The 55,725-nt window shown below is 64.3% G+C and carries 56 protein-coding genes and 1 tRNA gene (1 of these 57 only partly in view); 34 read left to right on the top strand and 23 right to left on the bottom strand.

Annotation, left to right across the window (positions count from 1 at the left end; genetic code table 11):
• Nucleotides 1-244, top strand: the final stretch of a protein-coding gene (locus HDC35_RS18925) for a LysR substrate-binding domain-containing protein (protein WP_184648945.1). The gene continues 644 nt to the left of window position 1, outside the view; 244 of the gene's 888 nt are visible here — the last part of the coding sequence; its start codon lies off the left edge, out of view; it ends in the stop codon at nt 242-244.
• A gap of 10 nt (nt 245-254) precedes the next feature.
• Here the strand turns inward: HDC35_RS18925 and HDC35_RS18920 are convergent, their stop codons facing one another.
• The 3 genes from HDC35_RS18920 to fsa all read right to left on the bottom strand — a co-directional run bounded on the left by HDC35_RS18920 (nt 255) and on the right by fsa (nt 3,401).
• Nucleotides 255-1,748, bottom strand: coding sequence for an acetyl-CoA acetyltransferase (locus HDC35_RS18920; protein ID WP_184648944.1), 1,494 nt, complete (start codon nt 1,746-1,748; stop codon nt 255-257).
• A 7-nt stretch (nt 1,749-1,755) separates the two neighbouring features.
• Nucleotides 1,756-2,550 carry an enoyl-CoA hydratase-related protein gene (locus tag HDC35_RS18915; protein ID WP_184648943.1) on the bottom strand — a complete coding sequence of 265 codons (795 nt, stop codon included), beginning with the start codon at nt 2,548-2,550 and terminating at the stop codon, nt 1,756-1,758.
• Nucleotides 2,551-2,750: 200 nt separating this feature from the next.
• A complete protein-coding gene (fsa, locus tag HDC35_RS18910; RefSeq protein WP_184648942.1) occupies nt 2,751-3,401 on the bottom strand; it encodes a fructose-6-phosphate aldolase in 651 nt (216 codons plus the stop codon).
• Nucleotides 3,402-3,609: 208 nt separating this feature from the next.
• Between fsa and radA the strand changes: the two genes are divergently transcribed.
• The 5 genes from radA to HDC35_RS18885 all read left to right on the top strand — a co-directional run bounded on the left by radA (nt 3,610) and on the right by HDC35_RS18885 (nt 8,434).
• Nucleotides 3,610-4,971 carry a DNA repair protein RadA gene (gene radA, locus HDC35_RS18905; RefSeq protein WP_184648941.1) on the top strand — a complete coding sequence of 454 codons (1,362 nt, stop codon included), beginning with the start codon at nt 3,610-3,612 and terminating at the stop codon, nt 4,969-4,971.
• Between the two features lie 10 nt (nt 4,972-4,981).
• The gene (locus tag HDC35_RS18900) at nt 4,982-5,542 is read left to right on the top strand and encodes a CvpA family protein (protein ID WP_184648940.1); all 561 of its coding nucleotides are present in this window, start codon (nt 4,982-4,984) and stop codon (nt 5,540-5,542) included.
• Entirely contained in the window at nt 5,539-5,964 is a 426-nt protein-coding gene (locus tag HDC35_RS18895; RefSeq protein ID WP_184648939.1) for an iron-sulfur cluster assembly scaffold protein, read from the top strand. The genes HDC35_RS18900 and HDC35_RS18895 overlap by 4 nt, the downstream gene beginning before the upstream one ends.
• Complete coding sequence (locus tag HDC35_RS18890) at nt 5,961-7,859, top strand: cation:proton antiporter (RefSeq protein ID WP_184648938.1); 1,899 nt, start codon at nt 5,961-5,963, stop codon at nt 7,857-7,859. The genes HDC35_RS18895 and HDC35_RS18890 overlap by 4 nt, the downstream gene beginning before the upstream one ends.
• Nucleotides 7,860-8,128: 269 nt before the next feature.
• On the top strand, nt 8,129-8,434 hold the full coding sequence (locus HDC35_RS18885; protein ID WP_184648937.1) for a hypothetical protein: 306 nt from the start codon (nt 8,129-8,131) through the stop codon (nt 8,432-8,434).
• 211 nt (nt 8,435-8,645) lie between these two features.
• Here HDC35_RS18885 and aroB read toward each other — a convergent pair whose 3' ends face one another.
• Both aroB and HDC35_RS18875 read right to left on the bottom strand, forming a co-directional pair.
• Entirely contained in the window at nt 8,646-9,740 is a 1,095-nt protein-coding gene (aroB, locus tag HDC35_RS18880; RefSeq protein WP_184648936.1) for a 3-dehydroquinate synthase, read from the bottom strand.
• Nucleotides 9,728-10,306, bottom strand: coding sequence for a shikimate kinase (locus HDC35_RS18875; protein WP_184648935.1), 579 nt, complete (start codon nt 10,304-10,306; stop codon nt 9,728-9,730). Before HDC35_RS18875 ends, aroB begins: the two co-directional genes overlap by 13 nt.
• 43 nt (nt 10,307-10,349) lie before the next feature.
• On the opposite strand from HDC35_RS18875, the gene HDC35_RS18870 reads away from it, so the two are divergent.
• From HDC35_RS18870 to HDC35_RS18850, 5 genes are all read left to right on the top strand, one after another.
• Nucleotides 10,350-10,577 carry a hypothetical protein gene (locus HDC35_RS18870; RefSeq protein WP_184648934.1) on the top strand — a complete coding sequence of 76 codons (228 nt, stop codon included), beginning with the start codon at nt 10,350-10,352 and terminating at the stop codon, nt 10,575-10,577.
• Nucleotides 10,574-12,394: a hypothetical protein gene (locus tag HDC35_RS18865; protein WP_184648933.1), complete on the top strand. Its 1,821-nt coding sequence runs from the start codon at nt 10,574-10,576 to the stop codon at nt 12,392-12,394. The genes HDC35_RS18870 and HDC35_RS18865 overlap by 4 nt, the downstream gene beginning before the upstream one ends.
• Nucleotides 12,395-12,501: 107 nt before the next feature.
• A complete protein-coding gene (locus HDC35_RS18860) occupies nt 12,502-13,413 on the top strand; it encodes a tyrosine recombinase (protein ID WP_184648932.1) in 912 nt (303 codons plus the stop codon).
• Between the two features lie 9 nt (nt 13,414-13,422).
• Complete coding sequence (locus HDC35_RS18855) at nt 13,423-14,370, top strand: acetyl-CoA carboxylase carboxyltransferase subunit alpha (RefSeq protein WP_058804136.1); 948 nt, start codon at nt 13,423-13,425, stop codon at nt 14,368-14,370.
• Nucleotides 14,371-14,505: 135 nt separating this feature from the next.
• Complete coding sequence (locus HDC35_RS18850; RefSeq protein WP_409437964.1) at nt 14,506-16,005, top strand: M48 family metalloprotease; 1,500 nt, start codon at nt 14,506-14,508, stop codon at nt 16,003-16,005.
• An 84-nt stretch (nt 16,006-16,089) separates the two neighbouring features.
• Here HDC35_RS18850 and HDC35_RS18845 read toward each other — a convergent pair whose 3' ends face one another.
• Both HDC35_RS18845 and HDC35_RS18840 read right to left on the bottom strand, forming a co-directional pair.
• Complete coding sequence (locus HDC35_RS18845) at nt 16,090-16,257, bottom strand: Flp family type IVb pilin (protein WP_058804135.1); 168 nt, start codon at nt 16,255-16,257, stop codon at nt 16,090-16,092.
• 147 nt (nt 16,258-16,404) lie between these two features.
• Complete coding sequence (locus HDC35_RS18840) at nt 16,405-16,575, bottom strand: Flp family type IVb pilin (RefSeq protein ID WP_184648931.1); 171 nt, start codon at nt 16,573-16,575, stop codon at nt 16,405-16,407.
• A gap of 66 nt (nt 16,576-16,641) precedes the next feature.
• Between HDC35_RS18840 and HDC35_RS18835 the strand changes: the two genes are divergently transcribed.
• Nucleotides 16,642-17,070, top strand: a complete 429-nt coding sequence (locus HDC35_RS18835) for a (deoxy)nucleoside triphosphate pyrophosphohydrolase (protein ID WP_184648930.1) — start codon at nt 16,642-16,644, stop codon at nt 17,068-17,070.
• A 24-nt stretch (nt 17,071-17,094) separates the two neighbouring features.
• On the opposite strand, the gene HDC35_RS18830 is transcribed toward HDC35_RS18835, so the two are convergent.
• Complete coding sequence (locus HDC35_RS18830) at nt 17,095-17,886, bottom strand: class I SAM-dependent methyltransferase (protein ID WP_260397844.1); 792 nt, start codon at nt 17,884-17,886, stop codon at nt 17,095-17,097.
• A gap of 108 nt (nt 17,887-17,994) precedes the next feature.
• Here HDC35_RS18830 and HDC35_RS18825 point away from each other — a divergent pair, with 108 nt between their 5' ends.
• From HDC35_RS18825 to HDC35_RS18790, 8 genes are all read left to right on the top strand, one after another.
• Nucleotides 17,995-18,852, top strand: a complete 858-nt coding sequence (locus tag HDC35_RS18825) for a ComF family protein (protein WP_184648929.1) — start codon at nt 17,995-17,997, stop codon at nt 18,850-18,852.
• Between the two features lie 4 nt (nt 18,853-18,856).
• Entirely contained in the window at nt 18,857-19,117 is a 261-nt protein-coding gene (gene grxC, locus HDC35_RS18820; RefSeq protein ID WP_184648928.1) for a glutaredoxin 3, read from the top strand.
• Nucleotides 19,077-19,589, top strand: coding sequence for a DUF1178 family protein (locus HDC35_RS18815; protein ID WP_409437963.1), 513 nt, complete (start codon nt 19,077-19,079; stop codon nt 19,587-19,589). Before grxC ends, HDC35_RS18815 begins: the two co-directional genes overlap by 41 nt.
• Before the next feature lie 189 nt (nt 19,590-19,778).
• A tRNA-Arg gene (locus HDC35_RS18810) sits at nt 19,779-19,855 on the top strand.
• A 336-nt stretch (nt 19,856-20,191) separates the two neighbouring features.
• Nucleotides 20,192-21,172 (top strand): phospholipase D-like domain-containing protein, encoded by a 981-nt coding sequence (locus HDC35_RS18805; RefSeq protein ID WP_184648927.1) that lies wholly within the window; start codon nt 20,192-20,194, stop codon nt 21,170-21,172.
• A gap of 101 nt (nt 21,173-21,273) precedes the next feature.
• Complete coding sequence (locus tag HDC35_RS18800; RefSeq protein ID WP_184648926.1) at nt 21,274-22,314, top strand: hypothetical protein; 1,041 nt, start codon at nt 21,274-21,276, stop codon at nt 22,312-22,314.
• Nucleotides 22,315-22,363: 49 nt separating this feature from the next.
• Nucleotides 22,364-22,492, top strand: coding sequence for an SLOG family protein (locus HDC35_RS19900; RefSeq protein WP_311770800.1), 129 nt, complete (start codon nt 22,364-22,366; stop codon nt 22,490-22,492).
• Nucleotides 22,493-22,674: 182 nt separating this feature from the next.
• Nucleotides 22,675-23,622, top strand: a complete 948-nt coding sequence (locus tag HDC35_RS18790) for a hypothetical protein (RefSeq protein WP_184648925.1) — start codon at nt 22,675-22,677, stop codon at nt 23,620-23,622.
• A 54-nt stretch (nt 23,623-23,676) separates the two neighbouring features.
• On the opposite strand, the gene HDC35_RS18785 is transcribed toward HDC35_RS18790, so the two are convergent.
• Together HDC35_RS18785 and HDC35_RS18780 are read right to left on the bottom strand one after the other, a co-directional pair.
• The gene (locus tag HDC35_RS18785) at nt 23,677-24,552 is read right to left on the bottom strand and encodes an RES family NAD+ phosphorylase (protein ID WP_184648924.1); all 876 of its coding nucleotides are present in this window, start codon (nt 24,550-24,552) and stop codon (nt 23,677-23,679) included.
• A 114-nt stretch (nt 24,553-24,666) separates the two neighbouring features.
• Nucleotides 24,667-26,844 carry a hypothetical protein gene (locus HDC35_RS18780; protein WP_184648923.1) on the bottom strand — a complete coding sequence of 726 codons (2,178 nt, stop codon included), beginning with the start codon at nt 26,842-26,844 and terminating at the stop codon, nt 24,667-24,669.
• Nucleotides 26,845-27,089: 245 nt separating this feature from the next.
• On the opposite strand from HDC35_RS18780, the gene HDC35_RS18775 reads away from it, so the two are divergent.
• Together HDC35_RS18775 and HDC35_RS18770 are read left to right on the top strand one after the other, a co-directional pair.
• On the top strand, nt 27,090-31,190 hold the full coding sequence (locus HDC35_RS18775; RefSeq protein WP_184648922.1) for a hypothetical protein: 4,101 nt from the start codon (nt 27,090-27,092) through the stop codon (nt 31,188-31,190).
• A gap of 1 nt (nt 31,191) precedes the next feature.
• The gene (locus HDC35_RS18770) at nt 31,192-31,374 is read left to right on the top strand and encodes a hypothetical protein (RefSeq protein ID WP_184648921.1); all 183 of its coding nucleotides are present in this window, start codon (nt 31,192-31,194) and stop codon (nt 31,372-31,374) included.
• A gap of 308 nt (nt 31,375-31,682) precedes the next feature.
• Here the strand turns inward: HDC35_RS18770 and HDC35_RS19765 are convergent, their stop codons facing one another.
• Entirely contained in the window at nt 31,683-33,242 is a 1,560-nt protein-coding gene (locus tag HDC35_RS19765) for a Fic family protein (protein WP_184648920.1), read from the bottom strand.
• Nucleotides 33,243-33,470: 228 nt separating this feature from the next.
• Here HDC35_RS19765 and HDC35_RS18760 point away from each other — a divergent pair, with 228 nt between their 5' ends.
• Nucleotides 33,471-35,384 (top strand): DUF4365 domain-containing protein, encoded by a 1,914-nt coding sequence (locus HDC35_RS18760; RefSeq protein ID WP_184648919.1) that lies wholly within the window; start codon nt 33,471-33,473, stop codon nt 35,382-35,384.
• An 11-nt stretch (nt 35,385-35,395) separates the two neighbouring features.
• Here the strand turns inward: HDC35_RS18760 and HDC35_RS18755 are convergent, their stop codons facing one another.
• Nucleotides 35,396-36,688 (bottom strand): helix-turn-helix domain-containing protein, encoded by a 1,293-nt coding sequence (locus HDC35_RS18755; protein ID WP_260397847.1) that lies wholly within the window; start codon nt 36,686-36,688, stop codon nt 35,396-35,398.
• Between the two features lie 121 nt (nt 36,689-36,809).
• Between HDC35_RS18755 and HDC35_RS18750 the strand changes: the two genes are divergently transcribed.
• Together HDC35_RS18750 and HDC35_RS18745 are read left to right on the top strand one after the other, a co-directional pair.
• On the top strand, nt 36,810-36,962 hold the full coding sequence (locus HDC35_RS18750; protein WP_184648917.1) for a hypothetical protein: 153 nt from the start codon (nt 36,810-36,812) through the stop codon (nt 36,960-36,962).
• A gap of 15 nt (nt 36,963-36,977) precedes the next feature.
• On the top strand, nt 36,978-37,637 hold the full coding sequence (locus HDC35_RS18745; protein ID WP_184648916.1) for a hypothetical protein: 660 nt from the start codon (nt 36,978-36,980) through the stop codon (nt 37,635-37,637).
• A gap of 44 nt (nt 37,638-37,681) precedes the next feature.
• On the opposite strand, the gene HDC35_RS18740 is transcribed toward HDC35_RS18745, so the two are convergent.
• Nucleotides 37,682-39,922 (bottom strand): hypothetical protein, encoded by a 2,241-nt coding sequence (locus HDC35_RS18740; protein WP_184648915.1) that lies wholly within the window; start codon nt 39,920-39,922, stop codon nt 37,682-37,684.
• 45 nt (nt 39,923-39,967) lie between these two features.
• A complete protein-coding gene (locus tag HDC35_RS18735; protein WP_184648914.1) occupies nt 39,968-42,109 on the bottom strand; it encodes a hypothetical protein in 2,142 nt (713 codons plus the stop codon).
• Nucleotides 42,110-42,302: 193 nt separating this feature from the next.
• Between HDC35_RS18735 and HDC35_RS18730 the strand changes: the two genes are divergently transcribed.
• From HDC35_RS18730 to HDC35_RS18720, 3 genes are all read left to right on the top strand, one after another.
• A complete protein-coding gene (locus HDC35_RS18730; protein WP_184648913.1) occupies nt 42,303-43,418 on the top strand; it encodes a helix-turn-helix domain-containing protein in 1,116 nt (371 codons plus the stop codon).
• Nucleotides 43,419-43,501: 83 nt separating this feature from the next.
• Nucleotides 43,502-44,686: a TIR domain-containing protein gene (locus tag HDC35_RS18725; protein WP_184648912.1), complete on the top strand. Its 1,185-nt coding sequence runs from the start codon at nt 43,502-43,504 to the stop codon at nt 44,684-44,686.
• Nucleotides 44,687-44,995: 309 nt separating this feature from the next.
• Entirely contained in the window at nt 44,996-45,931 is a 936-nt protein-coding gene (locus tag HDC35_RS18720) for an RES family NAD+ phosphorylase (protein ID WP_221438344.1), read from the top strand.
• Nucleotides 45,932-46,078: 147 nt separating this feature from the next.
• Here the strand turns inward: HDC35_RS18720 and HDC35_RS18715 are convergent, their stop codons facing one another.
• Together HDC35_RS18715 and HDC35_RS18710 are read right to left on the bottom strand one after the other, a co-directional pair.
• Nucleotides 46,079-46,660, bottom strand: a complete 582-nt coding sequence (locus tag HDC35_RS18715) for an alpha-ketoglutarate-dependent dioxygenase AlkB (RefSeq protein ID WP_184648911.1) — start codon at nt 46,658-46,660, stop codon at nt 46,079-46,081.
• Nucleotides 46,657-47,169: an SOS response-associated peptidase family protein gene (locus HDC35_RS18710; RefSeq protein WP_260397843.1), complete on the bottom strand. Its 513-nt coding sequence runs from the start codon at nt 47,167-47,169 to the stop codon at nt 46,657-46,659. Before HDC35_RS18710 ends, HDC35_RS18715 begins: the two co-directional genes overlap by 4 nt.
• 55 nt (nt 47,170-47,224) lie before the next feature.
• On the opposite strand from HDC35_RS18710, the gene HDC35_RS18705 reads away from it, so the two are divergent.
• Nucleotides 47,225-47,842: an SOS response-associated peptidase gene (locus HDC35_RS18705; protein ID WP_184648910.1), complete on the top strand. Its 618-nt coding sequence runs from the start codon at nt 47,225-47,227 to the stop codon at nt 47,840-47,842.
• Nucleotides 47,839-48,285, top strand: a complete 447-nt coding sequence (locus tag HDC35_RS18700) for a DUF1810 domain-containing protein (protein ID WP_184648909.1) — start codon at nt 47,839-47,841, stop codon at nt 48,283-48,285. Before HDC35_RS18705 ends, HDC35_RS18700 begins: the two co-directional genes overlap by 4 nt.
• 50 nt (nt 48,286-48,335) lie before the next feature.
• On the opposite strand, the gene HDC35_RS18695 is transcribed toward HDC35_RS18700, so the two are convergent.
• On the bottom strand, nt 48,336-48,512 hold the full coding sequence (locus HDC35_RS18695) for a hypothetical protein (protein WP_184648908.1): 177 nt from the start codon (nt 48,510-48,512) through the stop codon (nt 48,336-48,338).
• Nucleotides 48,513-48,771: 259 nt separating this feature from the next.
• On the bottom strand, nt 48,772-49,392 hold the full coding sequence (locus HDC35_RS18690; protein WP_184648907.1) for a TIGR02281 family clan AA aspartic protease: 621 nt from the start codon (nt 49,390-49,392) through the stop codon (nt 48,772-48,774).
• A 130-nt stretch (nt 49,393-49,522) separates the two neighbouring features.
• Here HDC35_RS18690 and HDC35_RS18685 point away from each other — a divergent pair, with 130 nt between their 5' ends.
• From HDC35_RS18685 to HDC35_RS18670, 4 genes are all read left to right on the top strand, one after another.
• Nucleotides 49,523-50,305, top strand: a complete 783-nt coding sequence (locus tag HDC35_RS18685) for an ImuA family protein (protein WP_184648906.1) — start codon at nt 49,523-49,525, stop codon at nt 50,303-50,305.
• Nucleotides 50,214-50,798, top strand: coding sequence for a hypothetical protein (locus HDC35_RS19990; RefSeq protein ID WP_409437962.1), 585 nt, complete (start codon nt 50,214-50,216; stop codon nt 50,796-50,798). The genes HDC35_RS18685 and HDC35_RS19990 overlap by 92 nt, the downstream gene beginning before the upstream one ends.
• Nucleotides 50,795-51,667 carry a PHP domain-containing protein gene (locus tag HDC35_RS18675; protein WP_184648905.1) on the top strand — a complete coding sequence of 291 codons (873 nt, stop codon included), beginning with the start codon at nt 50,795-50,797 and terminating at the stop codon, nt 51,665-51,667. The genes HDC35_RS19990 and HDC35_RS18675 overlap by 4 nt, the downstream gene beginning before the upstream one ends.
• A 303-nt stretch (nt 51,668-51,970) precedes the next feature.
• Nucleotides 51,971-52,321, top strand: a complete 351-nt coding sequence (locus HDC35_RS18670) for a tyrosine-type recombinase/integrase (RefSeq protein ID WP_184648904.1) — start codon at nt 51,971-51,973, stop codon at nt 52,319-52,321.
• A gap of 207 nt (nt 52,322-52,528) precedes the next feature.
• On the opposite strand, the gene HDC35_RS19515 is transcribed toward HDC35_RS18670, so the two are convergent.
• From HDC35_RS19515 to HDC35_RS18645, 5 genes are all read right to left on the bottom strand, one after another.
• Nucleotides 52,529-52,957 carry a hypothetical protein gene (locus HDC35_RS19515; RefSeq protein ID WP_221438343.1) on the bottom strand — a complete coding sequence of 143 codons (429 nt, stop codon included), beginning with the start codon at nt 52,955-52,957 and terminating at the stop codon, nt 52,529-52,531.
• Nucleotides 52,950-53,525 carry a hypothetical protein gene (locus HDC35_RS18660; RefSeq protein ID WP_184648903.1) on the bottom strand — a complete coding sequence of 192 codons (576 nt, stop codon included), beginning with the start codon at nt 53,523-53,525 and terminating at the stop codon, nt 52,950-52,952. The genes HDC35_RS19515 and HDC35_RS18660 overlap by 8 nt, the downstream gene beginning before the upstream one ends.
• A 140-nt stretch (nt 53,526-53,665) precedes the next feature.
• Nucleotides 53,666-53,836 (bottom strand): hypothetical protein, encoded by a 171-nt coding sequence (locus HDC35_RS18655; RefSeq protein ID WP_184648902.1) that lies wholly within the window; start codon nt 53,834-53,836, stop codon nt 53,666-53,668.
• A gap of 69 nt (nt 53,837-53,905) precedes the next feature.
• Nucleotides 53,906-54,427, bottom strand: coding sequence for a hypothetical protein (locus HDC35_RS18650; protein WP_184648901.1), 522 nt, complete (start codon nt 54,425-54,427; stop codon nt 53,906-53,908).
• A gap of 92 nt (nt 54,428-54,519) precedes the next feature.
• Nucleotides 54,520-54,777, bottom strand: a complete 258-nt coding sequence (locus HDC35_RS18645) for a hypothetical protein (protein ID WP_184648900.1) — start codon at nt 54,775-54,777, stop codon at nt 54,520-54,522.
• Between the last annotated feature and the right edge of the window lie 948 nt (nt 54,778-55,725).

The raw sequence follows: 55,725 nt of genomic DNA, 5'->3' as shown, positions 1-55,725 counted from the left end.
GCTTCGCTTTTCCGACGAAAGCCATGCGATCCAGGCCGCGGTGGCCGGGCAAGGGGTCGCGCTGGTCAGCCTCGCACTCGTCGAGGCGGAGCTTGCCGCGGGCCAGCTGGTTCAGCCATTCGGCCCCACGATTTCAGCCTTTCGTCATCATCTTCTGGTGAGGAAGGGCGAGGTCAGCGCCGAAATCAACGCGGTCAGGGACTGGTTGCTTGCCGAAGCTTCACAAGCGAATGGGGGAGGATGACGACGGGCGATCAAGCGCGCCAGCCGAACCCCTCGTCGATTGCGATGACCTGCCCGGTGGTGCCGACGGGCTCTGCCGTGCCGTCAGTCAAAAACGCCAACATGGCCGCGTCGGTGACATCGATATGCGCCAGCGTGCGCTTGTCGTCGGGCGTGCGTGCGACCACGACTCCGGCTTTGGGGGCGCCGTCGCGGCCGTAAAAGACCGTATAGCTCTCGATCGTGGCCGGTCCGGCATAATCCTCGGCGATCTCGGGCACGGGGCCGCGTTTCGCTTCGGCCTCGGCTTGATAGTCGAAATCCTGCGGGAAGCTGGCGGCGGCGATCGGCTGGTTGCCCAGCACGATGCAATGATTGTCGGTTGCGAAGCCCCCGTTGGCGAAGAGGAAGCCGTAGCGGCCTTCGTTGCGCAGTTTCTGGACCATCGAAACGATCGCGTGGCTCATATAATTGGCGATCGGGCCGCCGCCGAAAGTCAGCCCGCCGAACACGCTTGCGTGGCGATCCCACGGCCAGCCGAGGATACGCCGCGCCATCTTCGGCACGCAGGGGAAGCAGCTGTAGAGTTCGACGCAGTCGAAGTCGTCGACGGTCATCCCGTTCAGCTCCAGCGTGCGCGCGATCGAAGTTTCCATGCTCACGCTGCCGTCGTAGCGGTCGCGGCCGAGGATACTCGCGGGTTCCTTTGCGGCGGCGCCCATGCCGACATAGACCAGCCGGTTCTCGGCGATGCCGCGCCGCCTTGCTTCCGCGAGACTGGCGACGATGAAACCCGCGCCCTGATTGACCGACGAGTTGGCGACCATCAGCTTCGAATAGGGAAATGCGATCGGACGGTTGGCGTCATCAATACGCAATATGTCTTCGGGGGTAGCCGGTTTCCTGATCCATGCGCCGTCGTTCGCAGCGGCGACCTCCGAGAAGCGCGACCAGATTTCGGCGCTTTCGAACTGCGCATCCGCAAGACTCTGACCCCATGAGGCGCGGGTCGCGTTCTCGTAGAGCGGATACACATCGACAGGTGCGGCGAGGCCGTGTTTCTGCGCATAGTCGGGTTCGCGGCGGGTCGCGACTTTGCGGATCGCGTTATAGCTCTTGTCCTCGCCGGTGGCGGCTTTTGCGGCGCGGCCGGCGGCGGTGCGCAACGCCTCGGCGCCGACGATCGCGGCGAGTTTGACTTCGCCCGCGCCAATGCGGTTGGCGGCTTCGTTGAGCAGGCGCACCGGCGTATCGCCGTGCGGCGCGGCCGATTGATAGCTGATCGCCGGGGCGGCGCCGATCGCGGCGGCGAGCGGTTCGCAGAGCTTGCCGAGATGGCGGAAGCTGATCTGGTCGACGATCGCGAGGCTGTCGATTTCGGCGAGCGGGACAGCGGCGTCCTCCGCTGCGAGTTCCAGCGCCGCGACCATCAGATCGAGCGAGTCGAGTCCCTGATCGGGATCGCCGGGCCGGTCGCACACCTGTCCGACGCCGATGATGACGGGAATGCGCTCGGGATCGGTCATGACCATATCAGCGGGCCTTCCACGCGGGCCTGCGTTTCTGCGCGAAGGCGAGCGGACCTTCGCGGGCGTCTTCGCTTCGCATCAGAGTCGAGCGTTCGCGCGTATTATGCTCCCAATAAGGCGCATCGGTCGCGATGCGGCCCTGTTCGATGCCGAGCGCGACGCGCTTCGACGCCTGCACCGACAGCGGCGCATTGCCGGCGATCTTTTCGGCGAGCGCGAGCGCGGTGGGAATGAGGTCGGCGAGTGGAACCACGTGATTGACCAGCCCGAACGCGGCCGCGCGCGCGACGGGGATCGGATCGCCCGTCAGCATATATTCCATCGCGAGCTTGCGCGGCAGCTGCTGAGCGAGACGGAAGGCGCCGCCCGCCGCGGCGAACAGGCCGACCTTGACCTCGGGCAGGCCGAATTGGGCGTGATCGGCGGCGACGATGATGTCGCTCATCAGCGCAATCTCGCAGCCGCCGCCGAACGCGAACCCATTGACCGCGGCGATGATCGGTTTCGAGATCGGGTGCGACACCATGCCGGCGAAGCCCCACGCCTGCTGCGCCGGATCGTCGGGATAGAGGCTTTCGCCGCGCGACAGCGCGACAAGGTCGGCGCCCGCGCAAAAGCTCTTGTCGCCCGCGCCCGTGATGACGACGACGCGGATTTCGGGGTCGTTTTCGGCCTCCTCCAAGGCGCTGCCGATGCCCATATGGACCGCGGCGTTGACCGCGTTGCGCGCCTCGGGCCGGTTGATCGTGACGATCAGAATGTGGCCACGGCGTTCGGTGAGGATGGTGGTGTCGGACATCGCGAATCTCTCCTTTTCGGACGAGTATCGCGATGACTTGACGTTTACGTCAACTGTAATCCTCCCTGTTGCGGAAGGCCATGGGTAGGGGGCCCTCCGCAGGATGGTGGAGGGGCCGCGACGTCGTGCAACTTGCCCCTCCGTCAGCGACTTCGCCGCTGCCACCTCCCCATCGCCGCGCGACAGGGAGGATCGTGGCGTCAGATGCTTTGCCCGGTCTTCGCCCAGTCGGCGAGGAAGCCGTCAATGCCTTTTTCGGTCAGGATGTGCTTGAACAGACCCTTGATGACCGACGGCGGTGCGGTCATCACGTCGGCGCCAATCTTGGCGGCTTCGAGAACGTGGATGCCGTGGCGCACGCTCGCGACGAGGATTTCTGTGGCGAAATCATAATTGTCGTAAATGAGACGAATGTCGCCGATCAGCTGCATGCCGTCGAAACCATTGTCGTCGTGACGACCGACGAAGGGCGAGACGAAGGTCGCGCCGGCCTTGGCGGCAAGCAGCGCCTGCGTCGCCGAGAAGCAGAGCGTGACATTGACCATCGTGCCGTCGCTGGTCAGCGCCTTGCAGGTCTTGAGCCCGTCGATCGTCAGCGGCACCTTGATGCAGACATTGTCGGCGATCTTGCGGAGGATTTCGGCCTCCTTCATCATCGTTTCATGGTCGAGCGCGACGACTTCGGCCGAGACGGGGCCATCGACGATAGCGCAGATTTCCCTGGTTACCTCCTTGAAGTCGCGGCCCGACTTGGCGATCAGCGAGGGATTGGTGGTGACGCCGTCGAGCAGGCCCGTCGCGGCGAGTTCCTGGATGTCGGCGATTTCGGCGGTGTCGGCGAAGAATTTCATGCGATGGCGATCCTGCTGGATGAGTGATTCGGGATGCGACCGCCCTAGAGCAGTGCGTCGCAAATATGAACTGCCATCACCCGTTTCCTCATGCCGAACTTGACCCGGCATCCTTTCAGCGCCGCGCCCGATCGACCCCGGATCAAGTCCGGGGCGAAGATGGAGGAAATTGCTGGCGTTCGTTCTTTGTTCCGGTTAATCGCCGCCCATGGCCAAAGCAAAGCGTCAATATGTCTGTCAGAATTGCGGGTCGGTGTCGTACCGTTGGCAGGGGCAGTGCGCCGACTGCAACGAGTGGAACACGCTGGTCGAGGAGGCGAGCAAGACCGCCTTTTCGGCTAAGCACGACCTCAGCAAGGGCGGGCGGACGCTCGCGCTCGAAACGCTCGACGCCGACAGCAAGATGCCCGAACGGATGCTGTGCGGCATCACCGAGTTCGACCGCGCGCTGGGCGGCGGTTTCGTCGCGGGGTCGGCAACGCTGATCGGTGGCGACCCGGGGATCGGCAAGTCGACTTTGCTGTTGCAGGCGGCCGGACGGCTCGCGAAGGCTGGAAAGTCGGTGGTCTATATCAGCGGCGAGGAAGCGGCGGCACAGGTGCGGCTGCGCGCGCAGCGGCTGGGGCTCGGTCAAGCGCCGGTCGCGCTTGCCAGCGCGACGTCGGTGCGCGACATTTTGGCGACGCTCGACGGCCAAGGCGCAGATTTCGTCGTGATCGATTCGATCCAGACGATGCACAGCGACCTGATCGACAGCGCGCCGGGAACGGTGAGCCAGGTCCGCGCGAGTGCGCAGGAATTGATCCGCTATGCCAAGGACAGCGATGCCGCGATCGTGCTCGTCGGCCATGTCACCAAGGACGGGACGATCGCGGGCCCGCGCGTACTCGAACATATGGTCGACACCGTGCTGGCGTTCGAGGGCGAGCGCAGCCACCAATATCGCATCCTGCGCGCGGTGAAGAACCGCTTTGGCGGCACCGACGAGATCGGCGTGTTCGCGATGGGCGAGGAGGGGCTGGGCGAGGTTGCGAACCCGTCGAGCCTGTTCCTGACCGACCGCAGCCGCGACGTGCCGGGTTCGGTGGTGTTCCCGGCATTGGAGGGCACGCGTCCGGTGCTGGTCGAGGTGCAGGCGCTAACGGTCCGGCTTGCCAGCGGGGCCACCCCCAGACGTGCGGTTGTCGGCTGGGACAGCGGACGGCTCGCGATGGTGCTCGCGGTGCTGGAGGCGCGCTGCGGGCTGCAGATGGGCGCCGCCGAAGTCTATCTCAACATCGCGGGCGGCTATCGCCTGACCGATCCTGCCGCCGACCTTGCCGTCGCGGCGGCGCTGATATCGGCCTTTAGCGAGCGACCGGTTCCCGCCGATGCGATCGTCTTTGGCGAATTGTCGCTATCGGGCGAGGTGCGGCAGGTTTCGCACGACGGGCTCCGCCTGCGCGAGGCGGCGAAGCTCGGTTTCTCGCGCGGCTGGGGCCCCACGGGGATGAAGGGCGTCGGCGGAATTTCGGTCACGGGTTTTGCGCGCCTTGGCGAACTCGTTGACCTGATGCTCGGGCGCGACTAGCGACCGCCCAATGGGAAGTCTGACGGCTCTGGATATCATCGTGCTGACGCTCGTCGGCGGCAGCGCGGTGCTCGGCTTCGCGCGCGGGCTGGTGCAGGAGGTGACGAGCCTTCTCGCCTGGGTGCTCGCGATCGCGGCGGTGCGCTTTTTCCACCCGCTGGCAACCGACCTGCTCGGCGGCTGGATGGGGCCGGGAGGCGGCGCGGCGGTGCTGGCGTTCGTGATCCTGTTCGGCGGGGTTTTCGCTTTCGCCAAATGGGGGTCGCGGGCGATGGGGCAGCGCAGCCGCGCCTCGCTTGTCGGCGGATTTGACCGCGGTCTCGGCGCCGGGTTTGGCGCGCTGAAGGGGCTGCTCATCGCGACCATCGGCTTCATGCTCGTTACCTTGCTGTACGACATCGGTTACGGCAACGCGCAGCGCCCTGCCTGGGTGACGGACAGCCGGACCTATCCGGCGCTCGCGGCGACGAGCGGCGCGCTCAGCAAGGTGATCGCCGAACGTCGGGCCGAAGCGCGTGAAGCCGAGGCGGAGGGCGCCGCGCCGGGCACGTCCGACGCGCCGAAATCATGAGCGCGCCGCTGTATAGCCGCGATATATTGTCGCTGGCGGTCGCAAACGCCGACCATCTGCCCAACCCCGACGCGCGATACCATGCGACCGCGCGCGCGCCGCTGTGCGGGAGCCGGATCATCGTCGATGTCGATGCCGACGACGCGGGCCGCGTGACCGGCGTCGGAATGCATGTCGAAGCGTGCGCGCTGGGCCAGGCGGCCGCGACGTTGCTCGCCCGCCATGCGCCCGGACGCAGCCTTGCCGACATCCGCGCCGCGCGCGATGCGATCGCGGGCTGGTTCGGCGGTACGGGCGATGCGCCCCTTTGGCCGGGCTTCGACCTGCTCGCCGCCGCGCGCGATTATCCCGCGCGTCATGGCGCGATCCTGTTGCCCTTCGATGCCGCGATCGCGGCGCTCGAAGCGGAGGCGGCGGCATGAATTTGACCATCTTTACCGCGGCGGCCTCCGAAGCGGCCGAAAAGGTCGCCGAAACCGCGACCGACACCGCGCTGGTCGAAGGCGCGATCCTTCTCGGCGTCGCGACGCTGTTCGTGCTGATATTCCGCCGACTCGGCCTCGGCGCCGTACTCGGTTATCTGATCGCGGGGGCGCTGGTCGGGCCGCATGGTTTCGGGCTGGTCGGCGGCGGCGAATCGAAGCTGGCCTTTGCCGAACTGGGCATCGCCTTCCTGCTTTTCCTCGTCGGGCTCGAACTGTCGCCGCGCCGCCTGTGGGACATGCGCCGCGCGATCTTCGGGCTCGGTCTGGCGCAGGTCGTCGTCACGGGGCTGATCCTGACCGCGCTGATCCACCTGACGCTGGGTTTCAGCCCCGCGGCTTCGCTCGCGCTCGGCCTGCCTCTCGCCTTGTCGTCGACGGCGCAGGTGCTGCCGGGGCTCAAAAGTTCGGGCCGGATCAATTCGCCCTTCGGTGAAAAGGCCTTTTCGATCCTGCTGTTTCAGGATCTGGCGATCGTGCCGATGATCACGATCGTCGCAGTCCTGTCGCGCGCGCCCGCCAATCCTGCGGCGCCCCCCGGATGGCAGATGGCGTTTTTCACGGTCTGGGCGATCATCGTACTCGTCCTCGCCGGCCGCTTCGTGGTCAATCCGCTGCTGCGCATCGTCGGCCGTTATGGCGAACGCGAATTGTTCGTGGTCGTCGGGCTGCTGACGATCCTTGCCAGCGCGGCGCTGATGCACAGCCTACACCTGTCGACCGCGCTCGGGGCGTTCATCGCAGGCGTGATGCTGGCCGATTCGCCCTATCGCCACGAAATCGAATCGGACGTCGAACCGTTCCGCCTCATCCTGCTCGGCCTTTTCTTCCTCGCCGTCGGTATGGTGCTCGACGTCGGCGCCGTGATGGAGCGTCCCTTGCTCGTGGTTACGCTGGCGCTGGGACTGGTCGCGGTGAAGGTGGCCGTCCTTACGCTGATCGCCAAGGCGTTCGGCAAGAGCTGGCAGGCCGCGCTCGGACTCGGTCTGCTCTTGAGCCAAGGGGGCGAGTTCGGTTTCCTTCTCTTTGCGCAAGCCGCCGATGCGCTGCTGATCGAGCCCCAAGCTGCCAGCCTGTTCAGCGCGGTGGTGACGCTGTCGATGGTCACGACGCCGTTCCTGATGCTGTTCGCGCGCAATCTGGAATTTGCGCCCGGATCGGACGAGCCCGATCTCGACGACCCCGAGGGGGCGCCGCGGGGGTCCGCGATCGTCGTCGGTTATGGGCGTTTCGGCCAGATCGTGTCGCAGATGCTGCACGGCGTCGCCTGTTCGGTGACGCTGATCGACAAGAAGCCGAGCCAGATCGAGCTGTCGAGCCGTTTCGACACCAAGGTTTATTTCGGCGATGGGCTGCGCGTCGACCTGCTGCGCCGGGCGGGCGCCGAAGAGGCACGGCTGATCATTTTTTGCATCGACGATGCATCAGTCGACGCAGCGGCGCTCAAACCCATCGTCGAGGCATTCCCCAATGCGAAGATATTGATGCGCGTGTTCGATCGCCGCCAGTTGCTCGCATTGGACGGATCGGGCGTCGACGGCATCATTCGCGAAGTGTTTGAAAGCTCGGTCGCGATGGGGCTGACGGCGCTGCGCCATCTGGACGTCGATCCGAGCGAGATGGACGATGTCGAGGCGACGTTGCGCCATCTCGACCAAACACGGCTCCAGGCGCAGCTCGACGAAGGCGACCTGTCGGCGGGGATGGACCACCGGTTCAAGCCGGGCGGCGGTCGCGAAGCCGACAGCATACTGGAGAAATACCGGCGCAAGCGCCAGGCGGCAAAAGCCGCGCGCGAAGAGAATGAGGCGATGGGGTTGGCCGACGAGGGCTAGCCGCGATCGCGGGCTGGGGCTGCGTCGTCGTTTCAAAGGTCAGTAAAGGTCAGCCTTGTGCAGCCGCCGGTCGATCGCGTTCCGCGAACATGCCGCGCCGGCTCCCGCCCGCATCCGTACACCGGGCGGTGACGGCATTTTCACATATTGAAAGAGCCGAAACGAAGGCTGGCATAGCCGGATAATGTAGGAAAGGCCCTTTTGCAGGCGTCGGCTTTGGGGTGGAAAGCGGACTTTCGGCTGTCGTCGCACGATGATATCATCGTTCGATGTTCGCCATGCTTCTGATTGCCGCAATTGTTCCGCCTGAACCAAGCGACGTTCATGCAATCGAACTCGCCCGTGCGACAGCCCCCTATGTAAGTTACACCCGCGACGGCAGGGCCTTTGCTGAGTTCGCGCCAACCGTGGAGACACGGAATGTCAGCTGCAAGCTCCACCACGAGGCTATTTTTGATTGCACTTATGACGTGCGGACAAAGGATTTTTTGGGATCGGATTTTACAGCGTGGCTGCCTAAAGCTGCGCGGATCACTTTCCGTGACAACTGCTGGCAAATAGTCTCATCGGAATGACTGAATAGCAGCAACCGGTCGCTTCCTGCCGATCCTCGCCAGGGCTTCGCCAGAGGAAGGATTAAGGACCGCTTCCGGTCGACAGCTGGGTGCACATTTCTATCGGCAGCAACCGGTGGGTTCGACGCAGCCGTCATGCCTGTATGAGGCGGGATCTGCTAGCGCGGTGATGTCATGGGCCCGCGAATCAGGGCCGGGTGACGATTGCAGTTCAGCCATCCAGAAACGCCGCAACCGCGTCCAGGGCATAATCCTCGGTCACAAAGCTGTGGCCGATGCCGCGGGTCAGGATCAGCGGCAGCTTCCCGCCGCGCACCTTCTTGTCGTGCGCCATATGCGCGGCGATCGTCTGCCCGTCACTATTTACGCCCGCGCTGGCGAGGCTGTGCGGCAGGTGGACGCTGGCGAGGTGATCGCGGACCCGGTCGGCATCCCCGGCCGGGCAGAGTCCGTTCGCGGCCGAAAATTGATGCGCGAGTACCATGCCCGCCGCGACCGCCTCGCCGTGGAGCAGGCGGTCCGAATAGCCGGTTTCGGCCTCGAGCGCGTGCCCGAAGCTGTGGCCGAGGTTGAGCAGCGCACGGATATCCTGCGTCTCGCGTTCGTCGGCGGCGACGATGCGCGCCTTTGCCGCGACGCTATGGGCAATTGCCTTGTGACGAGCCGCGCTGTCGCCCGCGAGCAAAGCCGCGCCATTGGCCTCGCACCAGGCGAAAAAGTCCGCGTCGTCGATCAGGCCATATTTGACCACTTCGGCATAGCCCGCGCCGAGTTCGCGGCGGGGCAAGGTTTCGAGCGTCGTCGGGTCGATGACGACGAGCGCGGGCTGGTGAAAGGCGCCGATCAGATTCTTGCCCGCAGGCACGTTGATTGCGGTCTTGCCGCCGACGCTGCTGTCGACCTGGGCGAGCAACGTTGTCGGAACCTGGATGAAATGGCAGCCGCGTTTGACGATCGAACAGGCGAAGCCGACCAGGTCGCCGATGACGCCGCCGCCGAGCGCGATGACATGATCGCTGCGTTCGATGCCTTCGCCGATCAGCCATTCGGTGAGCCGGGCGAGGCCCGCCCAGCTTTTCGTGCTTTCGCCGGGTTCGAGGACGAAGGAGGAAAAGGAAATGTCTTCGTTGCCAAGCGCGGTTCCGACGCGCTGCAAATAATGGTCGGCAACATGGGAGTCGGTTACGATCATCGTGCGCGGACGTTTGAGAAGCGGCGCGACGTGGCGGCCAATCTGTTCGAGCAGCCCGTCGCCGATCAGGATCGGATAGCTGCGGCTGCCGAGCTCTACGGTCAGCTTTTCCATTGCGGATCCTTCCATTTCGACAGGGCTTCCATGATCGCGCGCACGGTATGGTCGTGCGGCGTGCTTGCCGAACTGACACGCAGATGCGCTTCGGCATAGATGGGGTTGCGGACGGCCGCCAGCTCGCGGAGCACCTCGCCGGGGTCGCGATTCTTGAGGAGCGGACGGTGGCTGCGGCGGCCGACGCGCTCGACGAGCGTCGGGATGTCGGCGTCGAGCCAGATGCAGAGACTGTCTGCGAGGATCAGCTTGCGCGTCTCGTCGTTGATGAAGGCGCCGCCGCCGGTGGCGAGGACCAAGGGCTTGCCGGCGAGCAGCCGCGCGATCACACGGCGTTCGCCATCACGGAAGTGCGCCTCACCGAACCGCGCGAATATATCGGAAATGGTCATGTCGGCGGCGCGCTCGATTTCGTCGTCCGCATCGGCGAAGCGCATGCCCAGCCGCTGCGCGAGGCGGCGGCCGATCGTCGATTTTCCCGATCCCATCAGCCCGACGAGTACGACCGACCGGTCGCGGATCGACGCGGGAATGGCAGTTGCCGGGCTTTTCGGGTTTCGCGACATGGTGCGCGCGGCTATACCGACCGGCGCGCGCGGGACAATGGTTTTGCTGCACCTGCGCCACGAGACGAACGACAGGCATTGGATATTGCGCGCGAAGGGCAGATCGGGAAAAGGCCGGTGGATCGCACGACTGGTCGTGCTGTTCTTGCTGCTGGCGATATTGTTCCTGTTCCTGCTGTTCCTGGGCCGGCCGATCGAGCCGCGAATGATTGAGGTGGATGTGACCGACAAGATTGCCGAAAGCCTGCCATCCACACGGGACGCGCGATGAAGAAGACGACATTTTCGCTTGCGCTGGGCCTGTCGGCTACGGCGATGGCCGCGGTGCTGGTCCTCCCAGCGCTTGCGCAGGAATCGCTGTTGCCCGAAGGTTTCGGCAATCCCGCCGACACGCCCGCGCCGCGTCCCACCCCGGCGCCGCCTGCGACGCCCGCGCCGGGTCCGGCACCGAAAAATGGTGTGGCGCCGCCGCCGGTCGCCCCGACGCTGAGCGGTGCGACGGCGAGCGGCGCTGCCGAAGAGGACGACGACCCCGACGATACGGAGGACGGCGAGGCGGTCGAATCGGGCGGGCTGAAATATGACCTGCCGCCCGGCGCGCGCCGCCTGCTGACCCGCATCGGGCCGCTGACCCCCGAAACGGGCGGGCTGGCGCCCGACGCTTTTGGCGTGCGCGGCCAATATGCCGCGGCGATCATGCGCCGCACCAACGGCCAGCTGGCCTCACGCTGGGGCCAGATACTGCTCCGCCGCGCGCTTGCATCGGCGATCGACACGCCGGATACGATCAACGGCGCCGACCTGGCCGCGGAACGCGCGTCGCTGCTGCTGCGGATGGGCGAATCGATCACGGCGCGCCGGATCGTTCAGTCGGTCGATTACGACCGCGCGAGCCCGCGTCTCGTCGCGGCCGTCCAGCAAACCTATCTGGCCACTGCCGATCCCGCGGGGATGTGCCCCTATGTCCCGGCGGGCCTCGCGCATGGCGACGAACAGGCGTGGCGGCTGTCGGCCGCCATCTGTTCGGGCCTGTCGGGCGAGGCGGGGCCCGCGGGCTGGGCGATCGGCCGCGTGCGGTCGAGCGGCAAGATTTCCAATTTCGACATCCTGCTTGCCGAGCGCGTACTCGGCGCGACGGGCGGCGGGCGGCGTTCGACAACGATCGAGTGGGACAATATCGACCGGCTGACCAGCTGGCGCTTCGGCATGGCGACCGCGACGGCGATCCCGGTGCCCGACGCGCTGCGTAGTTCGGCGCCCTATTATATGAAGGGCTGGACCGTGCTGGCGCCGATGACCGACATGGCGAACCGCATCGCCGCCGCGCCCGAGGCCGCGGCGCGCGGCGTGCTGTCGAGCGAGGCCTATGTATCGCTGCTGAGCGCGGCGGCGAGCGAGGAAGAGCCGGCCGAGGCGCTCGCCAGCCAGACCGATGCGCTTCGCGGCGCGTTCAACCTGGCGAATGGCGGCGCTCGCTACGCGGCGATGGAACGGCTCTGGAACGCCGGGACGACCCCGACGCAGCGCTACGCCGCGATGGTGGCGACGGCGCGCGCCGCGGCGGCCTTGCCCCCCGGCACCGATGCCGGCGACGATCCCTGGCAATTGCTCGGGTCGATGCTTGCAGGCGGTTATGATGCAAATGCGATCGCTTGGGTGCCGACAGTGTCGGTCGGGAGCCGCGCGTGGGGCGTCCTTGCCGTCGGTTCGCCGCGACCACTGAACGGGACGAGCGCCGGCGCGGTCGGGCAATTCGCGGGTGACGACGACAGCGCCGACATGCTGCGGTCGAAATTCCTGCTCGCGGGCCTCGCCGGGCTCGGGCGGATCGACGCGGGTGCGGCGGCATCGGCGGCGAGCGACCTCGACCTCGACCTTGGCAAGCAGACGCGCTGGACGCAGGCGATCACGGCTGCGGCAGAGCGGCGCGAGCCGGGGATGGTCGCGCTGCTGGCGGCGGCGGGGATGCAGGGCGAATGGTCGAAGGTGCCGCCCTATCACCTCTATCATATCGTCTGGGCGCTGCGCGAAGTCGGATTGCCCGCGGAAGCGCGGATGATTGCCGCCGAAGCGCTGGTGCGTGTCTGAGCCTTTTTTGACCTGCGCGGCACCGGCCCGCGCGCCCTCCCGGCCTCCCATAGCCTGTTATCGTCAGCGAAGCCGGGGAGGGGAGCGGGCCGGCCCCGCTGCCATTAATGTCTGACGACGCCCTGATCGACCGCTTCCTGGAGATGATGGCGGCCGAGCGCGGTGCCTCGCGCAATACGCTGGCCGCCTATCGCCGCGATCTCGACCAGGCGGCCCAATGGGTGACGGGTCCGCTGGGGGACGCCAGTGCGGACGACCTTCGCAAGCTGATGGCCGGTTACCGGTCGCTGGCGGCGAGCAGCGCGGCGCGCAAATTGTCCGCGCTGCGCCAGTTTTTCGCCTTCTTGCTCGACGAGGGGGAGCGGGCGGACAATCCCGCGCTCGACATCGCGCGCCCGGCGACGCGGCGCCCGCTGCCGCGCATCCTGACGCACGCCGATGTCGAACGGCTGTTCGAACAGGCGGAGGCGGAGGCGGCGGGCGACGCGCCGCCTGCGAATGCGATACGGATGCTGTTGCTGATCGAACTGCTCTATGGTTCGGGCCTGCGCGCGAGCGAGCTTGTCGCGCTGCCGCGCCGCGCGGTGGCGGGCGAGCGCGAATATCTGATCGTCCGCGGCAAGGGCGACAAGGAACGGCTGGTGCCCCTGTCCGATCGCGCGCGGGCGGCGTTCGACCGCTGGCTGCCGCTGCTGGCCGACGGTTCGCCCTGGCTGTTCCCGTCGGGCAAGGCGCATATCTCGCGCGTGCGGCTGTTCCAGATGCTGCGCGACCTGGCGGCACGCGCGGGCATCGACCCGGCCACGATCAGCCCGCACGTCCTGCGTCATGCCTTTGCCACGCATTTGCTCGAGGGCGGGGCTGACCTGCGCGCGCTGCAACTGATGCTCGGCCATGCCGATATCGCGACCACCGAAATCTACACGCATGTCGATAGCCGCCGGCTCGTCGAGCTGGTCAACCGGCGTCATCCGCTCGCGCGGTTCGACGGCGTTGACCTCAAGCCGCCTTCGTCCTAGCGACTTCGCATGACAGCCTTTCTGGACTTCGAAAAACAGGTCGCGGCGCTCGATCGCCAGATTGCCGAACTGCGCGAGATGGGGGACGACCCCACGCTCAACATCGACAACGACATCGCACGATTGGAGGACAAGTCCTCGAAATTGTTGCGCGAAATCTATTCCAAGCTGACGCCCTGGCAAAAGACACAGGTCGCGCGGCACCCCGATCGCCCGCATTTCAAACATTATGTCGCGGGCCTGTTCGATGACTGGATGCCGCTCGCCGGCGACCGCAATTTTGCCGACGATCAGGCGATTTTGGGCGGGCTCGCACGTTTTCGCGGCCGCCGCGTCATGGTGATCGGACACGAAAAGGGCGACGATATCCCGTCGCGCATGAAGCATAATTTCGGGATGGCGAAGCCCGAGGGCTATCGCAAGGCGATCCGCCTGATGCAGCTCGCCGACCGCTTCGGCCTGCCGGTCGTCACGCTGGTCGATACGTCGGGCGCCTTTCCGGGCATCCAGGCCGAAGAGCGCGGGCAGGCCGAAGCGATCGCGCGCTCGACCGAACAATGCCTTGCGCTCGGCGTGCCGATGGTCGCCGCGGTGGTCGGCGAAGGTGGATCGGGCGGGGCGATCGCGCTGGCCGCCGCGAACCGCGTCCTTATGTTCGAACATGCCGTCTATTCGGTGATTTCGCCCGAAGGTTGCGCGTCGATCCTGTGGCGCACATCCGACAAGGCGGCCGACGCCGCCGCGGCGATGAAGATGTCGGCGCAGGACCTGCTGGGGCTGAAGGTGATCGACCGCATCGTTCCCGAACCCGTCGGCGGCGCCCACCGTGCGCCCGACGTCGCCATCGCCGCGCTCGGCGATGCGATCGAACAGGAACTGGGCGCGCTTTCAGGCCTGCCGCGCGATACATTGCTTGCCGCGCGTGAGGAAAAATTCCTTGCGATGGGGCGCGCTTAGCAGCGTTCCCGCCGGAACCCGATCGCGGGTCTTGGCGTTCTTTTACCGAAAACGGCAGGCTGCGGTCCATCGGGGGCTTGTCTTGTCGCGCAAGGGGAATAGTCCCGAGCGAACGATCGAGTGGGAGGCATTTCGATGAGCTGGACGACCGGAAAGACGCTGGCGGCGGCGCTGGCGATGGGGGGTATCGCGATCGCCGGCGCGGCCGATGCGCAGTTGAAGGCGATCAAGACGCAGACCAATATCTCGCCCGCCGAACGCAAGCAGGGCGACGAGGCGCATCCGCAGCTCCTCCAGGAGTTCGGCGGCGCCTATAACGGTCCGCAGGCCTCCTATGTGAACCGCATCGGACAGAATATCGCCGTCCAGTCGGGCCTGTCGCGCAGCCCGAACGATTTCACCGTGACCCTGCTCAATTCGCCGGTGAACAACGCCTTCGCGATCCCCGGCGGCTATGTCTATGTCACGCGCCAGCTGATGGCATTGATGAACGACGAGGCCGAACTGGCGGGGGTGCTCGGTCACGAAGTCGGCCATGTCGCGGCGCAGCACAGCAAGAAACGCCAGTCGGCGGCGACGCGCAACACCATCCTCGGCGTGCTTGGCGCGGTGCTTGGCGGCGCGATCGGCGACAATGGCGGGCTGCTCGGCGGGCTTGGCGGTTTGCTCCAGAATAATTCCATGAAGGTCGCCCAATATTTCACGCTGGGCTTTTCGCGCAGCCAGGAATTGCAGGCCGACCAGCTCGGCGTCCAGTACCTGCGCAGCGCGGGTTATGATCCGCTCGCGCTGTCGACGATGCTCGCCAGCCTCGCCGCGCAGACCAGCCTCGATGCGCGGCTGGCGGGGGGCGATGCGCGCTCGCTGCCCGAATGGGCGAGCACCCACCCCGATCCCGCGTCGCGCGTGCGCAACGCGCAGACGCTGGCGCGCCGCGTCGGCGGCGGCGGGGGCAACCGCAACGCCGACGCCTTTTTCGCATCGGTTGACGGCGTGCTTTTTGGCGACGATCCCGCGCAGGGTGTGGTCGAGGGGCGCGATTTCCTCCACCCCGATCTTCGGCTGCGGTTCACCGTGCCGAACGGATATGGCATGCAGAACGGCGCCACCGCCGTGTCGATCAGCGGTAATGGCGGGCAGGCGCAATTCACGACCGGCCCCTACAGCGGCGACATGAACGCTTATATCGCTGCCGCGTTCAAGGCGGTTGCGGGCAACACCGCGATCAGTCCCGGCACGATCCAGCGGACGACGGTGAACGGCATTCCCGCCTTCTATTCGACCGCGCGTGTGAACAGCCAGTCGGGGCAGGTCGATGTGACCGTCTTTGCCTATGAATTTTCGCGCAGCAGCGCCTTTCATTTCGTCACGCTGACCAAGGCAGGCGGCGGCGGCGCGTTCAATGCGATGTTCGGCAGCGTCCGTCGGCTGAGCGCGGCCGAGGCGGCGGCGATCAAGCTGCGGCGGATCGACGTGGTGACGGTCGGGCGCGGTGACACGGTGGCAAGCCTTGCCCGCCGCATGGCATACAGGGATTATCAGGCCGAACGTTTCCAGGTGCTCAACCGCCTGACCGCATCGAGCCGGCTGACCCCGGGGCAACGGGTCAAGATCGTCGTCTACGCCAGCCGATAGGCGCGCGGACAAAAAAGGGCGGTGACAAAGCCACCGCCCTTTCTTTTCGGTTGGCCCGGCGAAGCGGGCCGAACGTCAGAAAGCTTAGGTCTTCTTCAGGCCGCTATCGACCTTGTTGAAGGTGTTTTCGACGCTGTCGCCAACGGCGCCCATCGCGGTGATGCCGGCGACGGCGATGAGAGCGGCGATCAGGCCGTATTCGATGGCGGTCGCGGCCTTGGTGTCGCGAGCGAATTTCTTGATGAACTTCATGACTGGTCTCCTGATTTCACTTACCCTGTTGACGGTCTGGTCTGGGTCAACATCTGCGGTTCTAGGGCGAATAGGTTTTGAAAATCTTAATGTGCCAAGGAGGTCGCTACGTCCGATTTGTCCAAAAAAGGGACGTTGGCGGCGGCGTTACATGTTCTTCTGGGCCGCGTCCGAAACATCGTTCCACATGCTGCCGGTCGAGTTCGCCACATTGCCGACAGCGGTCACGGCCGCCAGAAAGACGAGGGCCAGTATCAGCCCATATTCGACGGCTGTCGCGGCCCTGGTCGACCGCATCAGCCTGTAAATGTTGCGCATTGTTCCACCCCTGACTGAATTTATAGTTCCCGAGGGTTCCCTTATTCGCATAGGAAGGTTAACAATTTGTCCGTGTCCAGCCCCGGAAAACCGCCAAAAAATGGCCTTGCCGTCGTCGCCGCGGCGTTGGTCGACCGCGACGGACGATTACTTGTGCAGCAGCGGCCCGAAGGCCTGCCGATGGCCGGGCTGTGGGAGTTTCCGGGCGGCAAGATCGAGGCGGACGAGACGCCCGAAGCGGCGCTGATCCGCGAACTGGGCGAGGAACTGGCGATCGACGTCGACCAGGCCTGCCTTGCGCCCGCCTGCTTCGCCAGCGACATGCTGGGCGACCGGCATCTGCTGCTGCTGCTCTATGTGTGCCGCAAATGGCGCGGCACGCCGGTCGCGCAACACGCCAGCGCGCTGCGCTGGGTGCGTCCCGTCGAACTGCACGGGCTGGCGATGCCGCCCGCCGACAAGCCGCTGATCGGCTTGCTCGAGGCGTTGATCTAGGGTCCTGACCCTAGGGAGCCGGCCCTAGCTTTTCGGTTTCAAAGCCTCGGCGAGCGACGCCGACCCGCTGCCGCGGCGGGCCGGCTGCGGCTGGTCGGGATGCGGTGCCCAGCCGCTGAAATGCACGAGACGAAAGCTCTCGGCAGTGCGCCCGTCGGCATCCGCCTGCGCGCCGAAGGCGACCGCGATGCGCGCGACTTCCTCGCGGGTCAGCGGCGGGGGCGCGGGATCGAGCCGGCTCGACAGCCCCGTCGCGCGGAGGTCGCGGACCAGCGCGAACCAGTCGCCGTACCGCACCGACAACGCCTCGACGTCGACGACCGGCAGCGCAAAACCGACGCGCTGGAGCAGATTGCCCATCGCCGCGAGGTCGATTTGGGGATGCAGCCGGGCGACCGGCCGCACCCCGTCGGACATGACCGCGCGGCGCAGTTTCGGCAGGCTTCCGTCGCCGACGAACGTGCCGAGGAGCAGGCCGTCGGGCGCCAGCAGGGCGCGGAGGCGCACGAGCGCGCCCGGCACATCGTTGATGCCGTCGAGCCCGCCGGGCCAGACGATGAGGTCGAAGCTGGCGAAGGGCAGGTCGACGGCGTCGGCCTCGACCGCCATCGCGCCCTGCGTTGCGGCGAGCCGCGGACCCGCCTCGATCATCGTCAAGGTGGTGCCGGTCGCGCGCAGATGGTCGGCGAGCGCCGCGTCGTGCGCGCCGATCAACAGGGTACGGGGAAATTCGCGCGTCACCATCGTCAACCGGTCGAGCAGGGTTTCGGCGACGATCGGCGCGAGGAAATTCGCCGACGGGGGCAATCGCGCCATACGGTCGCGCTGGGCGCGATGGCGTGCGGAAGAAAAAAGCGGGCGGGGAGGCTGGGACATGCGCCGCTTGTGCCGTCCTCTGCCATGCTTCACAAGCGGGGGATGGCGATGGCGACGGGGGAAGTCGAAGAAAAAGCCGCGGCCGCGGGCGCGCTGCTTCGCGGCGTGCGCGGCGCGATGCGCGCGGCCGTCAACTATGCCTTGCCGCCGCGCTGCCCCGGTTGCGGCCTGATCGTCGGCGAAGACCGGCAATTTTGCGTGGCGTGCTGGTCGTCGCTCGATTTCATGGGCGGACCCGCCTGTGCCCATTGCTCGATCCCCTTGCCCACTGCGCTGCCCGGCACGTGGATGGCGTGCGGCGCGTGCCTTGCCAGTCCGCCGCCCTTCGACGGCGCCCCGGCGGCGGTTGCCTATGGCACGGTTGCGCGGACGGTGGCGTTGCGGCTCAAATATGGCCGGCGGACAGGGCACGCCCGCTTGATGGCGCAGCTGATGGCGCGGCCCCTCGCGGCGTTGGCCGGCGACGCGGAGATGCTGCTGGTGCCGATACCGCTCCATCGCTGGCGGCTCTGGTCGCGCGGGTTCAACCAGGCCGCCTTGATGACCGACGAACTGGCCCGGATCGCCGGTACGCCGCGCGACCATCATTTGCTTCTGCGGACGCGCGCGACCGCGCCGTTGCGCGGCAAGGGGCGGAAGGAACGCGCGCGCGTCGTCGCCGGGGCGTTCGCGCTTGCGCCCGGCGCGAAATCGCGTGCTGCGGGAAAACATCTGGTGCTTGTCGACGATGTCCATGCAAGCGGCGCGACCTTGCGCGCGGCGGCGCGGGTTTTGCGGCGCAGCGGCGCGGCGCGGGTATCCGCCCTGACCTGGGCGCGGGTTGTTCCCGACGCGCTGATGAGGGGCAACATATTTGACTTTGCAACGTTGGATTCCGATATGAGAGACCAAGCGATGACAGGATAGCCAGATGGCCAAGATTGAAGTTTTTACCAAATTCCTTTGCCCCTATTGCACGCGCGCGAAGGCGCTGCTCGATCGCAAGGGGATCGAATATCGCGAGATCGACGTGACGATGGACCGCGCCGGGTTCGACGCGATGGTCGAACGCGCCGGCGGCTCGCGTACCGTTCCGCAGATTTTCATCGACGGCAAACATATCGGCGGCAGCGACGACATGGCGGCGCTCGATGCGCGTGGCGGGCTCGACCCCCTGCTCGGGATTGGCTGAATTGATCGTCTTCGACCTTTGTTGCGCCGCCGGCGGCCACCGGTTCGAAGCCTGGTTCGCGAGCAGCGACAGCTTTGCCGACCAGCAGGGGCGCGGGCTGATCGCCTGCCCGGTCTGCGGCGATGGCGAGGTTCGCAAAGCGGTGATGGCGCCGCGCGTCGGCGCCAAGTCGAACCAGCTCTCCGCCGTTCCCGCCCAACCGGCCGCCGCGCCGGCTACCGGCGACCCGTCCCCCGAGCTGGTGCGCAAGGTGATCGCCGAGATTGCGGCAAAGCAGGCCGAAATGTTGCCGCGATCGCGCTGGGTCGGCCGCGAGTTTGCCGATGCGGCGCGGGCGATGCACGAAGGCCGCGTCGCCGAGGACCTGATTCATGGTCAGGCATCGCCCGAGGAAGCGCAAGGACTGCGCGACGACGGGATCGCCGCGATGCCGTTGCTCGTGCCGATCGCGCCCCCCGATGCGATCAACTGACCGCCGCGACGAACGCCCGGCGCCGAAGCCCGCAGCGCCCGAGCCCGTTCCGCTTTGCCGATACGAAGAGCTGGCGCAGCGCGAGAATCGCGCGCGCGCCGCCGCGTGCGCCGGGCGCCGACGTGCCGGGAAGTTAATTGATCGAGCCGATTGACGCTGTGCGTCGCCCGCCGCTACACGAACCGCGGCGCACCCGTAGCTCAGCAGGATAGAGCATCAGATTCCTAATCTGGGGGCCGTGGGTTCGAATCCCGCCGGGTGCACCATCTTTTCAATGACTTAGCGGGGTTTTCTCTCGGAAACGTGATTCCGTGGCGTTACGTGTAATACCGCAGATTTCCGTGGGTTCGCTCGGCTCTCGGCAGGTCCGTGCAACAAAATTGGAACAACATCGGAAGGAACTACAAGCAGATTTCCGCGGTGCTCCGGGCAATTCAATACACGCCTGACCTTATGTTTTCTGCAGCCGTGAGACCTCGCTCTTCCGGCTCGCATCGCGGACCTTTCGATCTCGTGCACGGCTGGACTCGCGGCGTCATCTCGCTCGTCGCCAGAAATCGTCCTATCAACAAGCGACGATGGAGCGATTCCCGGGAGGAAGAATGATGCTAGCGGGCCCGAAGTTGCTTCGCGAACATGCGGTCGCCCGGGTTTTTAAGTCGGCGCTCAAGGCGTCGGGGCAGGGGGTCATAGCCGTTCCCTTCTGGGGTACGGGTGCTCCAGACCGGCTTGGCCTTTCACATAATGCGCCGGTCCGGGTCATCTGCAATTTGTCGCATCCCGGATGCAATCCGTGCGTGATTGAAACGCTGCTCGACCGCAAAATCCGTGTTCGCTCGAATGCGCGCCTTCATGCCAAAATCTATGCGACGCCGGATGCGGCTATCGTGGGGTCGTCGAACGCATCCTCAAATGGACTAACCGTCGAAGGCACGGCAGCGCTCGGATGGATCGAGGCCAATGTTCTGAGCAAAGAGCCGACATTCGTGCACGACGTTGCTGAAATGTTCGACGAGCTTTGGAGCGACAGGGAGAACACGAAGCGCGTGACCCGCGCAGCGATCGCGGAGGCGAAGGAGGCGCGCGCGGCGCTGCCGCCGATGCTGTTCGACCTCCCGCATGGAACACCGCTTTTCGAGGCGGCAAAGGCTGCGCCAGATGCGTTCGCTAAAGTCTATGTCGCGGCTTATGCCCGGCCTTTGCCCGACGATCTTGCCGCAGATCTTCGCTCGTTCAAATCGGCGGCGCGACTGCCCAATACTCGGAAGGCGCCGGACTTCCGCAAATCCTGGGGTTTACAGTTCGAAGGCATATCGAAAGACGACTGGCTGATCGATCTCGATTGCCGCGACCGGGACCGTCCGCGAAGCTGGGGCTGCGCGCGCGCTACGGAGTTGAAAATGCCGTACAAGGGCCGGACGTCGATGACGATCGCGGTGCGCGGCGTGATCGAGATCGGCGGACGCCGTTTCCCCGTCACACGAGGCGAGAAGGCGCGGCTCATTGCGGCAGCGGACAGCATCCTCGACCGCGCGGGCGATCGTCTCATCCCGCTCATCGACGCCCTCAAGCTTATGGACTAGTGTCCTTCGAGCGCAGCGCCCCGGGTATTTGCTTCGCCGGAAGACTGCGTTTCGTCAGGATCAGGATCGACTTTTGACGTCAGGCCCTTCACATCCCGGGCATGGCGCATCCATTTTCTTCAGGACACAAGGCACTCGTCTGCACCGGCTTTCCTACAGGCTTTCAGCATCTGTCTGGCGTGACGACGATTAGCGCTACCCGGCTCGCGCTCGCGCGATCGCTGATCACACTCGGACCAAGCCACCCGGCGCATCATCTGAGCGGGCCATTCTGGTGGTCGCTCCGGGGTGTCGCGACAATCTACAGCCTGCTTTCGTCCGATCTTTTCCCAACTGCCGGATTCATGCATCTGACGTCGTCCCAGAGGAAAAGCGACGCGTTTCTCCTCGGCGAAACCCTGACTCACTGGTTTGCTCAAACCCACCTCAAAGCTCATGTCGTGGTACCGCTTGAATCGCATACCGGGTCCTGGGTCCCGTCTTCGGTCAGCGGAGAATATCCGAAGACCATGCCGAAATATTTCAGACATTCAGTGACGGCTGGCGTCAAATCGGAACCCGATTTTCTTGCCTTTTCGGGACCTGGCCAGGTTCATGTCCTCGAAAGCAAGGGCCGCGCCGGATTTAACGCTCAAGGCGTTACCCAGAAGGATATCAACGCAGCGCGAAACAAGGCGCTTCGGCAAGCTTGCAAAGTCGCCTCCGTAAACGGGATCCCCCCTGTTACGCGCACGGCGTGCGTGTTCGGCTTCGATCAATCGGGCCTGATCGGGCAAATTACCGATCCGCCGGCAAACCGGTCCTACCATTATGTCGCGGAATGGCCGCGGCTGATCCGGCAAGCTTACGCAAGTGTGTTGGACCCTCTGTTCGAAGTCTCTGCCCGCGAAATCGGTGGCAATTATATCGGGATCGAATTCATGCCGGGTTGGCGGTTCGGTATCGATAGACATGTCTACAAGCTCGTCCGCAGTATAAACGACGCTCGCTCCGCTGGCGACCTTTTCAGCTTCCTGGGGGAGTTCACGCCCGATGGTGACGGCGCGCGACTGCGGGAAGACCGAAGCGCGGGCAAAGATGGGCTGATCCTTATCGGCGATCCCGATCATTCCGAGAAGGCCTGGCATCGAGAAATTGGCTGACGACGACAGCGACGATCCGCGGCGCTGAACCCCGAGCGGCGCCGAGCATATCGCGTCGCTCTGGGCCCGCGAGCGCGGTGTCGCCACGATTGTCTTCCGTCCCGATTGGGCGCAGCATGGCAAGGCGACCCCCTTCAAGCGCAACGACCGCATGCTCGAGAGCTTCCCGTCGGCGTGATCGCCTTTCCTGGAAGCTGAATCAGCGCCAATATCGCCGACAAGGCCCGCGCCATGGAGATCGGCGTCTGGAAGCCCGGCTGAGGCTGTCCGCTCGCGGCCGCGGCCGGACGCCGCGACTTTGCCTGCCGAGGAGCCCGCTCGATGCTTCTGCTTTGGCTCCAGCGCGCGTAAGATCAATCAATGAGCTCTGAGCGCATCTTTAACATCTTCGTCTATTTCGACGCCGGGGTCGCGCGCGAATATGGCATCCGCCATCATCGCATCAGCGGCACCGACGACGAGAAAACCGAGTATCTGCGCCTCCGCGTCGATGCGGATCATGCGCTCGCGCGGCGTTTTACCCTGCCGCGCGCCTTCACGCCCGAGCAATGGCGTGCCGCGCAGCGCCACGGCGACGTCTTGGGCTTCTTCGAAGAGGGCCTTGCGCATTTCCATGCCGGGCGCAGCCCGGTCTTTGGTCAGACCCCAATCGTCGACGGCCAGCCCGCGATCGACGTCATAATCGGCGCCGAGCCGTTCCGCGGCGATCAGGTCAGCGCGCTGCCTGGCCAGGGCGCGGTTCCCGACTATCTTGTCGATTACGCGTCAGGCAGCGAGATCCGCTTCACCGAGCTGATCAACGACGATTATTTCAAGGCGATCCGCGCGCTCTTCAACGCCAAACTCTATGTCTCGTCCGCGAAATTGCTCATGTCGTGCATCGATACGCTCGCCTTCACCGAATATGGCGATGTCCCGGGCAATTTCTCGCGCTGGATCGAGACTTATGTTGACCTGACTCCGAACGGGATCACCGGCGAAGAGCTCTGGGAGTTTCGCAATTCGATCCTCAACATGACCAACCTGGCGTCGCGCAAGGTGATCGCGGGCAAGGTCTCGCCGATCCTGCCCTATGTCGGCACGCTCGCGACGCTTCCTGCACTTGCGACCGGTGCCAAGCCTTTCAATCTCTTTGGGCTCATCACGAGCGTCGCCGACGGGATCGGACGCTGGGGCGACTCGTACAATCAGGACCGCGACAAATTCCTGACCTTCATCGAGCGTTATGACTTGACCGTTTCGGACAGCCGGATGGCCAGCTATCCCTATCCCCGTGAATCGCCGCCCGATGCGGCCCCCAGGCCCTGAAGGGTGCTCCGGATTGCGAGCGATTGTCGCCCGCCGTCGCGGCGAGCAGTCGGTTCACGCCTCGTCGGCACCTGCCAGATCCGGTTCATCATCCTCGCCGTCGTCGGCGCTCGCGCCCGGCTCCGGCGTGATCCAGTCTTCGCCGATCGACACCGCTTGGACCTTGATCGTTTCGACGCGATACGGCGCGCAGGTGATAATCTCGACCGAGGACGGGTCGAACACCGCGATATTATAGCCCTCGGCTTCGCCGAAATAGCTCTTGTAGGCGATTGCGTCATAGCCCCGGGCGCGAAAAAGCTCGGCCAGGATCTGCGTCGGCACGTAGTCGGCGGCATCGTCTGAAAGCGTCACCGGCTTTGAAAAGGCGTTGTCGATATCGGTCCACACTGCGGTCTTCTTCTCGGCAGCGCTGAGCGGCGTTCCACCCATGATATGCGCGAAAACCGGACCGGCAAAGGACGACTGGCCGTGGCCGAGCGAGAGATCGAGCGTGCGCAGATCGCGAATCAGCCGGCCTCGTGCGACGGAAATCTCGGCTCCGATCCACGGCCGGACCTCCGATACGACGGTCTCCACCGTGCTCCCGAGATAGAGCACGGGGATGCCCGCGGGGTTGGCGCGACCCTCCTTGGCGCGGCGCGGCAGCGGCTTCATCCGGTCCGGCAGATAGCCATAGATGCTTTCGCCGGTCCAATTGCCATCGGCATCATGATGGTCCTCATAGACCACCCCGCGCTGCGCACGGAAAAAGTGACGCCCCGCCTGGAGGACCTGGTCGCGCTGCGTGATCGTCGCGATGACGGTGTCGAGAAACGCCTGAATCGCGTCGCTCCAGATATAGCGGTTGCCGTGCCGCACCCGGTCGGCGAAATCGGCATAGCTTCGCCATGACGCAAACTCAGGAATGGCGGGATCGTCGAGCTCCATCGTCTCTCTTTCTCATCGGGCGCGGCGATCGTGGCGGCGCGACAGCCACGAACGTCGCAGCTCTAACACCCTGCGCGTGCGCGTTGAAGGCGGCTTTGCGGGCTGCCCGGCGTGCTAGGCTTCGGGCGCCCCGTCGTGCGGAAGATCGACTCCCAAAATCCTACGGATCTCGTTGAGCCAGGGCACCGCGCCGGACTCGGTCGGCTTCAGGCGGCTCAGCCAATAACTATTGTGCGATATTCCGGGCGCCGCCTGCTCGCCTGGTTTGAACTTGAGGTCTTTCACCCCTCTTCCGAACAACAGCCCGTCGGAATCGACGGCGACGGTGCCGCCGACGACATCATTGTCGAAAAAGAGATTCGTCCAGCGGACCACGAGGAACATTTCCGATGGCGACAGACTTGTCGACGGTGTTTCGCGGTCAACCGGCGGACAGGCAAGGATCGAGCGCGTGACGTCGCGCTGGCTGACGAAGCGGCCCGAGGCATGGACGCTATCCGACGATGTTTCGAGCAGCAACCTGCCGTGCGACAGTGGCGAGCCGAGCGTCACGAAATCGCTGATCGGCCACTTTCTGCTGAGCGAGGCAAAAATCCTGTCTTGCGCCGCCTGCCAGTCGTCGACGGCTTCCACTGGGGCTTCGGCCTCGTCAAGCGCTTTCGCTTTCGCGCGCGCATTGGTCACTGCGCTGGCGTCAGCGGCCACGCCCTCACTTGCGACATGGCCCCAATATTGCCGGAGCGCATCATAGGCGACGATGCTGCCGAGACTGTGCGCGAAGATGAAAATCCGGTCATAGCGCCCGCTCTTGTGGAGCGCGCGCAGCAGCGTCAGGCCCGACTGACGGATATTGTGCCGCGCGATATTATTCTTCGGGTGGCTGTTCAGATAGCGCGCGCTGTCGCCCATGATATCGACGATGAAGACCTGCAGGAACGCGCGCCAGATGCAGTAGAAGAAGACGGCAAATACGATGATCATCGTCGAGAGCAGGATGTGCGCACTGTCGGCAACGCGCGCGAACAGCACCGGATTGGTAACCGCAACCGGCGCCAGGCAAATGTCCTTGAGCTGCGCGCCGCGATTGGGCTTCATGTCGTCCCACGTCAGGGGCCGGTTGGTCGACAGGTTGACGTCGCGGCGCGCCTCGAGCGCATCGTCTAAATCGACGGACGCGGGCTCGGGCTCCTCCTCTACCTCGTCGGGCGGAAGTTTATCGACCGCAGCCTGGACTGCCGCGACCGCTTTCATACCAGCCTCATCCGCGCGCTTCTCCCTGGCGTCGTCCTCTGCACGCCTTTTCGCTTCATCGGGCGTCTCCGGCGGGCGGGGTAAGTCATCCCCGATCATCCCGTTGCCCCCCGAGGCCGCGTCCGTTTCCGGTCCGAGGTCTATTTCGGCTTCGGGCTTGATCGCCGTTTCTGGCACTGACCCCTTAATATCGTCGGGAAGCAGGCTCCCGGCGGGTTTGCGAGGTTCGTCGTCCTCATCGGCGGGCTCGAACGCGCTGCACAGATAGCGGCTGACATTCGCGGCAGCCGAGGAAATCGGTCCGGCAGTCGCCTTGCCGTTCGTCAGTTTGAGACCCCAGATGTTGAAGCCGGCCTCGTCTCTCTGGAGCTTGATCCAGTCGACGTCGTTTTCGATTTCCGTCGACGATCCGATCACCAGCGGCGAGACCAGACAAATCGCGATGCACGGCACGAGAAAGCTGACGCACCAGCCATAGTTGCGCAGCACGATCGAGACGGTCGCCGCGACGAACAGCATTAATCCGGATAAAACTGCAGCCAACCGCCAATCGAACGAGAATTCGAGGATATCCCGATAGTCGTTCGCGGCGATCTGGACGATCTGGACCGGCATGAGCGAACTAAAGGTGGTGTAGAGATAGAAGGCAGCAAACAGAAGCATCGCCCAGATCAGCACGATGGTGAGCGTGTGGAGGTAGCGGACGCGCTTGGGGATATCGCTGCGCGGCCGACGCAGGAGACCGAAAAACCACATCAGGAAATGCGACGATCGGCTGTCGCCCATCAGCGGCGCCCAGTAAAGTTCGAAGACATCAAAGTCTGGGCGGTTGTCGGCAAAGCGGACTTCGATGCGCCGCTGTTCGTCGATCGCCGGCTGGTCTTCGGCAACCCAGCGGACCTGCGGGTTCGCGGCAGCCGAAGCAGTGGCGGGATCGAAGTCGGCCATGAAGACATGCTCGACGAACTGCGGGCCCATCTCCATCGGCCGCTGTTCGCCCTGTCCATGAACTAGAACGATCGCATGACGAGGCTTGCCCATTCCACCCCCCTGACATTTTAGCTTCGGCAGTGGGCGGTATTCTACACGATTATTTGGCGAATGCTCGATAGCATCGACTTTGGTGCAAATATTATCATCCCCTCGACTGGCGCTGTGCGGCATAGAAAGGGCGGGTTTTCGCCAGCATTGCAGGAAGTGGATCAAATGACACTTTGCCGCGGCGCTTGGCTCGGGCAGAAGCCCGCCATGCGTCACCAAATTTTTCCAGCCGCCCGCCACCGCCCATGACGATTGCGCCGCTCGATCGCAGCATCAGCAAGGTTGGTGCCGACAGCGGAGCGTCTGCCCGCCTCTCGGAGCAACGCGCGCTTCCGCGCTACGTGCTGCTCGGGGAACCCGGCATTGGCAAATCGACCTCCTTCGCGCAGGAGGCCGCGGCCGCGGGCACCGTCCCGGTGCGCGCGGTCGATTTTGTCGAAGGCACGCGCCCACCGGGCCCGACCGTCTTCATCGACGCGCTCGAAGAATATCGCATCGGCGAAGATGGCGTCGACCGCCTCAGATCGTTGGTCAAAGCGCTCGCCGAGTCGGCCTATGCGGGCTGGCGGATCGCTTGCCGCGCGATATCGCTGCAACCGCCCGATGTCCGCCTGCTTGCGGAAAAGCTCGGCCCTTACGCGACGCTCCAGCTCGATCTCCTCGACCGCTTCGAACAGGGGGCGCTGCTCGGGGCGCTCGGCGAGGCCGATCCGGCAAGCTTTATCGACCGTATCCACGGCCTCGGCGCGGGCGCCCTGCTCGGCAACCCCGCGACGCTTCTCCTGCTGAAGCAGACGATAGCCGGGGCCGACGTGCCGCTCGATACGCGCGCAGCGCTGTTCGGCGAAGCCGCGCGCCAGATGAGCTATGAGGTCAATCCCGACCACCCCGAACGCGCCGATCGGCCGCCGCCGCCGCTGATCGAGGCAGCCGCCGAAGCGGCGTGTCTCATCCTGCTGCTCTCGGGCCGCGAGGACCTCTGGATGTACTCGACAAAAGCGCCGCATCCGCATGTCGTCACCCGCGGCGACCTGCTGCCGGCGCGCATCGACACCGAGGCGTTGCGCGCCGCGGTCGATACCGCGATGTTCAAGAGCGATAGCGTCACCTTTCAGCCGAGCCACCGCGTCATCGCCGAATTTCTTGCGGGCCGCGCGCTCGCCCGCGCGGTCGTGCCGCCCGATCCCGCCACGCCGGGGCTGCCGGTCTATCGCGCGCTCGCCTTCCTGAACGGCGATAACGATCGTCCAGCGCCCGCACTCACTGGCGTTTTCGCCTGGTTCGTCGCGGCGCTTGCCCAGTCGCGCCTGCCTCATCTCGCGGCGCCGCTCCTCGTACTCGACCCGGAAGCGATCCTGTTGCACGGTGATGCGGCGGCGCTGCCGACCGCACAGCGCGAACGCCTCCTCGACCTCGTCGGCCGCGGCGACCCCTGGTTTCTTGCGGCGGTGCGCGGTTCGAGCGCCGTGGGCGGGATGGCGGGCGAAGATATCGCGCCCGCGCTCGCGGCCATCTTGCGCGACCCGTCCGAAACCGCCCACCGTCGGACGATGGTCCTCGAAGCGCTCGCAACGGGCAGGCGTGTTCATTCACTCGCCGACGATGTCGAGATGATCGCGGTGACACCATCGAATGATCATTATGGGCGGCGCCGCGCGGTCGACGCCTGGCTCCACATCGTTGGTGACACGCCCGCTGCGCGCCGCCGCCTGCTCGATACGATCGTCGCCGAGCCTGTGGGCACCGCCGCCGAGCTGCGCGTCGAGCTCGCGGCGGGGCTCGTGCGCGCCGCTGCCATCACCGTCGACGAGGTCCGGACGATCATCGAGGATTATGCGGCAACCGGGGACGGGGTGATGGGCTATGCCCGCACCCTCGGCATCGCGCTCGCCGATCATCCGCTTCCCGCACTCTTCGATGCCCCGATCGCCGTGCCGTCCGAGCGCGGCGTTGCGCGCTCCTTTGAAATCCGCGCGCTGGTATCGCGCGTCCTCGGCGCGACAATCGGGAAGACCATGGAGCTCGACGCGGCCCGCCTGCTTTCATGGCTATTCAACACCGGCATCGATGACGAGCAACAGGTCGAGAAGGAGGTTCAGGCTGCGGTCGCGAACTGGCTCGATCGCGACGGCGGGCATGAAAAGGCGCTGTTCGACGCGCTGCACGCCGCGGTCCAGCGAGGCGATCAGCGGCTGTGGCGCGCCGACATGGACCTTCACCGTTTCTCGGGCCGCAAACCCTCCGAAGCGCTGCGCGTCGCTGCGATCGAGGCCGTTGAGGCCGTTGAGGCCGAAGTCGACCCCGCGGCGCTCGCCGCCGCCGCGCAGATCGGGTATTATCTCGTCCAGCCGTTCGAGGAGCATGCGGCGCTCTATTGGCGGCTCCATGCCGCGCTCGAGGGGAAGGCCGCCGTCGCCGACTGGCTCCGGGCGATGACCCAGAGCGAAATCCCCGACTATCAGCGGAGGCGCGCCGGACGGCGGAAGGACGAGAAGGCCGCGACCGACGCGGCCAATGCGAAGGACCGCTTGCTCCTCGCCGGCGATATGGAAGGCCTGCGCGACGGTTCGAAGGAAGCGTGGCTCGGCTATGCGAGCGACATCTACAACGGCTATCGCGGCAACGACGCACCGACCGGGCTTGAGCGGATGGAGAGTTGGCTTGGCGGCGACGCCACACTCATCGCGGCGATCCGCGAGGGGTGGCAGCGCTTGCTCGGCGCGCGGGCGATATCGCCGCACGATGTCGGTGCGGCAACGACGCTGTCGCAGCGGCCAACTGCGGAGCTGATGATCATTGCCTGGGCCGAATGGCAGTTGCTCGATGGTCAGTCACTCGACCTCAGCGTGCCGCTCGCGCTTCGTCTGCTCACCCATAGCTACGCCGGCAACGCCAAGGGGGACGAGCTGCGCGAAATCGCACTTGCGCATCTTTACGGCGATTCCGCGGCTGCCGAAGCGATCCGGAGCTTCTGGGTCGGCGCGATCGAAGCGGGCGCAGACGACCTGCCGCAAGCCTCGTATCTCGACGCGAATCAGCCTGTTGTCGCCGGCGCCGTCGCCGCGCTGCTGCGCAGCGCGATCGCGATGCCGCCCGCCGTGGTGCGCGAGGCGCTTGAGCTGGCAGCGGTCTCGATGCCGCCGGGCGACCTTCTCGGCATTGCCGAGGCCGCGCTCGTGGCGCCCGATTTGAAGGGCGCGCGCGCGATCTGGGCGCTCGCCGCGTTCGCGCTCGATCCCGAGCGCCATCATGCGCTTCTCGCCAGCGATCTCAGCGGCGCCGAAGGCGAGGCGCTGTTCGCGCGTCTCTGGGATGGCCATCATGGGTTCCTTCTCGCCGCCGCGGCCGACAAGACCGTCGCACGATCCGAAGCCCTGATCCGTCACGTCGCGCCCGGCCAGCAGCCGCGGCGCGGCGGTCAGAAGGTCCACAAGCTGTCCGAACTCGTGTCCGGCGCGCTCGTCCAGCTCGGGCAGTCCGCAACGCTCGAAGCCGGTGAGGCACTCGCCCGCCTGATCTCCGAACCCGCCTTGGCGGATTGGCACGAGACGCTGCGCCACCATCAGGACCAGCAGCAGCGTGCCTATCGCGACGCGCGCTTCACGCCGCCGCCGCCCGACGCCGTCGCGGCGGCGCTCGCTGCGGGGCCGCCTGCGAACGCTGCCGATCTGCGCGCGCTCGTCCATCATGTGATCGAAGAACTCGCCCACGACATCCGCCACGGCGATACTTCGCCTTGGCGAAGCTTCTGGAATCGGCCGGGGCGCGGGCTTAACCGGCCCAAGGTCGAAAATGATTGCCGCGACATCCTCACCGACCGGCTTCGCGACCGGCTCGAGCGCTATGGTATCCCTGTCAAGCGGACGACCACCGAGGCGCGCAGCGCCAACGATCGGCGCGCCGACATGTTCATCATCGGCGAAGGAGCGGCGCGGCTGCCGGTCGAGGTCAAGCGTCACTGGAACAAAGAACTTTGGACGGCGATCGACGATCAGCTTGTCCCCTATGCGCGCTCGGGCGACAGCAGCGGGCATGGAATATATCTGATATTCTGGTTCGGGACCAAATGGGGTGCGCTGCCTAGGCTGCCCGGCGGCGGACGCCTCCCGGAGACGCCGGAAGCCCTACAGGCATTGCTGATCGAGCGGCTGCCCGAGTCTCTTCGCGAGACGATTGCCGTCGTTGTGCTCGATGTCTCGGAGCCGCCGCCACGGCCCGAGACGTCGAAACCAAAGGCCAAGCCAAAACCTAAGCCCAAGCCCAAGCCGAAGTCGAAACCCAAACCCAAATCCAAACCCAAACCCAAACCCAAACCTGCTCCCCCGTCTGCCCCGGTGACACGGTGAGGTGGCCGCCGAACTGACGATCGCGTGGCTCTGTAATCCGAACACGCGTGCCAGCGCCGACGAGGCGGCCGCTGTTCTGAAGGCGATCCATGCGTCGGTCAGCGAACTCGCCGGCAAGTGCAAAGCGCGCGCGCCATCGATATTCCTGCGCATGTACCGGCAGTCCCGGTCAGCTTTTCGATGAAACCCGACTATATCGTCAGCCTGATCGACGGCAAAAACTCAAATCGCTGCGTCGTCATCTGTCGTCTAATGCCTGACTCCGGAGAACGATCGCGCGCGCTGTTGTCTGAACGCCGATTATCCGATGGTCGCCGCCAGCCATGCGGAAACGCGGCGGCGGCTTGCGAAGAAGACCGGCCTCGGCCGCCGCAGACGCGACCGGGGCCCAGCTAGGCCTCGGCGCTGGCGGCCAAGGCGGCTGGACGCGGACGCAAGCCCGCTACCTGACACGCCGACCGCGTCCGTCCCCGGGAAGGACGTGGCGCGCGTTCAGGCCGCGGCGGGCAGCTGGGCTGCCGCCTCGCCTTTGAGGCTGCGCTCGACCAGGTCCGCGAGAAAATCGGCGAAGGGCGCGATATCCTGCGCGCTGCTCGCCGCCTCGAGCGCGGCCATATAGGCCCTGCGCCGCTCGACGGGGATGACCGTCCACGGATAACCGCCCGCGACGAGCATCAGGTTCATGAGGAACCGCCCGCTTCGTCCATTCCCGTCCATATAAGGATGGATATAGACGAAGATGAAATGGCCGAGGACGATGCGGACCCCGGCGTCACTCTCCTCGCTGAGCATTTCGAAGAACACTGGCATCGCGTCGCGCATCGCGTCGGGGCTGAGCGGCACATGGAGCGCCCCGCTCAGATAGACCTGCCCGCTGCGATAACCCGCGAGATCCTTCGCCTCGATCAAACCCGCCTGGACATTCGGACTGAACATCTCGCGATACCAGTCGCCATGGTCGGCATCGGCGATCTCGCCGGGATTGGCGCCGCCAAGCACCTTGCGAGCGCTGGCGAGGACCGCCTGATACGCGAGCCAATAGCCGCGCGCGGCAAGGCCGTTCCTGAGTTCGCGGTCGGCGGCATCGAGGTCGGGATTCCAGACGCCGGTGCGCACCCGCTCGATCAGCTCCGGGCTCACCCGGTACCCCTCGATCGAGAGCGAGTGATAGGCGTCGGTCACATAGACATCCTGGACGCGCTGGAGATAGGCCTCGATATCGGCGGGGAGCCCCGGCGCTTTGGGAAAGCGTTCGATGATTGGGCCGCGCATTGCCTCCCACATCAGGCGGATGCGCGCGGCATAAGGTGAGCGTTCGCGCAGCGGCATCGCGTTTGCGAGTCTCTCGGCGAAGGGATCGACTTCGCGGACCCGATAGCCGGCGCTGTCCATCGCCTTGAGGATGTCGTCGGCGATGCGGTCGCGCCCGATGTTGCGGAAGGCGCCCGCGAGCCGGCCCGCAACGACGCTCTGGCCCTTCGCGAGCAGCCGCTCGAGCAGCTCGGACGCATCGCGGATCGTCCCGAGCGCTGCGCGCGCGTCGATCCGGTTCGCGTCGAAATAGCCCGGGCTTGCCGCAATCAGCGCGGCGGGGATCGAGAAAAGCCGCAGCCGGTCCTGCACGACGAGGTCGTTAGCGTCGGGAAGCGCGGCGCGTGTGTCGAAGAGCGAGGTGCCGAGCAACAGGCCGGTCGCCTTATTGCCGGCCTTCTCGGCGCGGACGAGCAACTGGCGCGGGACCGTCCGGTTTCCCGTCTGGAGCGCGAGCGACAACTCGGGAGTGAGCGACCAGTCGTCGCCAAAGCGATCGGCGAGATATTGGGCGCAGAAGCTCCAGTAAGCGGTGTACCAGATCCCGCTCTCGCCCTGCGCGCTTTCGGGCGGACTGGCGATATACCAGCCTTTCATCACGCTGCGCAGGAACCCGTTTTTGATGAGCAGTTCGCGCTGCGGGCGGTCGAGATCCTCGCTGCGGATCGCGATCCGGTCCTGCAATTGCAACTGGTGCAGCGCCTCGAGCGCGTCGGCGAGCTTTTCCTGAGGAGTGGCCATTTTGTGCCTCCGGGGTAAGTTTTAGGTTTTTATGCTGGACGCTTTTTAGGTTTTCTCGCTATACGAGTTTTAGGTTATTATGCAAGCCGGATGTTAGGTTATTCTGTTGCGCCATATTTAGGTTATCGTGCCGGCTATCGTCAGGTCATAATGCTATGTTTTTGCTGTGTTCGCATTACGGATATTCCGGCGGTTGTCGCGCAAGGCGCGAGGCAGCATAGGGAGAGGATGCCGCAGCGCCCCCGTCCCCATATTCTTGAAGAACTTTCAATCCGCCGGTTTGGTGACGCGCTGCCGTCGGCATGGGCCTATCGCGCCCAAACCCCCGACTATGGCATCGACGGCGGGGTCGAGATCTTCGAGGATGCGGGCCCCTCCACCGGCCTCGCGTTCAACATCCAGCTTCGCGCGACCGACAAAGCCGCCAAGGCCGACCGCGTTCGCCTTGAGATCGACGAGCTCGATTATTATCGCTCGCTCGACCTGCCCACCGCCGTCGTGCGCTATTGCAGCATCACCGACGATTTTTATTGGCAGTGGGCCTCCAATATCCGCTCGCGCGTCGACATCGCCGAAGGGCAGAAGACCGTCACCTATCGGTTCGGCGAGAGCGAACGCTGGACCGAGACCACGCCGGACATCATTCGCCGCACTCTCGAGGTGCGCCGCGGCCTTGTCGCGCTAGCGCCCAGTGCCGCGCTGCCGCTGCGTATCGACCTTGACCCCTTGCCGCAAGCCGCGCGCTACGCCGTCGATAGGGCGTTTGCCGCCGCCATTTCCGCAAGCCATGGCGTGCTTGTACGGGCAGGCAGCGACCTATTGCCCGTCGAGATTTCGGTACGGCCCGAGCCCGCATACCTCGCGGTCGGGATCGATACGCTCACCGGGGTCACCTTCGACCTCATCGAGCCGGCGCCCGAGGATTATGTCACCGCGACCCTCTATGCCCTCGTCCGGCTCCTCCACCGCCAGCGGCTCGCCCGCCAGGCCGAGGCCGTCGCGCATCTCCTCATCGAGCGCGGGCTGCCGTCGCGTGAGGACAGCCTCGGGCTGTCGGCGTGCCAAGCGCTGGCGCGCGACCTGCCAGCGCTCGTCCGTCTCGCAGTGATCAACGGCTTCCACGACCAGAGCCACATCAACCACGGTCCGATCGCGCTCACGATCTCGCAGGCTCCTCAAGGCGACGAGGGGCGCCGCGCCGCGATGGACGCCTTTTTCGAAGCGTCGGTCGCCGCGGCGCGGGGGTCTGAATCGAACAGCGAAGCCGCCGCGCATTATTCGATCGGCAATTTCTATCGCAGCCAGCAAGGCTACGCCCGAGCCCTCTCGCACTACAATCGCGCGCGCCGGCTGCGACCCGCATACTGGCGTGCGGGCTATTTCTCGCGCGACCTCGGCAGCATCCTCTTTCTCGCCGGCCATTATGCCGGCGCGGTGTGCGGCTATCGAGAGGCGCTTCGCATCGACGGGACCGGCGAAGCCGAGCTCGTCTTTCTCTTCGGCGACGCGCTGATGCTGTCGGGCGCGATCGACGCGGCGCGCAGCGCGTTCGAAGACGCGGCGGCGCGCTGCACCGCGCCAGCAATGATCGAGGAAGCCGAGCTTAAGTTGATGCTCTGCGACTGGCTCGTCGCGCGCCATGGCGTTACCGTTCCGCGACGCCGCGCCGAGGCCAATGCCGCGCTGCGCGCGGGTGTCGCCGATCCGACCCATCTCGCGGCGCTCGCCCGCGACGTCGACGCACTTCATCCCGAATTGCACTTCCGGCTCGGCGTTGCGGGCTTCCAGGAGGGCGAGCGTGAGGGCGCGCTCATTCATTTCCTTCTCTCCGCCTTCATCGACCCCGGCAGCGAAACCGCCTGGGCCAATGCCGCGATCAGCGCGATGGCGACGGGCGACGAGGCGATGATGCTCCGCATCCTCACTATAGCGATCCACCACAAGGGTGCCGAAGCCTACGACAAGCTCCGAGCCGATCTGGTCGGGCAGGACATCTCCGACGAGAGTCTCGCGGCGCTCGATGCGACGGCGCTTGCGATCATCGCAGAGGCCGAACGCCCGGCAACGGGCGGCTTCACGCTGCGCATGCTCGATGGCGACGACTATCATACGATGACAATCAAAGGTCTGGGCGGCGCCTGACAAGGCGCTGCTCAGACGAGATCGGCGATCCAGTCCTGCAGCCGTTCGCTCGCAATTTGGATGTCAGCGATCAACTGGCGCTGCGATGCGCCGCCATCATGATAGAGCTGGCGCATCGCGAAAGCGCGCAATGCGATCCCTTGCGCAAGCAGATCGGCCACGCGCTCCTCGTCGCCAAGCCCGACACCGAGCGAGGCGTAGCGCAATATCTCGCGTCCGCGTTCGGCGACTTCGGCGGGGGCTTCGCCGAGCTTCGTGCCCCGCTGGCGTTCGCCGAGACGCGCGGCCAGCCAGGCGAGTTGTTTCGCCGCGGCGCGCACCGCCGTTTTTGCCTCTTCAGCTGCCGCGTCGCCGAACTTTTCTGGCGGCACCCACCGCGCGCGCATTTGCCGGACCGAGCGATCAACCTCGTCGATCGCGGCGAGCAGATCGACCTGCGGCGTGCCGATCGCCGAGCGCGCGGTCGCGATCGTCATAAGTTCGTCGGCAAGGGCCGAAAGCAAGGGCTCGGTCTCGGCATGGCTTTGCGGCGCACTAGCCGCGACCCGGTGCGCCTGCTCGGCATAGTGCCCCGCCTCGGATTTGAGGTCGCGCAGGCCCTTGCGCGGACTGAGCGCGCGATAGTCGAGCAGCATCATGTCGATGCCTAGAAGCAGCCGGGCGAGATCGCCGAGGTAGCGGCTTTCGGCGGTCGGCTTGCTCGCCTTGTCCCACGCACGAATTCGCTCGATCACCTCGTCGGGGGTCATCGGGCGCGACGCGCTCATTTGCCTGAGATAGCCGATATCCCCCGAGTAGTAGATCGGTGCCTCTCCCTTCGGCACATCGATCACTGCGACGACGCGCAGGTCGTCGCCCTTGCCGATCGCCGCGAAGCGCAGCGCCGGATGGATTACCGGCTTGACCGTCGCCGCGAGGCCCTCGATCCGGCCGCGCAGCTTGAGGCGGCCCTCGGCACTCCGTGCATCGGGCAGTCCAACAATTGTGCCGTCATCGTCAATGCCGACGAAAATTCGGCCCGACCCACTGGTCGCGAACGCCGCCATTTCCTTCGCGAGCTTGCCTCCATGATCGGGCATCGCGACCTTGAACTCGACGCTTACGCTCTCGCTTGCTGCCGCGACCGCCTCGAGCTCGGCCGACAGCGCGGCGTCGGCCCAACTTTGACGGTCGGGTCCGGGTGATTCGGAAGCGGGGTCGCTTGCGCTCATCGTCGATCCATCGCGCGCGACCGCGCGATAGGCAAGGCTGAAGCCATTCCTATCTCTCGACTCATCCACTGCACCGCCGAAACGGTCGACCATCGTCACGAACGATGCTCTGAGCTGATCGCGAAAGCACGGTTCGCCTATAGGTATCCGAGCGAACGTATGCCGGTAAGGCCGAGGGATTTTCGTCGGCATGCAGCCCTGCTAGATTGCAGCGATGGCCGACGGCATCTGCAAACTGACGGGAGAAAGCGGTCCGCTCGTGAAGGCGCATATTATTCCCAAGGCGCTTACACCTCCTGCTGCAAAGGGTCAGCCCTTTGCACAGGCCGGCCCCGATTACGCGCCGCGCAGGCGCCGCGACAGCTGATATGATCCCAATATCGTGACGCGCGCGGGCGAGGACATATTGGCGCGCTACGACAGCTGGGCGATCGAGGAATTGCGCCGCCACCGGCTCGTATGGACCGGTTGGGGAGGGGACCGGGCGCTAGCCGAGGATGAGATTCTCCTTATACCGGGTTTAGACGGCATCGGCTTTCGCAAGATCGATACGATCGACCAGCACCGCCTTCGCCTGTCTCTTCTCAGCATCCTCTGGCGCGCGACGGTCAGCAAGATGCACGAGTTCCGCGAGATCCGGATGCTTCCGAACGAACGCCGCCGCCTGACGCATATGGTGCGCACCGGCCGCGTTGAACCTTTGTCCTTCTTTCCCGTCATGCTGTTCCAGCTCTCGAGCCGGGGCGAAGTCCATAATCTCAGCCCGATCACGCAGCACAAGCGACGGGATGTGACGGATCCGGACAAGGGCACGATCCCGATCTTTCGTTTCTACTTCGACGGGCTGATCGTCCATTTTCACCGCAAGGATCGTGCGAAGGACGTGGAAGCGATGGGTCCGATGATGGTGGGCCGCGGAAAAGAGCTGCTCGTTGGGGTCAGGCCGTATGACGGATCATGGCAGGAAGAAAATCTGGAGGTGTTGAAGGCCGAAGCCGAAGAGCGATGGCCCGGTCACCTGGGACGCATCCACCGGTCTTGATGGCGTCTGGAGCGAAGGCACGAAATTGCGGCTAGCGGGCGAGCCTATGCGTCAGGTCGCCGAGCCCGGACCCGCACACGCTTAAAGTTCGATTTCGTCAGTTCGTTGAGGCGCCGCGCCAGTTGCTGCTCGGCAAAATAGGTGAGCTGCGGATCGATGGAAATCTGATCGATGATGCGTAGCGGATCTTCGCGCATATAGGTCGGTTCGGGTTCGCAGACATCGAGCGCAAATTCCATCGTCACGAGAGAGGGATGCCGCCGAAACTGTTCGGCCGCCGCCGCTGCGTCGAGCCAGACCCGCCGCACTTCATAGGCTTTGTCCCGAAGCTGCCGGTCACGCTCGGTTTCCAGAATCCCGGTCAACAGGCCCGGCCCATCTGGCATCCAGCCGATCGCTTCGAGCAGAGCGTCCTTTCGGGCTGCGTCCGCCTCTGCATATCGCTCCAGCAAATAGGGCTGGATCGTCTCGTGACCGATTCGCAGCTCAACGCACGCGGCGCGGTAGGCATAACGGTCGCCGGTCCCCGGTCGATCCTCTCCAAGAACATCGACCATGGCCTCGAGCGCGCTCGGGTCGAGGGCCCGCACGGCCCGCGCCATATTGCGCCGACGATCCGGATAGCTGGTCCAGGCTTGGCGAAAGGCCTTCGTCGCGCGGTCCTTGTCGATCCGAGCCAGTGTAGCGATCGCATCGGGCTGTACGTTGGTGATGAAATCGGGCTCGGAGAAGGCACGTTCGAGCAGGATGTTGAGGGCTTTCGCCTCATCCTTGTCGACGAGCTGCTCGACAAAATCATCGGCCGACCAGAACCCGCGCCCCCCGACGCGTTCGCCTATTGCCCAAAGCGCGTCGCTCGCGCCTCCCTGACCGAGGCGCGCTACAAGCGCTTGCGAGTCATAGCTTTTCCAGCTCTTCGCGGTCCCCAGCCGCTCGAGGTACTTATCGAAGATCGCTCGCGGTTCGGGCGATTGATCTTTAATGAGTGTGTTGAGCACGCCAAGCCGACCGGCCTCGTCGTCGTCAGCCCCTAGCCGCGCCAGCGCCCGGGCGGTGAGATCGCGGTCGCTTGGACCCGCGACCGCCGCGGCGTTCATGAGCATCGCCTCCATCGTGCTACCCCGAGCCCGCCCGCGCAAACTTTCGAGAAGAACATTCTGATCGCCCGCTTCTTCATATTCGGGAAGCAGCCGAAGCGCGAAAGAGACGTCCTCTTCGGCCTCGCTCTTTGTCAACCCCATCAGCCGGGGACGCCAGCGCTCGGGATCCAGGGCCAGCAGCACACGCCAGAGGCTGAGCCGCACTTCGATCGCATCGCCTTCGCTCGTCCCGACCGCTGTTAATTCTTCGAGCCGGGAAACGACGGGCGCGGTTGGCGCGAAAATGCTCATCGCAATGCCCGCGCGCGATTTGCCGAGGTCGTCGTGTGAAAGCGTGTGAAGCAGCAGTCGCTCATAATCGGCGCCGCCAATTCGCCGCAATAGGCGGCGAACCGCGACCTGGCGGTCGTCTTTGCGGCCGTCGACATGATCGATCGCCCGCGCGCAAAGCCGCGCGGCGAGCTCAGATCCCCGATAGGCCTCAAACAGGCCATCATGCCGGGGGTCAAGGGTCAGGCTCCCGAGCAGGTTGACCAGCGACGCGAACGGATCGCGCGCGCCTTCGGCGAAGGGTGCGCGCATGAGGTCCTCCAGTTTAGAGAGGAGATGCGCGACGAGCGCCTCGTCAACGCGGTCCTCGGCGCGAGAGAAAAGCGCGGCAAGCGCGCCGCCGGTCGGATCGCAGGCTTCGCGCCACGCCTGAAGCGCGCTCCTTGTACGCGCCGCATCAAAATCGAATAATCGGTCGATCCAGCCGCGACCCGCCGGCGTGCGCGCCAGCGATGGAAAGGTGTCGAGATAGGCCAGCACTGCCCCGGGATCGATCTCGGCCCACGTGGCGAGCGCCTTTGGCGCCCAAAGATGGTCCGAACGGGCGTGGGTCGCGAGCACAGGCGCGTCATCTTCGTCGCCGAAGCGGCCAATGCACTCGATGAGGACCGACTGCCGATCGGGCGCGATCACCGCAAAGAGCCGATTGCGGGTGCGCGCCCAGATATTGCTCCCGCTCGCGGCATCGAGCGATTTCAGGAAATAGGCCGCGATCCGATATTCGTCGGCGCTTCTCTGACTCTCGATGAGTTCGGTCAGCCAGTCAGGGCTGTCGCAGACGATCGTGCGGAGCGCTGCGTCCATAGCATCGAAACGGTCCGAATCGAACCGGTCACTCTCGCGCTCTGCCGACATCGCGCAATAGTCGGTCCACAGCTTGTCGCGCTGCGCATGGAAGGGTCAGTTATTCGCGAGCGTGAGCGCGACGTCGATGCTGTGCTCGCTTGCATGCGCCCAGAGCTCGTCGAGCAAGGTGTTGCGCCCGACGAGATCATCACGCGCAACTTGGTCGAGCGCTGCGACAATGTGAATGGCCATATGGCCATCGTCGGCCCCGAGGCGTTTGATGCGCGCGACGAGAGAAGGGACGATCCGTGGTCCGATTGTCGGCAACAGCGAGCGATATAGTTCCCACGGCCCCGACGATTCTTCATCCTCGAAGCCCGCCAGAAACACGGCAACTTCATCGGCGCGCGCTGCGTCGCCGCTAATTTGCCACACCATGTCCATAAGCAGGAAGCCTAGGCCGGCGAGCGTATCCGACGCTTTCGCGCGCTCTGCGTTCAGTATCTTGACGATGTCGATCAGGTCTGCGGCGCTGCGCACCCGCTGTGTGAAATCAACGGCCAACGCTTCGGAGATCGCCCAGGTCAGGAGCCGATCATGCGCGAAACTCCAGCGCGTCCCGAGGTTCGACAGCCAACCCGCAGCGAACAGCTCCTCGAGCTCGGCAGTCGTGAAGCCAAGCACAGCCATTTCCTCGTCGGAGGCATAGGACCGCCGCGTCTCCACGAGCAGACGCGCGAGCGCCTTCATGCGGACAGTCGAAATTGCTCCCGCTCGGTCTCGTGCGCGCGCCCAGAAGGCTTCGAGCACGCGATATTCATTTTGCGGATTCCAGCCGGGCATCTCGAGCGCGAGCCGCGAATAAATACCGCACAAAACGGGTCGATGGAGCATCGCGCGAATCGTGCGCGGAACAAGTCCCGCATCGACGCCGCGCCGCTCGAGCGCCTGGAACAGCTCGATCGGCGTAAAGTCCCCGACCTTGTGGCTTGGAAACGGTGCGCTTTTGTCGTCCGCGGCCACGCCTACCGGATATTCGGCGATGAGCGCGAGTCCATTGCCCAGCCCGCCTTCGAGGTCGATGGCGTCGAGATCGGCCGCATTGCGGCAGCCTTCCCACAGGATCGCTATCCGATCATCGGTCTCGCACAGCCGTTGCCAGGTCGCGCCGAGCAGGGGTTTTTGTACAGGTTCGGCAAGTTGCAGACTGTCGATGGCAATGATGCGCTGTAGCTGGCGTTCGAGATCCTCGCGCGACGACGCGCGCACCAGTACCGCCGGTCGCCGGTCGTAAAGCAGTGCCGCCGCCGTTCGGTAAAGACGCCAGGATTTTCCCTGGCCCGAGGCGCCGACAATGATCGTGATCGGCGCGTCGGACACCACGAGTGGGGCGCGGACGTCGAGCCCTGGATCGTAATCGCGCTTTGCAAGCGACGCTTGCAGCGCGTCGAGCAAGCGATTGCGGACCGTATCGGGGGCCGCGTCGCCGCTGCTCGGCAAACCGAGCCGCGCGCGGAGCTCGTCGACCGATATCGCGGCGTCGTTATTCTTCGCGCGACCGAGCAGGTGGCCCACAAGCTGATCGAGCTTGTCCGCTGCCTTTTCGGGGTAGGCGATTGATTGTCGAAGCCATGCCAGAACGCCGGCCTCGGCACGGGCCAGCGAAAGCGGCGCAGCAACCTCGAATCGACCAAGAAAGGCGGCGAGATCGCTCTCGAAGGCTTCGCTTGAAGCCCCGGTGGCGCTCTGGGTGGAACGGCAGCGGGCGGCGATGGCAGCCATGTCGGGATCGTCGAGCCATCCTGGCTGCGGACCGTTCCGCGCCATTTCGACCAAGCGGCGCGCAAGCGCCGCTGCCGGCTTGCTCAGGCCGTTCGTTGTCTGAAGGACATAGGACGCGCACGCGCGATCGCTGTGTGCGCGATAGAGGTCAGGAAAAACCTTCCTGATGAGGTCGCCGCTTCCTACCGCGGTGTTGCGATGCTTGAACTGATAGGCGACGCGCCGTTCGCTCGTCTGGATCGTCAGGTCCGACCCGGCGCGCGGCTCGATGATCGCGACGATGGTGTCGGGATCGACCTTGTTCCCCGTTTGGCCGAAATGCGCCCCGAGGAGCGCATCGAGCGAGCCTGTCAGCTGAAAGAGAAAGCCGTAGATCGCCGCAGACGCGGCTTGCGAGCGAAGAGGGTGGGAGGCCGCACATGCGTCGGTCGCAGGAGCTTCTAGATTCGGTGATGCCGGCCCGGCGCTAGTCATGGTGCATCTTCGGGAATTTGCTCGACTTTGACAATCAACCATTCTCGTCCGCGTCCGCGCCGGGCTGCGGTTTCAGGGCGATGACCGCACCGTTCGCGACGGGGTCTGCTCCGCACAGAAGGTTGCGCGGATTGCTCGATTTGGCGGCTTTCGGAGCTATTCTGTCGCGCGCATCGCCGCTATGTCATAACGCATGATCGACCGCGCGCTCGAAGCCATCACCCTTTCTGATATCGAGGATCTTGTTCGCTTCAAACGCAGCGAAGGACGGACGCTCGATTTCAAGGCAATTCTCCCCGACGCCAGCCACAAGGGCGTGCGTGATTTTCTCGCCGATGTCACTGCCTTCGCCAACAGCGACGGTGGCGATCTCGTGATCGGTGTAACCGAGGACGACAATGGCGACGCCGCAGAGGTGATCGGTATTTCGCGCGACAATCTCGACGAGAATTTGCGCCGTATCGAAGATCAGCTTCGCAGCTGCGTCGATCCGCGCGTGCCCGATTTTCGCGTCCATCGCGTCGATTTGCCCGACGATAAGGTCGTGCTTGTCCTGCGGGTCGGCGCAAGCCTGATCGCGCCGCACCGCGTGACCTTCGATCGCAGCAGCCGCTTCTACCGCCGCACCAACCGGGCGAATTCCGATATGAGTACCGCCGAAATCCGCCAGGCCTTCGCCGCATCCGAAGACACGCCGCGCAAAATTCGTGACCTTCACAAGCAGGCGCTGGCCGCAGCAGAAGGCGCGGATATGCCTGTCCGTTTGCGCGGCGAACCGGCTGCGATTCTGACGATCGCACCGCTCTCCGTGCTCCGCGAGGCGCGAAGCCTGCCCGTCGGACGCGACGATGTCGTGTTCCCCCCACGCATGACCGGCGCGATCAACACCGTCATCGGTCTCGACAGCGTGATCGTTCATTCTCCCGTCGATGACGGGTCCGGTGCTGTCCGAACGTTCTCGATCAACCATCGCCGCGGTTACATCGACCATGCCTGGACGATCGGGCATGAGAAAGACGGAACGACTTACGTCTGGCAGGACAATTTCGTCGTGAAGATCGAGGAGGCCGCGCGGAGCACCCTAACACGGCTCCGGGCCCACGGGATCGAGGGCCCATGGATCGCCATGGCGACGCTTACCGGCATCAGGGGCGCGCGCCTTTTCCTCGGCGATCACGAACTTAGCGAGCCGGCATGGCAAGATCCCGCTTTTCTTGGCGAAATCATCGACGACCGGCTCGACAAGGAGGCCCTCAAGCCCTTCATTGACGGATTCTGGCGCCTCTTCGGCATCGATGCGGCCCAATGAAGGTCTTTGCCGCCGCCGCTTTGAAACTGGCGGCAGCGCATCCTTTCCTATGGTCAGCGACCGACCGCTGCTAGGCTCACTGCATGAACGAAGAGAATCTGATTTTCCTCAGCTATGCGAGCCCTGATCGAGAAGCCGTCATCGGATTCCACGCTTCCCTTCAGGCCGCGGGGTACAATGTCTGGATGGACCGCTTTCGCCTGAAGGGCGGCCAAGCCTGGGATGTCGAGGTCAAGCGCGCGATGCGCAAGGCGACGATCATCATCGTCTTCATATCTTCGCACTCGGTCGATCGACGCGGCTATGCACAACGCGAAGTGAAGATCGCGCTAGAGCAGCTCAAAGATCGCCTCGTCGATGATATCTATTTGATTCCGGTGATGCTCGAGCCCGGTGTGGCTGTTCCTGACCAGCTCGCGGACATCCAGACCGTCGGACTGGACGGTCAGGATGCCGACACGGCGCTCAAGGAGGCGATCGACGAGCAGTTCTCGCGCCTCGGAGCTAAAATCGCGCAAGTGCAGGCCGACGCCAATATCCAATGGACCGACAGCATCTTCGAGGACAAATGGGATGGACTGCCCGGCTATGATGTCAGCTATCATCTGCCGCGCTTCACCTCGAGCGAATATCCGGGGATTGGCGAGATCTCCGATGTATTGCGCGGCTGGCTGCAGGGTGAGATCATGGCCCAACGCACGGTCAAGTTCGATCAGTCGCCTGACCTCTACAGCTTCGCCGAAAGCCGATTCAGCCGCCAGAACAGCTGGGAGGCTTCCTACGGCGAGCCACAGATCCGGGGGCGGGTCCTCAGCATCGCTTTTTCGATCTGGTGGAACGGCGCGAAGGCCGCCCATCCCAACCATCATTATCAGACCTTCGCTTTCACGCTCGACCCGGTGACCCGGATCAGCGAGCTTCGAGACATTTTCGCCGATGCCGATGCCGGCTTTAAATGCCTTCAGAGTGAATCTCGCCGGATACTTCTCGAACTCGACATGGACGGCGACACGCTTTCGTCCGACTGGGTGGAAAGCGGGACCGAGACGTGGGACGACTTCACCGATTTCCTGTTCGCCGCTGATGGGCTCGATATTTTCTTCCCGCCCTATCAGGTGGCGGCTTATGCCTACGGCCCGCAGCATGTCCGGATCGCCTACGAGCTGCTCGCCGACCTTCTTCTTCCGCTCTACGCCCAATTGCTAGATGCGACATATCTCGGCGCCGCCCACCGCAACACGCCATGGGACGACGCGGCGTCTGCCTGATATCGTGCATCGAACGTGAGAGGCAGGCGTCAGCCGGTCAGGCGGGGTTTATTAGATCCATCCCTTGGCGCAGATAAACTAGGGTAGATCGCGGCCCGCAAATCATTGTCAGGTCGGTAAGGATAAGCGCTCTTCATGTTTGCCATATTCTCCCGAACCTATCGAAAACTGCAGGCATATTGGCGCGGCGACCAAGGAGCGCTTCTGTGTTCCGAATGCTTTCAGGATCATGGGTTGCGGATGATGGCGCGCGATTTCCATGGCAAACGTATCCGGTGTTCTCGGTGCGGGGCGACGTCGACCCATGGCTTGACCCGAGAACAGCTCCGCGACCTCTGCCAGACCTTCTTCGTTCGTGGCAGCATCATGGCCGCCGACTATGGCGCATCGCCGCTCATCCAGTTCAACGATATGCGGGAAAACGAGCTCGACGTCGAAGGTGCAATCAATGTCGACATCGCTCTCCTGCATAGGGTCGTCGGTCTCGGTTTCTTTCACTACGGGCCGCGTCTCTGGATGGTCGGAGCGGTCGAGCCGCTGCGAAAACTTCGAACCAGACGTGGTCGCCAGCCGACGATCAACCGCATCCTTCGAACCTATCCGGTACGCGAGATCACGCCTCGCGAGATTTTCTACCGGGTGCGCAAGGCACCGGCCGAGCCATCCGATGCAGCCCAGTATGATGCGCCGCCGGGCGAATTCTCGGGCTCGGGACGGCTCGACTCGCCGGGCAATTCAATCCTCTACGGGTCGCAGGATATCGAAATCTGCGTTCATGAATGCCGCTTCAGCGCCGGCGACGATCTCTATGTCGCGACGCTTGCTCCGACCCGGACGCTTCGCCTTGTCGACCTAACCGAGATATTGGAGGAAGAGGGCACGGAATTCGACAGCCTCGATCTCGCGGTCCTCATGCTCTTCCTTGCCGGCAGCCATGCCTACGAGATCACGCGCGAGCTTGCCGCTTCAGCGCGCGCCAAAGGCTTCGACGGCCTCATCTACCCTTCTTATTTCAGCATGCTTCGGACGGGGGGCATGCCGTTCGAAACGATGTTCGGCATCTCGCTGCGCCGCATGCATCAAACCCGCGGCTATGAGAAAGCCAAGGTGATCGGCAACCTTGCATTGTTTGGCCATCCGGTCGCCGACGGAATGCTTCGCGTCGTCGGGATCAATCGGCTCGTGATCAGTCGGGTCTCTTACGGGACGACTTTCGGTCCCGTCATGACGCCGGACCAAAGCTGATGAAGCGGTGATAACCCAATTGGCAATATCCGGGATAAATGGGCCGGAACGCAGGCGGCGAGGAGCGAGAGCGCGGAGAGCCGCGCGGGCAGGCGGGACAGCATCACGCTCCCTAGCGCCGGTGATCGATCGGCCGCAAGGTCGTGCTCAACGCAGGCTGCGAAAGGTGACCGACCAGCGGCGCGCCGCGATCGGTAATATGCTGTGCTCCCAGTCGTCGCGCACCTCGCCGGACATATGATAGATCGACCGCGCCGCGAGATCGGCGCTCGCGCGCTCGAAGCCCTTTTCAATGCGTCGGCGGAAGCGCATCGCCGCCGGCGCGCCGAGCGAAATGCCGATGACATGCTCGAACACCGGCCGATCCTTGTGCCAGCCGATCCCCGCACCGGGGCCATAATCGATGAGCAGCGCCTGTTCGAGCGCATTGGCGTCGATGCCCGCGAAGGCAGCGGCGCGGGCGCGCAAGGGATCGAGCCATAAGGGCATTGCATCGCCCGGCGCGAAACGCCCGGTCTGGAAATCATAGGTCCAGCCGAACGAGCGCGTGAGCCGTTTGCCTTCCCACTGCTGAAACTGGAACGGAGTGAGGCCGGCAGCCTCGATATGCGCGATCAGCGCGGCTTCCTCGACGAGATCGACGATCGCCTCGGCATAAGCGAGGCCGGGAAGCAGCGGCGGGCCGAACAGGTCGGTCTGGCGCTGGCAACGAGCGACGCGGAGCGTCACAGCGGCAGCACCGCCTGCTTACGAAGCGGCTCGACGAACAGGCTGTGCTTCGGGGGCTCGGCGAACAGGTCCTCGTTTGGCAGCGTGCCGTCGAGCCAGTGCATGACATTGCGCCGCTCGATGATGACGCCGTGCCGCGACTGATAGGGGATCACGTCGGCGCCGGCGGGGATGGTGAGGATACGGTAGGAGAGCGGCCAGTCGGCGCAGGGCGGGTCCCAGATTGCCGCGAGGTAGAAGAAATTGCCGCTGTCGAGCGTCACGCGGTAGCGATGATCGCCAGTCCCCATGCGAAATTCGGAGGCCGGGATCAGGCAGCGCCGCGCAGGAAAGGCGCGGCCTTCGGTGCGGACGAAGCGATAGTTGATGCCGTCCGAGAAGCGTGGATCGGAACCCCAAACGGCTTTGACCATTTCGGTCTTGCTCATATCATCCGGCTTGCGGCGAACGAGCGCCTCGACACCGCCGCCGGGGGCTTCGGGATCGAAAGGGGTTGGCGCGACCGTCATATGTGGAACATAATGGGAACGAAGATGAGTCGCAAGACCCGAGGAAAGGCCGGCGATGTGCAATGACTACAGGCTCGAGGTCGATATTGCGTCGATTGCGGAAGATTTCGAGGATCTCGAGATCAACATCGCCATGCCCGAGGGCGTGCCGAACGTCGAAGCGCGCGAAGACATCAAGATCACCGACATGGCGCCGATCGTGCGGAGCAGTGAAGGGGCGGCACTCGGCGAACTCGTCAACCGGCGGTGGAGCTGGCCCGGACCGACGGGTAAGCCGGTGTATAATTATCGCTCCGAAAAGCGAGAATTTGCATCGCACCGCTGTCTGGTGCTGTGCGACGGCTTCTATGAATTCACCGACCCGACCGACAAGGCTCAGAAGCGCCTCGATAAATGGCTTTTCACGATGAAGGATCATCGCTGGTTCTGCATGGCGGGAATCTGGCGCGAATATCCGGATGGCGAGGCGTTTACCTTGCTGACGATGGACGCCGGCCCCGACATCGCCCCCTATCATCACCGCCAGATAATCCCGCTCGCGCGCGATCAATGGGCAGCGTGGCTCGATCCGCGCGTTCCGGCTTCCGATGTCCTCAAATGGCTGCCCGAAGGCCGTCTCGTGCCAACGCAGGTCTTCGGCAAACCCCCGGCACAGGGCGCTCTGGCACTATGACGGATGATTTTGACCTCGACCGTTTCGTCAATGCGCAGGCGCAGGTCTGGCCGCGCGCGCTCGACGAGATCCGGCGCGGTGCCAAGCGCTCGCACTGGATGTGGTATATATTTCCGCAGCTCGCGGGGCTCGGGCGCAGCGCAATGGCGCAGCGCTACGCCGTTGCCGGGCTGGACGAAGCACGCGCCTATCTCGCGCACCCTATCCTTGGCGCGCGCTATCTCGAATGCGTCGAGGCTCTGCAGGATCTGACCGCGAGCGATCCGGTGGCCGTGTTCGGCGAAGTCGAGGCGATGAAGCTGCGTTCTTCGCTGACCTTATTCGAAGCAGCGGGCGAACGGCCCCTGTTCGCGGCCGCGCTCATGCGCTGGTTCACGGGCGCGCGCGATGACAAGACGTTGAAGCGACTGGGCTTAGAGGTCACGGCGGCTTCGGCCGAATAAAAAGGACCCGCCGAAGCGGGTCCTAGTTTCCCATGGCTGGGATGGGGATCTTAGTTTCCGGTGCCGGGAGTGCCCGGCTTCGGCGGCTTGCCGTCCTCGATGCGGCCTTCGTTGCGAAGGTCGCGGCCTTCCTGCGCCTTGCGCTTGGCTTCGGCGGAATCGCCCTTCTCGTTGAGCTCTTCCTTCACATAGCCGGCGGCCTCTTTTGCTTTGCCTTCAATGCTCATGTTCATCTCCGTCGGTTGATGGTGGAAAAACCGGTCAGGGGAACGGAAGTTGCCCGGCAAAGCGCAAATTTATCTTCGGTTTTGCGCGCAACTTTTGCAGTTTTCCGGGGTTTCTCGCCCGCACGGGATATGCGGAGATCTTCGGTCTGCCGCTGCCATGTGCGATGCTTATCGTGGCGCCGCGAGGCTGGTTTCTGGTCCCCCGGAGATCCTCGCGGCGCACGAAGGCGCCCCATCCCGATCACGACCGCAAATCGCGTCAGCGGACCGCTTGAGCCGCTTTCGGGGTGAGGATCAGTGTGCGACCCTGGACGCGCCACGACTGAAGCTCCGACAGGAAGTTCATGCCGAGCACATCGGTGTCACCGAGCCCCGGCGCGATGACGACCTTGAGCTTTTTCGCCTCGATGCCCCCGATGGCGAGCCGATCGACGGTGCCGGCGTCGGCACGCACCGTGCCGTTGGCGGTTTTCATGAGGAGCGGCACGAGCGTCGCATCGGCTTTCACGCCCGCGGCATCGGCCGTCGCCTTCGACAGCGCGGTCACCGTGGCGCCGCTGTCGACGAGCATGCGCCGCTCGGCGCCGTTGACCCTGACCTTCGCCCAGAAATGCCCGTCGGGGCTCATCGGGATGCGGACTTCATCGCCGACGACCTCTTGGGCGTCGAGTCCGAGACTCGCCGTGATTCGCGAAAGGTTGGGATCGAACGGCGCCTGCTGAAGCACGAGGAAGATGCCGAAGGCGAGCAGCGCGAAGGAAAAGAGCGCGCGAAAGACCCGGCCCACATAGGGAATCTTGAACAGGATGACGAGAATCAGCGCAGCGCCGACGGCGTAGATCGCGAGCTCGTTCCAGGAAAGATCGGTGGTGACCGGCATGAATTTATCCGCCCGATTACAGCGGCGAAGGTGTCGCGTCACTGAATGATCCACAGCCACTCGCCGCACGTCGCTTGACGCGCGTTGGTTGAGGATGGAACATATAGAGAACATTTGAGTCGATGATCCTATGACCGCTCCGCCATTTTCCCAGCCCCGGCCCAGCGCCGAAGAGCTGCAAGCGCTTCGCGAGACGGTGGCGCGCGTCGACGCTGCGCGTGGGCCGGTGCTGCCGTTCGGGGTCGGACCGCTCGATCATCTGCTCGCCGGCGGCGGGCTGGATGGCGCGGCTCTGCACGAGGTTGCGGCTGCCTCGGCGAACTGGAGCGATGATGCGGCCGCGACCTTGTTCGCGGCGGGAATCGCGGCGCGCTTTGCGAGCCCGGGGCTGTCCGTGCTCTGGGCGCTCACGCGCTTCGATCTATACGCGCCGGGGCTCGAACAGGCGGGGCTGGGGTCGGACCGCATATTCTATGCTCAAGGGGCCAACGATCGCGAACTTCTCGCCATGTGCGAGGATGCGCTGCGCGACGGGGCGCTCGCCTGTGTCGTCGCTGAATTGAAAGCCGCCGACCAGACCGCAACGCGGCGGCTGCAACTTGCCGCATCCGAAGGCAAGACGCCGATGCTGCTTTACCGCCGATACCGGCGCTACGGCCAATGCCCCCTCACGGATCTCTCGCTGGCTTGCACGCGCTGGCGGATCGGCAGTCTCGCCTCGACGCCCTTGTCGATGCCGGGCGTCGGGCGCGGGCGCTGGTCGGTCGAGCTTGTCCGGCAGCGCGGCGGGCCGCCTTTCTCCCTCGAACTGGAGGCGTGCGATGACCAGGGTCGCCTCGCTCTTCCTGCCACAACTCGCGATCGAGCGGTTGCGGCGGGCGGCGCCGATCTCGCACTCGGGCACGCCGCCTGAGCCCGCGCGGCTCGCGCCGCGCTTGCCCGAACCCGTCGACGACAATCCCGGAGCCTGCTCGGTGCCCAAGGGCGGCGGCTGGCGGCCGGGCGCGCGATGGGCTCAGGAAACGGCGGCGCACGCGCGGCCCGACCAGGACGCGATCGACGCGCTGCCGGCGCACCAGCGGCCGCCGATGCGCGAGCTTGGGCGGCGTAGCGAGCATGCAGCGCCGGTGTTTCGCACCCGGCGGAGCGACGACGGCAGCGCGCCGACAGGCGCCGCAATCTTGTCACCGCCGCTATGGGGCGCGCGGCCGACCATCAGCGCCGGCGATGGCCCCGAGCGCATCCATGGCGAATGGTGGGTGCGAACCGGCGAGATGTGGGCGGTGCGCGATTATTTTCAGGTCGAGACGACGAGCGGCGAGCGCTTCTGGCTGTTTCGGCGCGGCGATGCGGTCGAAGCGGCGACGGGCGACCTCAGCTGGTACATCCATGGGGTGTTCGGATGACGACCCCCGTCACAACCTACGTCGAGCTTCAGGTCACGAGCCATTTCTCCTTCCTGCGCGGCGCGTCGGCGCCCGAGGAATTGTTCGCGGCTGCCGCATTGCTTGGGCACTCGGCGCTTGGCCTCTGCGATCGCGGCAGCGTCGCGGGCATGGTGCGCGGGCTTTCGGGGCAGGACGCGACTGGGGTGCGGCTCATTCCGGGATCGCGTGTTGACCTCCGCGATGGCCGCTCGCTCCTGCTCTATCCGAAGGATCGCGCCGCCTGGTCACGGCTGACCCGGCTGCTGTCGCTTGGCAAAGCGCGCGGCGGCAAAGGCAATTGCTGGCTCGACTGGCCCGATGTCGTGGCATGGAGCCAGGGGCTGGTCGCGGTGCTGCTTCCCGATGACGCCGAGGAGCGGACCCGTCTTGACCTTGGCGACCTCAGCGAAAGCTTCGGGCGCGACGCCTATCTCGCACTGTCGCTCCGGCGTCGGCCCGGCGATTTCGCGCGGCTGCGGGCGCTCGATACGCTCGCGCGCGACATGGGCGTGCGGAGCGTCGCGATGTCGGGACGTGCGCCGGCGCCGATGGCGCGGGGCGACGATGCGCGATCGGCCACGCCGCGATGGCAGGAGGCTGGCCTGTTCCTCGGCGCGGCGCGGCCGTCTGCCGCACCGACGCGCGCGACGCCGAAGGCCGCGAGCAAGAGCGATACGGCGGCGCCGAATGTCGCGGCCGACCGCGCCGACACGCGGCCGAAGCCCGCGATCGAAGGTGGCGACACGGCGGACGCCCATGCCGAAGACCGCAGGGCGCCGCATGGCCTGTTTCCGCTGGCGGCGTCGGCGCGAGCGGCGCCGCGCGGAAATGTTTTTCGCGAGGAATGACGATTTGTCCCTCCTCATTTCGGAGGTGCGCGCGTCTATCGATTCGACAGGGGGACGACGCTCTTAACTTCGCTCTGTTGAATCGCAGCGACCCGCGATTCCTTGTAGTACCTGGGACCGGCACGCCTCACGGCTGCCGGTCCTTTTTGTTGCGGCCCATGGGATTTCCGAGCGGGCGTGCGGGTTATGGTGCAGTGTTTGGGGGCATCCTGCTCGGTGCAGACTGCGCAACGACATGCGGGTACGCGTGCACGCGGATAAAATGATGCCGCCCCTCCTGATACCCTCAAGGGTGAACTAGGATTGGTCTTCCCCAATGTCGTTGGCGGCGTTCAGGATTACGGCCATCTCCTTAAGAGGATATTTTTCCCGCTCCAGATCAAGGCAGGCGTCTGCGATCCGCAAATCGTCGCAGGGAAGCCGGTACTCGATGCCAAAGGCTATCCGGTCCTGAAGCCTCGCTACGCGCTGCATGCCCTGCGGCACGCCGCGGCTAGCGCGTGGATCAAGCAACGTATCGACATCAAGCGTCTTCAGGTCTGGATCGGTCACGAGAATATCGAGCTGACGATCGATACCTATGGGCATTTGATCGAAGACCCCGAGAGTGACGTGGCGTTGATCGCGGCCGTGCAAGAAGCGCTTCTCGCATGATCATTTAGGCAAGCTGTTTGACAGGTTTATCTTACGGCCGTGAGTTTTCATGCAACAAACATGGAACAACGGGTCATTTTTTGGCAGAAAAGCGAGCTGTGCCCCAAGCTTCCTAATCTGGGGGCCACAGGTTCGAATCCTGTCGGGTGCACCACTTCGGAACAAAGCTGGGCACGGCGCCCGGCTTTGTTTCGGCGGCCCCTGCGATCAGCGCTTGCAGTAGATTGCTTTTCGAGCCGAGAATCCGAACCTCTCCCACATCGACCTCCACGCGCTGCGCAAGCGCGCGGACGTGTTCGCGGCGATAGCCTTGACCCCCATCGAGCCTGATACGCCGTCCCCCTCTAGGGCGAGCCGGAAGATGGTCCGCACGGTCTCCGCATGGAAGGGGTCTATCTCCAACCGCTTTTTGACCTTCGCGCCGCGCTGCTCGGCTGCGACGACGCGGTAGCCGATCGGTGGCAACGATCCGTTCCAGAACACCTCGCGGGTCTGCTCAGGCAGACAAGCAATGGCCCACTCCAGTCGCGCAATCAGCGGATCGGGATGCTCTTCGAAATCAGAAACGGAGGGCGGCGGAACCAGCAAAGCTCGGATCGTGCGCGCGAAGCGGGCGGCGAGGCTTTCGTCAGCCATGTGCTTTCCCCCGACGGTGGCGAGCATGTCCCGTTACCCCTCGCACATGATCGAGCAAAACTCGGAGCAGCGGAGGAATCTCTGGCAACGACGCGGGGACAGGTGGACGCGATCCGTCGAGGTCCGGATTGCGCCAGACGCTGTAAGGCGACAGCGCCGGGGCCAGCCGGTCCAGCTTCGGGGACTGGTAGTTGAGGCCAGTCGCGTTGGCGTGTGCCAGCGCCCTGCTGATGTGCAGGCCGATGTTCCGGGCGCACCATTGATCGTCGAAGCCGACGTCCAGCAGATGCGAGCTTAGCGCCAACTGCGCCACGATGCCCGTGTAGTAGAGGAGGTCGGCCGCATCAGTGAAACGGGATTCCTCAATCGCCACAAAGAAGCTCTCGGCGTTGCGATAGCGACACCTGCTAAGAATCCGGCCTTCTGGTGTTCGGAAGACGTTTGGGGTCGCCCGGCTCGGTGGCGGCGATGCAAAGTTTGAGATAGCACCGGAAAGAAGGGTGGCAGCTGCGAGCGCCTCCCGCCGCGAGAGCTTTTGGATTATCTCGGTTCGGCCTTTGGCAACCATCAGGTATCTCGCAATACAACTATAACCGATATCGGATATACGTCACCACCCCCGGCAAAGCAATAAGCGATATCTGTTATTAGGGTTGTGATTGCGCGACTGGTTGGTCCGGTTAGGTCGATCCTATGGGAAGGCCTCCACTAAAAGTGAAATCCACCGTAGTTCGACTCCCGGAAGGAATGGGCGAACGGATCGACAACCTCGTCGGGAAGCAACGTCGCGCTGCGTTCATCCGTGAAGTCGTCGAACGAGAGGTCGAGCGGATGGAACAGAAACAGCGCGAAATGGGGCTGCGGAAGTAGCCACGCCACGAAAGGGCGCGGTAAGGCGCTATGCGCTGCCTCGACAAATCCCGGAAACGGCCATTTATCGGAACGTCGTCACCGTGCGGTTTCAACCTTTTCAAGCACCATGGGGGCGCAGACTAGACGAAAAGCCTTCGGATCTCGGTCGTCGAGGATTTCCTCGTTCAAATCCCCATTTGGAGTGACGATCAATCGCGAGCAGCCTCTCCCATCGGCATTCTCGAAACATAGTTTGTCGCCATCTATCCAGTATTTTGCGATAATCGGAATTCCTTGCCAGCCATGTCGCAGAAGCTCGCCATTCGCGGAATACGTTCGCGCGGCAGTGGCCCCGTCTAATGGGATGTGTTCCACCGGGGGCTTCATTCGCTTGCCCACAATTGCGTTTTTTAGTTCCTGATCTCGCAGAACGTACCCCTGACACCCTTGGCGGTCATGCGTAAGTGCGAGTCGCTGTCGTTCATAAGATGCCCATAACTCAACATCCTTGGCTCTTTTTTTAGCCCTATCTTGAGCCGCCTTTTCGCTTTCCAACACCGGCTGAGGGGCACAACCCGTCAGTCCAGCCACCGCAATAAGGATAAACAACAATTTCATGCGAATGGTGCTCGCTGCATGAGAATGGAAAATCCTGCGACGGCTGCTTCTTTACACGTGCATAGGGCCGCCTTGGGTCCTGGCCATAAGCATCAATTTGTGCGACCAATTTTACGCAAAATGTGACCAGCGCCAAGTCCAACCCAAGCGGATATCGGCAAGGTTACGAATGCGTTAAATAAAAAACTTCCGGCGCCCGCTATAAAAAATAGCATGCCGGAAATAAATGAGAGAACGCATATAAATATGCTTACGATAATGCCAAGCTTTTGATTTACTAATGAAGATATCGTGCAAGAAAATATTATTATTGCGATATATCGTAAAATTTCTGCATCATAGTCACTCATCCCGCCATCTCCCACCCAGAAAAGCGGAATGCGCCAGCACGTGAGCGAAGCGCATCAGAGCCGCACCGACCTTGGTATCACTCGCCTCTGAATTTTCTAGAAACACCGGGCGGATGGGTCGGCTAACATCCCGCCTACCTTGACCTGCTCCTTTGCGTGAATGCTTCTCCACAAGAAGCGGGGCTTCCGCTCCGAGGCCGAAGCCAACGAGCGGAATAATTAAAGGCACCCACCCGAATCTGAATCCCGACTTCGCAACCATCCAGCCTTCTCTTTGAGTACATCACGCTGCTTGCCGATATACATCGACTGAGCGCATATTCGGTTAACATCTCGCTGGTGCGGGATTCAGCAGTCCTAAAAACGCTGCTTTCCACGACACATCCGCGTACAGGCCTTAAAAATCAGACGCCGCAGCGCGCCACATCTCAAAACTCGTCCAAAAATCTATGTCTGGAAATAGGGTCTCGATCCTGGAGACCCACCGGCCACCTCCGGCCGTTCGCTGACATTTGCGGTCGATGAATTTTGGTGTCTAGCACGGGAACGGAAAGGGCGAATTTGGGACGGCGAGATAAAAGCGGTGCCAGCTTAGTTAGTATAAGTCCCTGTAAGATAACATATATATCGTGTGGCAAATTAGTGGCTCAGCCATACGCTTGAGTATAAACGACCACTTTTACAGGGAGTTATGATCAGGCTGGAGTGCTAGCGTAAGAATTAACGTCAGTGGAAATCGAAAATCTATCTGACGACTTGCTACTGCTTCAGCAGCCAGTGACCCAAAGCCTGTTCACCTCGGCTGGTAATGTAATACGACTGATCATTGTGCTGATGAACTAGCCGCTCAGACCCTAGGTCGTGTTGACAAAAGACTTCAGCCATAGGCGCGTTGCGGCGAGGTTGAGGAAGCTCTCGAACGAGAGCAGGGTTTTGTCATAGCGGGTG

This window comes from Sphingopyxis sp. JAI128 (assembly GCF_014207235.1).
Taxonomy (GTDB): domain Bacteria; phylum Pseudomonadota; class Alphaproteobacteria; order Sphingomonadales; family Sphingomonadaceae; genus Sphingopyxis.
Note: the sequence above shows the minus strand (reverse complement) of the source record. Positions and strands in the feature narration are given on the sequence as shown.

Coding starts and splice junctions, on each gene's coding strand:
- HDC35_RS18895 (WP_184648939.1), top strand. CDS start 5,539: ATGAGCGCGCCGCTGTATAGCCGCGATATATTGTCGCTGGCGGTCGCA.
- HDC35_RS18775 (WP_184648922.1), top strand. CDS start 27,090: ATGACGATTGCGCCGCTCGATCGCAGCATCAGCAAGGTTGGTGCCGAC.
- HDC35_RS18685 (WP_184648906.1), top strand. CDS start 49,523: ATGACCGCTCCGCCATTTTCCCAGCCCCGGCCCAGCGCCGAAGAGCTG.
- HDC35_RS18660 (WP_184648903.1), bottom strand. CDS start 53,525: ATGGTTGCCAAAGGCCGAACCGAGATAATCCAAAAGCTCTCGCGGCGG.
- HDC35_RS18915 (WP_184648943.1), bottom strand. CDS start 2,550: ATGTCCGACACCACCATCCTCACCGAACGCCGTGGCCACATTCTGATC.
- HDC35_RS18690 (WP_184648907.1), bottom strand. CDS start 49,392: ATGCCGGTCACCACCGATCTTTCCTGGAACGAGCTCGCGATCTACGCC.
- HDC35_RS18840 (WP_184648931.1), bottom strand. CDS start 16,575: ATGCGCAACATTTACAGGCTGATGCGGTCGACCAGGGCCGCGACAGCC.
- HDC35_RS18845 (WP_058804135.1), bottom strand. CDS start 16,257: ATGAAGTTCATCAAGAAATTCGCTCGCGACACCAAGGCCGCGACCGCC.
- HDC35_RS18730 (WP_184648913.1), top strand. CDS start 42,303: ATGATCGACCGCGCGCTCGAAGCCATCACCCTTTCTGATATCGAGGAT.
- HDC35_RS18725 (WP_184648912.1), top strand. CDS start 43,502: ATGAACGAAGAGAATCTGATTTTCCTCAGCTATGCGAGCCCTGATCGA.
- HDC35_RS18850 (WP_409437964.1), top strand. CDS start 14,506: ATGAGCTGGACGACCGGAAAGACGCTGGCGGCGGCGCTGGCGATGGGG.
- HDC35_RS18790 (WP_184648925.1), top strand. CDS start 22,675: ATGAGCTCTGAGCGCATCTTTAACATCTTCGTCTATTTCGACGCCGGG.
- HDC35_RS18885 (WP_184648937.1), top strand. CDS start 8,129: ATGTTCGCCATGCTTCTGATTGCCGCAATTGTTCCGCCTGAACCAAGC.
- HDC35_RS18800 (WP_184648926.1), top strand. CDS start 21,274: ATGGCGCATCCATTTTCTTCAGGACACAAGGCACTCGTCTGCACCGGC.
- HDC35_RS18760 (WP_184648919.1), top strand. CDS start 33,471: ATGCCGCAGCGCCCCCGTCCCCATATTCTTGAAGAACTTTCAATCCGC.
- HDC35_RS18860 (WP_184648932.1), top strand. CDS start 12,502: ATGTCTGACGACGCCCTGATCGACCGCTTCCTGGAGATGATGGCGGCC.
- HDC35_RS18750 (WP_184648917.1), top strand. CDS start 36,810: ATGGCCGACGGCATCTGCAAACTGACGGGAGAAAGCGGTCCGCTCGTG.
- HDC35_RS18705 (WP_184648910.1), top strand. CDS start 47,225: ATGTGCAATGACTACAGGCTCGAGGTCGATATTGCGTCGATTGCGGAA.
- HDC35_RS18805 (WP_184648927.1), top strand. CDS start 20,192: ATGATGCTAGCGGGCCCGAAGTTGCTTCGCGAACATGCGGTCGCCCGG.
- HDC35_RS18785 (WP_184648924.1), bottom strand. CDS start 24,552: ATGGAGCTCGACGATCCCGCCATTCCTGAGTTTGCGTCATGGCGAAGC.
- HDC35_RS18735 (WP_184648914.1), bottom strand. CDS start 42,109: ATGACTAGCGCCGGGCCGGCATCACCGAATCTAGAAGCTCCTGCGACC.
- HDC35_RS19765 (WP_184648920.1), bottom strand. CDS start 33,242: ATGGCCACTCCTCAGGAAAAGCTCGCCGACGCGCTCGAGGCGCTGCAC.
- aroB (WP_184648936.1), bottom strand. CDS start 9,740: ATGGAAAAGCTGACCGTAGAGCTCGGCAGCCGCAGCTATCCGATCCTG.
- HDC35_RS18650 (WP_184648901.1), bottom strand. CDS start 54,427: ATGAAATTGTTGTTTATCCTTATTGCGGTGGCTGGACTGACGGGTTGT.
- HDC35_RS18855 (WP_058804136.1), top strand. CDS start 13,423: ATGACAGCCTTTCTGGACTTCGAAAAACAGGTCGCGGCGCTCGATCGC.
- radA (WP_184648941.1), top strand. CDS start 3,610: ATGGCCAAAGCAAAGCGTCAATATGTCTGTCAGAATTGCGGGTCGGTG.
- HDC35_RS18815 (WP_409437963.1), top strand. CDS start 19,077: ATGCGCGTGGCGGGCTCGACCCCCTGCTCGGGATTGGCTGAATTGATC.
- HDC35_RS18920 (WP_184648944.1), bottom strand. CDS start 1,748: ATGACCGATCCCGAGCGCATTCCCGTCATCATCGGCGTCGGACAGGTG.
- HDC35_RS18890 (WP_184648938.1), top strand. CDS start 5,961: ATGAATTTGACCATCTTTACCGCGGCGGCCTCCGAAGCGGCCGAAAAG.
- HDC35_RS19515 (WP_221438343.1), bottom strand. CDS start 52,957: ATGGCTGACGAAAGCCTCGCCGCCCGCTTCGCGCGCACGATCCGAGCT.
- HDC35_RS18825 (WP_184648929.1), top strand. CDS start 17,995: ATGGCGACGGGGGAAGTCGAAGAAAAAGCCGCGGCCGCGGGCGCGCTG.
- HDC35_RS18740 (WP_184648915.1), bottom strand. CDS start 39,922: ATGTCGGCAGAGCGCGAGAGTGACCGGTTCGATTCGGACCGTTTCGAT.
- HDC35_RS19990 (WP_409437962.1), top strand. CDS start 50,214: ATGACCAGGGTCGCCTCGCTCTTCCTGCCACAACTCGCGATCGAGCGG.
- fsa (WP_184648942.1), bottom strand. CDS start 3,401: ATGAAATTCTTCGCCGACACCGCCGAAATCGCCGACATCCAGGAACTC.
- HDC35_RS18675 (WP_184648905.1), top strand. CDS start 50,795: ATGACGACCCCCGTCACAACCTACGTCGAGCTTCAGGTCACGAGCCAT.
- HDC35_RS18755 (WP_260397847.1), bottom strand. CDS start 36,688: ATGGTCGACCGTTTCGGCGGTGCAGTGGATGAGTCGAGAGATAGGAAT.
- HDC35_RS18865 (WP_184648933.1), top strand. CDS start 10,574: ATGAAGAAGACGACATTTTCGCTTGCGCTGGGCCTGTCGGCTACGGCG.
- HDC35_RS18710 (WP_260397843.1), bottom strand. CDS start 47,169: ATGACGGTCGCGCCAACCCCTTTCGATCCCGAAGCCCCCGGCGGCGGT.
- HDC35_RS18900 (WP_184648940.1), top strand. CDS start 4,982: ATGGGAAGTCTGACGGCTCTGGATATCATCGTGCTGACGCTCGTCGGC.
- grxC (WP_184648928.1), top strand. CDS start 18,857: ATGGCCAAGATTGAAGTTTTTACCAAATTCCTTTGCCCCTATTGCACG.
- HDC35_RS18875 (WP_184648935.1), bottom strand. CDS start 10,306: ATGTCGCGAAACCCGAAAAGCCCGGCAACTGCCATTCCCGCGTCGATC.
- HDC35_RS18780 (WP_184648923.1), bottom strand. CDS start 26,844: ATGGGCAAGCCTCGTCATGCGATCGTTCTAGTTCATGGACAGGGCGAA.
- HDC35_RS18830 (WP_260397844.1), bottom strand. CDS start 17,886: ATGGCGCGATTGCCCCCGTCGGCGAATTTCCTCGCGCCGATCGTCGCC.
- HDC35_RS18695 (WP_184648908.1), bottom strand. CDS start 48,512: ATGAGCATTGAAGGCAAAGCAAAAGAGGCCGCCGGCTATGTGAAGGAA.
- HDC35_RS18700 (WP_184648909.1), top strand. CDS start 47,839: ATGACGGATGATTTTGACCTCGACCGTTTCGTCAATGCGCAGGCGCAG.
- HDC35_RS18645 (WP_184648900.1), bottom strand. CDS start 54,777: ATGAGTGACTATGATGCAGAAATTTTACGATATATCGCAATAATAATA.